This window comes from Terriglobales bacterium (assembly GCA_035624455.1).
GTDB lineage: Bacteria > Acidobacteriota > Terriglobia > Terriglobales > Acidobacteriaceae > DASPRM01.
This window is the reverse complement of record DASPRM010000115.1, coordinates 1-56603: the sequence shown is the minus strand read 5'-3', so window position 1 is coordinate 56603 and position 56603 is coordinate 1. Positions and strand designations below refer to the sequence as shown.

Annotated in this window: 49 protein-coding genes, 1 tRNA gene and 1 pseudogene; 35 read left to right on the top strand and 16 right to left on the bottom strand. The window is 56.8% G+C overall.

What is annotated here, in order from left to right:
- Positions 1-115 precede the first annotated feature (115 nt).
- The 3 genes from VEG30_12780 to VEG30_12770 all read right to left on the bottom strand — a co-directional run bounded on the left by VEG30_12780 (position 116) and on the right by VEG30_12770 (position 1993).
- Positions 116-192, bottom strand: a tRNA-Arg gene (locus VEG30_12780).
- 348 nt (positions 193-540) lie between these two features.
- The gene (gene add, locus VEG30_12775) at positions 541-1578 is read right to left on the bottom strand and encodes an adenosine deaminase (protein ID HXZ80800.1); all 1038 of its coding nucleotides are present in this window, start codon (positions 1576-1578) and stop codon (positions 541-543) included.
- A gap of 61 nt (positions 1579-1639) precedes the next feature.
- Positions 1640-1993, bottom strand: a complete 354-nt coding sequence (locus VEG30_12770; protein HXZ80799.1) for an STAS domain-containing protein — start codon at positions 1991-1993, stop codon at positions 1640-1642.
- A 364-nt stretch (positions 1994-2357) separates the two neighbouring features.
- Here VEG30_12770 and VEG30_12765 point away from each other — a divergent pair, with 364 nt between their 5' ends.
- From VEG30_12765 to VEG30_12755, 3 genes are read left to right on the top strand one after another with little or no spacing between them, the layout of a single operon-like run.
- Complete coding sequence (locus VEG30_12765) at positions 2358-4778, top strand: AAA-like domain-containing protein (GenBank protein ID HXZ80798.1); 2421 nt, start codon at positions 2358-2360, stop codon at positions 4776-4778.
- Positions 4736-7243, top strand: coding sequence for an AAA-like domain-containing protein (locus tag VEG30_12760; protein HXZ80797.1), 2508 nt, complete (start codon positions 4736-4738; stop codon positions 7241-7243). Before VEG30_12765 ends, VEG30_12760 begins: the two co-directional genes overlap by 43 nt.
- A 53-nt stretch (positions 7244-7296) precedes the next feature.
- On the top strand, positions 7297-8631 hold the full coding sequence (locus VEG30_12755; GenBank protein ID HXZ80796.1) for a transporter: 1335 nt from the start codon (positions 7297-7299) through the stop codon (positions 8629-8631).
- 151 nt (positions 8632-8782) lie between these two features.
- On the opposite strand, the gene VEG30_12750 is transcribed toward VEG30_12755, so the two are convergent.
- The 3 genes from VEG30_12750 to ligD all read right to left on the bottom strand — a co-directional run bounded on the left by VEG30_12750 (position 8783) and on the right by ligD (position 11651).
- Positions 8783-10060, bottom strand: coding sequence for a hypothetical protein (locus tag VEG30_12750; protein HXZ80795.1), 1278 nt, complete (start codon positions 10058-10060; stop codon positions 8783-8785).
- 444 nt (positions 10061-10504) lie between these two features.
- Positions 10505-10690: a hypothetical protein gene (locus VEG30_12745; protein ID HXZ80794.1), complete on the bottom strand. Its 186-nt coding sequence runs from the start codon at positions 10688-10690 to the stop codon at positions 10505-10507.
- Positions 10691-10760: 70 nt separating this feature from the next.
- Positions 10761-11651: a non-homologous end-joining DNA ligase gene (ligD, locus tag VEG30_12740; GenBank protein HXZ80793.1), complete on the bottom strand. Its 891-nt coding sequence runs from the start codon at positions 11649-11651 to the stop codon at positions 10761-10763.
- A 675-nt stretch (positions 11652-12326) separates the two neighbouring features.
- Here ligD and VEG30_12735 point away from each other — a divergent pair.
- Together VEG30_12735 and VEG30_12730 are read left to right on the top strand one after the other, a co-directional pair.
- The gene (locus VEG30_12735) at positions 12327-13307 is read left to right on the top strand and encodes a phosphoesterase (GenBank protein HXZ80792.1); all 981 of its coding nucleotides are present in this window, start codon (positions 12327-12329) and stop codon (positions 13305-13307) included.
- A 138-nt stretch (positions 13308-13445) separates the two neighbouring features.
- On the top strand, positions 13446-15365 hold the full coding sequence (locus tag VEG30_12730) for a PAS domain S-box protein (protein ID HXZ80791.1): 1920 nt from the start codon (positions 13446-13448) through the stop codon (positions 15363-15365).
- A 29-nt stretch (positions 15366-15394) separates the two neighbouring features.
- Here the strand turns inward: VEG30_12730 and VEG30_12725 are convergent, their stop codons facing one another.
- Positions 15395-16156, bottom strand: coding sequence for a hypothetical protein (locus VEG30_12725; protein HXZ80790.1), 762 nt, complete (start codon positions 16154-16156; stop codon positions 15395-15397).
- A gap of 250 nt (positions 16157-16406) precedes the next feature.
- Here VEG30_12725 and VEG30_12720 point away from each other — a divergent pair, with 250 nt between their 5' ends.
- Together VEG30_12720 and VEG30_12715 are read left to right on the top strand one after the other, a co-directional pair.
- The gene (locus VEG30_12720) at positions 16407-17075 is read left to right on the top strand and encodes a response regulator transcription factor (GenBank protein ID HXZ80789.1); all 669 of its coding nucleotides are present in this window, start codon (positions 16407-16409) and stop codon (positions 17073-17075) included.
- A gap of 16 nt (positions 17076-17091) precedes the next feature.
- Complete coding sequence (locus tag VEG30_12715; protein ID HXZ80788.1) at positions 17092-17796, top strand: hypothetical protein; 705 nt, start codon at positions 17092-17094, stop codon at positions 17794-17796.
- Here the strand turns inward: VEG30_12715 and VEG30_12710 are convergent.
- The gene (locus tag VEG30_12710) at positions 17756-18724 is read right to left on the bottom strand and encodes a hypothetical protein (protein HXZ80787.1); all 969 of its coding nucleotides are present in this window, start codon (positions 18722-18724) and stop codon (positions 17756-17758) included. The two genes, VEG30_12715 and VEG30_12710, sit on opposite strands and share 41 nt — an antisense overlap.
- A 185-nt stretch (positions 18725-18909) precedes the next feature.
- Between VEG30_12710 and VEG30_12705 the strand changes: the two genes are divergently transcribed.
- The 3 genes and pseudogenes from VEG30_12705 (at position 18910) to VEG30_12695 (ending at position 20668) form a co-directional block, all read left to right on the top strand.
- Positions 18910-19239, top strand: coding sequence for a hypothetical protein (locus VEG30_12705; protein ID HXZ80786.1), 330 nt, complete (start codon positions 18910-18912; stop codon positions 19237-19239).
- Positions 19240-19251: 12 nt separating this feature from the next.
- Positions 19252-19629, top strand: a pseudogene (locus VEG30_12700) (deiodinase-like protein).
- Positions 19630-19651: 22 nt separating this feature from the next.
- Positions 19652-20668 carry a hypothetical protein gene (locus VEG30_12695; protein HXZ80785.1) on the top strand — a complete coding sequence of 339 codons (1017 nt, stop codon included), beginning with the start codon at positions 19652-19654 and terminating at the stop codon, positions 20666-20668.
- A gap of 62 nt (positions 20669-20730) precedes the next feature.
- Here the strand turns inward: VEG30_12695 and VEG30_12690 are convergent, their stop codons facing one another.
- Both VEG30_12690 and VEG30_12685 read right to left on the bottom strand, forming a co-directional pair.
- Entirely contained in the window at positions 20731-21231 is a 501-nt protein-coding gene (locus VEG30_12690) for a Fur family transcriptional regulator (protein ID HXZ80784.1), read from the bottom strand.
- A gap of 123 nt (positions 21232-21354) precedes the next feature.
- Complete coding sequence (locus VEG30_12685; protein HXZ80783.1) at positions 21355-22065, bottom strand: helix-turn-helix domain-containing protein; 711 nt, start codon at positions 22063-22065, stop codon at positions 21355-21357.
- 197 nt (positions 22066-22262) lie between these two features.
- Here VEG30_12685 and VEG30_12680 point away from each other — a divergent pair, with 197 nt between their 5' ends.
- Positions 22263-24701 carry a penicillin acylase family protein gene (locus VEG30_12680; GenBank protein HXZ80782.1) on the top strand — a complete coding sequence of 813 codons (2439 nt, stop codon included), beginning with the start codon at positions 22263-22265 and terminating at the stop codon, positions 24699-24701.
- 35 nt (positions 24702-24736) lie between these two features.
- On the opposite strand, the gene VEG30_12675 is transcribed toward VEG30_12680, so the two are convergent.
- Positions 24737-25954 carry a YncE family protein gene (locus VEG30_12675; GenBank protein HXZ80781.1) on the bottom strand — a complete coding sequence of 406 codons (1218 nt, stop codon included), beginning with the start codon at positions 25952-25954 and terminating at the stop codon, positions 24737-24739.
- Positions 25955-26097: 143 nt separating this feature from the next.
- On the opposite strand from VEG30_12675, the gene VEG30_12670 reads away from it, so the two are divergent.
- The 7 genes from VEG30_12670 to VEG30_12640 all read left to right on the top strand — a co-directional run bounded on the left by VEG30_12670 (position 26098) and on the right by VEG30_12640 (position 34593).
- Positions 26098-27954: a bifunctional homocysteine S-methyltransferase/methylenetetrahydrofolate reductase gene (locus tag VEG30_12670; GenBank protein HXZ80780.1), complete on the top strand. Its 1857-nt coding sequence runs from the start codon at positions 26098-26100 to the stop codon at positions 27952-27954.
- A 171-nt stretch (positions 27955-28125) separates the two neighbouring features.
- Positions 28126-31101 carry an excinuclease ABC subunit UvrA gene (uvrA, locus tag VEG30_12665; GenBank protein ID HXZ80779.1) on the top strand — a complete coding sequence of 992 codons (2976 nt, stop codon included), beginning with the start codon at positions 28126-28128 and terminating at the stop codon, positions 31099-31101.
- 155 nt (positions 31102-31256) lie between these two features.
- Positions 31257-32651 (top strand): tetratricopeptide repeat protein, encoded by a 1395-nt coding sequence (locus VEG30_12660; GenBank protein ID HXZ80778.1) that lies wholly within the window; start codon positions 31257-31259, stop codon positions 32649-32651.
- Positions 32648-33085, top strand: coding sequence for a hypothetical protein (locus VEG30_12655; GenBank protein ID HXZ80777.1), 438 nt, complete (start codon positions 32648-32650; stop codon positions 33083-33085). The genes VEG30_12660 and VEG30_12655 overlap by 4 nt, the downstream gene beginning before the upstream one ends.
- Positions 33082-33636 carry a hypothetical protein gene (locus VEG30_12650; protein ID HXZ80776.1) on the top strand — a complete coding sequence of 185 codons (555 nt, stop codon included), beginning with the start codon at positions 33082-33084 and terminating at the stop codon, positions 33634-33636. The genes VEG30_12655 and VEG30_12650 overlap by 4 nt, the downstream gene beginning before the upstream one ends.
- A complete protein-coding gene (locus VEG30_12645) occupies positions 33633-34319 on the top strand; it encodes a M48 family peptidase (GenBank protein ID HXZ80775.1) in 687 nt (228 codons plus the stop codon). The genes VEG30_12650 and VEG30_12645 overlap by 4 nt, the downstream gene beginning before the upstream one ends.
- 52 nt (positions 34320-34371) lie before the next feature.
- The gene (locus VEG30_12640) at positions 34372-34593 is read left to right on the top strand and encodes a hypothetical protein (protein HXZ80774.1); all 222 of its coding nucleotides are present in this window, start codon (positions 34372-34374) and stop codon (positions 34591-34593) included.
- 106 nt (positions 34594-34699) lie between these two features.
- Here VEG30_12640 and VEG30_12635 read toward each other — a convergent pair whose 3' ends face one another.
- Positions 34700-34975 carry a hypothetical protein gene (locus tag VEG30_12635; protein HXZ80773.1) on the bottom strand — a complete coding sequence of 92 codons (276 nt, stop codon included), beginning with the start codon at positions 34973-34975 and terminating at the stop codon, positions 34700-34702.
- On the bottom strand, positions 34972-35121 hold the full coding sequence (locus tag VEG30_12630) for a nuclear transport factor 2 family protein (GenBank protein HXZ80772.1): 150 nt from the start codon (positions 35119-35121) through the stop codon (positions 34972-34974). Before VEG30_12630 ends, VEG30_12635 begins: the two co-directional genes overlap by 4 nt.
- Positions 35122-35408: 287 nt before the next feature.
- Between VEG30_12630 and VEG30_12625 the strand changes: the two genes are divergently transcribed.
- The 5 genes from VEG30_12625 (at position 35409) to VEG30_12605 (ending at position 41342) form a co-directional block, all read left to right on the top strand.
- Entirely contained in the window at positions 35409-36659 is a 1251-nt protein-coding gene (locus tag VEG30_12625) for a Fe-S-containing protein (protein HXZ80771.1), read from the top strand.
- A gap of 149 nt (positions 36660-36808) precedes the next feature.
- Positions 36809-38122 (top strand): ABC transporter permease, encoded by a 1314-nt coding sequence (locus tag VEG30_12620; GenBank protein ID HXZ80770.1) that lies wholly within the window; start codon positions 36809-36811, stop codon positions 38120-38122.
- Positions 38119-39240, top strand: coding sequence for an ABC transporter permease (locus tag VEG30_12615; protein HXZ80769.1), 1122 nt, complete (start codon positions 38119-38121; stop codon positions 39238-39240). The genes VEG30_12620 and VEG30_12615 overlap by 4 nt, the downstream gene beginning before the upstream one ends.
- Positions 39241-39252: 12 nt before the next feature.
- Positions 39253-40503 (top strand): ATP-binding cassette domain-containing protein, encoded by a 1251-nt coding sequence (locus tag VEG30_12610; GenBank protein ID HXZ80768.1) that lies wholly within the window; start codon positions 39253-39255, stop codon positions 40501-40503.
- A gap of 218 nt (positions 40504-40721) precedes the next feature.
- Entirely contained in the window at positions 40722-41342 is a 621-nt protein-coding gene (locus tag VEG30_12605; GenBank protein ID HXZ80767.1) for a hypothetical protein, read from the top strand.
- 278 nt (positions 41343-41620) lie between these two features.
- Here VEG30_12605 and VEG30_12600 read toward each other — a convergent pair whose 3' ends face one another.
- A complete protein-coding gene (locus tag VEG30_12600; GenBank protein ID HXZ80766.1) occupies positions 41621-42061 on the bottom strand; it encodes a carboxypeptidase-like regulatory domain-containing protein in 441 nt (146 codons plus the stop codon).
- A gap of 308 nt (positions 42062-42369) precedes the next feature.
- On the opposite strand from VEG30_12600, the gene groES reads away from it, so the two are divergent.
- The 3 genes from groES (at position 42370) to VEG30_12585 (ending at position 44984) form a co-directional block, all read left to right on the top strand.
- Positions 42370-42705, top strand: a complete 336-nt coding sequence (gene groES, locus VEG30_12595; GenBank protein ID HXZ80765.1) for a co-chaperone GroES — start codon at positions 42370-42372, stop codon at positions 42703-42705.
- Between the two features lie 124 nt (positions 42706-42829).
- Positions 42830-44497 (top strand): chaperonin GroEL, encoded by a 1668-nt coding sequence (groL, locus tag VEG30_12590; GenBank protein HXZ80764.1) that lies wholly within the window; start codon positions 42830-42832, stop codon positions 44495-44497.
- 286 nt (positions 44498-44783) lie between these two features.
- The gene (locus tag VEG30_12585; GenBank protein HXZ80763.1) at positions 44784-44984 is read left to right on the top strand and encodes a cold-shock protein; all 201 of its coding nucleotides are present in this window, start codon (positions 44784-44786) and stop codon (positions 44982-44984) included.
- Positions 44985-45160: 176 nt separating this feature from the next.
- Here the strand turns inward: VEG30_12585 and VEG30_12580 are convergent, their stop codons facing one another.
- Positions 45161-45439 carry a hypothetical protein gene (locus tag VEG30_12580; protein ID HXZ80762.1) on the bottom strand — a complete coding sequence of 93 codons (279 nt, stop codon included), beginning with the start codon at positions 45437-45439 and terminating at the stop codon, positions 45161-45163.
- A 174-nt stretch (positions 45440-45613) separates the two neighbouring features.
- On the bottom strand, positions 45614-46021 hold the full coding sequence (locus VEG30_12575; protein ID HXZ80761.1) for a hypothetical protein: 408 nt from the start codon (positions 46019-46021) through the stop codon (positions 45614-45616).
- 386 nt (positions 46022-46407) lie between these two features.
- Here VEG30_12575 and VEG30_12570 point away from each other — a divergent pair, with 386 nt between their 5' ends.
- The 9 genes from VEG30_12570 to VEG30_12530 all read left to right on the top strand — a co-directional run.
- Positions 46408-46926 (top strand): hypothetical protein, encoded by a 519-nt coding sequence (locus tag VEG30_12570; GenBank protein HXZ80760.1) that lies wholly within the window; start codon positions 46408-46410, stop codon positions 46924-46926.
- Between the two features lie 316 nt (positions 46927-47242).
- Entirely contained in the window at positions 47243-48124 is an 882-nt protein-coding gene (locus VEG30_12565; GenBank protein ID HXZ80759.1) for a hypothetical protein, read from the top strand.
- A 428-nt stretch (positions 48125-48552) separates the two neighbouring features.
- The gene (locus VEG30_12560; GenBank protein ID HXZ80758.1) at positions 48553-49230 is read left to right on the top strand and encodes a DUF3108 domain-containing protein; all 678 of its coding nucleotides are present in this window, start codon (positions 48553-48555) and stop codon (positions 49228-49230) included.
- A 115-nt stretch (positions 49231-49345) separates the two neighbouring features.
- Positions 49346-50413 carry a VWA domain-containing protein gene (locus VEG30_12555; protein HXZ80757.1) on the top strand — a complete coding sequence of 356 codons (1068 nt, stop codon included), beginning with the start codon at positions 49346-49348 and terminating at the stop codon, positions 50411-50413.
- Between the two features lie 129 nt (positions 50414-50542).
- A complete protein-coding gene (locus VEG30_12550; protein ID HXZ80756.1) occupies positions 50543-52348 on the top strand; it encodes a PAS domain S-box protein in 1806 nt (601 codons plus the stop codon).
- A gap of 326 nt (positions 52349-52674) precedes the next feature.
- The gene (locus VEG30_12545; protein HXZ80755.1) at positions 52675-54084 is read left to right on the top strand and encodes a class I SAM-dependent methyltransferase; all 1410 of its coding nucleotides are present in this window, start codon (positions 52675-52677) and stop codon (positions 54082-54084) included.
- 91 nt (positions 54085-54175) lie between these two features.
- Complete coding sequence (locus VEG30_12540; GenBank protein HXZ80754.1) at positions 54176-54805, top strand: trimeric intracellular cation channel family protein; 630 nt, start codon at positions 54176-54178, stop codon at positions 54803-54805.
- A gap of 234 nt (positions 54806-55039) precedes the next feature.
- Positions 55040-55240, top strand: a complete 201-nt coding sequence (locus VEG30_12535) for a cold-shock protein (GenBank protein HXZ80753.1) — start codon at positions 55040-55042, stop codon at positions 55238-55240.
- 198 nt (positions 55241-55438) lie between these two features.
- On the top strand, positions 55439-56603 hold a 1165-nt coding region (locus tag VEG30_12530), incomplete at its 3' end, for a hypothetical protein (GenBank protein ID HXZ80752.1).

The window sequence follows — 56603 nt, the reverse complement described above, 5'->3', positions numbered from 1 at the left end:
CCAGAGCAAACTCCTCAGGACAGTGCTTTCGAACTGCGCCACCGATGGTGTAAGTCTTTACCCCAGCTACAAAAGGCCGTTCGACTTGATCTTTGAGAGGGCCAAAACAGAGGAATGGCGCGCCCTGAGAGATTCGAACTCCCGACCTTCTGGTTCGTAGCCAGACGCTCTATCCAGCTGAGCTAAGGGCGCGTCGCGAAAAAATTATATCAGAGCGTTTACCTCAAACTCGTAGCTGAGGAAGACTGTCTCACCCGCTTGGCCGGGGCGGGCTTGCAAGCCATTTCACTTCCCTCCCCCAGCTCACGCTGGGGGCTACGTTCTTGAGCGTGCTTGGCGCGCTGTCAGTTCGTGCCAATGACCCACCCTTCGCTTCGCTCAGCTCAGGATAGGGCACCCACTGCTTTGTTTGTGAAAAAGCGTGTAGCGCCCTTCCCGAAATGCATGGGTGCTTTGCCGGCTGCGCGGGCTCAGCCTGAGCCACTTCAGCCGGCATGACCTAATCTTAAGTAATAAACCAGTTTCAACTGTGCGTTCGTCTTAAATGCTGGTTTGGGTCTCCACACCGGCACTGGCCTCATCCACAGCCGTTTTGCCATAGGCATCCTGCAGTCGTCGCCTCAGTTGTTGTTTCAGGTTGTCTTCGACAAACGCGGCGTCCACTGCCATCAAGTTCGTGTTCAGCAATTCCTGCGCTTCCCAGCCAAATGTCTGCAGCAGCCCCTCGTATTCTCTGGTCAGCGTGGTGGGAGTGAGCATGCGAGTATCGGTGTTCACGTTGAGCGCGACACCAGCCCTATACAGGCGATCGATGGGGTGCCGCTCCCAGCTTCCAATCGAGGCAATGATTTGCACATTCGCTGCAGGGCACATCTCCAGGTGAATTCGTTCGCGGCGCAAATGCTCGACCAATTGGGGATCTTCGCTGCTCCGCGTACCATGGCCGATCCGCCGGCTGTCGAGCAGCCTCACGACTTCCCAAACGCTCTCTGGCCCGGCTCCCTCGCCAGCGTGAGCGGTGTAATTCAAGCTGTGTTCTCTGGCGTAGCGAAAGGCAGCAACATGGTTGTGAAGTGAAAAACCAGCTTCGTCGCCCGCCAAATCAAGACCTACCACCCTGCTGCCGCAGAATCTCTTCACCAGCTTCACCGTCTGCATGCTTTGTTGCTCTGTGAAGTGACGCAGCGTGCACAGGATCAACCGCACTTCCACCCCAGTCTCATGGATCATCCGTTCTGCAGTCCTGTCGATCGCCTCAACCACCTGCTCGGGAGTCAGCCCACGCTCCAGGTGTAGCAGCGGAGCAAAACGGAGTTCGGCATAGACGACACCGTCAGCGGCCAGTTGGTGCACGACGTCTTCGGTTACAAGCCGAAGTGCATCGCGCGTTTGCAGCAGCGCGACGCCCCTGCGGGAGCGCTCAAGAAATTCCGGCAGCGTGCAGAGCTTGGGAGCCACGTAATCGCGTTGGTACTTCTCAGGAGTGACGTCGGGATCCAGCGCGGAAACGGACTGGTAACTCAGCGAGCAATCCAGATGAAGATGGAGTTCGATCTTCGGCAGTGAATGTAGCTGCATCAGGACCCCGCCACCCTTGGGTTGGAGGATTTGTCTGTCGTCTGTCGTCTATGCTGGACGCTCAAAACGACTGCAGTGCCGTGGCCTCGTCCAGACTCATGTCGAGAATGGTGTCGAGCTTGGTTACCTGGAAGATCTCCCGCACGGCAACACTGGAGTTGGCGATCCTCAACTGCCCGCCCTTGTTGCGCACCGTAGCAGAAGCGCGTACCAACTCATTTACTCCTGAGCTGTCAATGTGCGTCACTTTTGCCAGGTTCAGCACCACCTTTCGATGACCCTCGGCGAGTAGCTCACGAATGATTTTGCGCAGGATGGTCCCGTCAGGTTCGAGAGCCGAGAGTTCGTGAAAGGTGATGCGACCGCTCAAGTCAATTATCGCAACGTCGCCCACTCGCCTGATCTCGTATTCCATCGGAGTTCCCCGGCCGCGAAGAGCTTTCCTGTTTCCGTAATTATACAAATGGGTATGCTCCAAGGCACGGAGCAAACTGCGCTTGGTTCCACCGAGGCAGGCCTCCTCAAAAGTAAGTGGCTGCGTCTCTGGCCAGAATAAGCTCCTGCGTTGACATTCCGGGAGTGGGGGGATAGCATCCGAATAAGTGAGGGGTGATACGTCCGCTGCAAGGCTGAGGAACTGCCAACTGTTTCCGCCAGCTAACTTCATGCGCGCCAAGGACGACCGGGCCATGCAGGACGAAGTAAGCCGGATCTCGAGTGCGTCGCAAACAACCTAATCCCCCCCGGCGAAGAATTTCGTCTGTTGGATTGAGCCGATTATGTTGGATTCGGAGCAGGCGCGTGATGCGCTGTTAGGGAAGACAATTGCGCACTACCAGATCCTAGAGCTGCTCGGCGGAGGCGGCATGGGAGTGGTGTTCAAGGCTAAGGATGTTCGCCTGGACCGCGCGGTGGCTATCAAGTTTCTTCCCGAGGTCATGTCCAACAATCCCGCGGCGGTTGAACGTTTTCAACTGGAAGCACGTGCCGCCTCATCCCTGAATCATCCCAATATCTGCACCATTCATGACGTCGGTCAACACGAGGGAGCCCATTTTCTGGTGATGGAAGTGCTGGAGGGTATGACTCTCAAGCAACTCATCGAAGGGCAGCCGCTCTACACACCGCAGATCATCAGTATTGCTACCCAAATCAGCGACGGTCTGGAGGCGGCGCACAGCCAGGGAATCATCCATCGGGATATCAAGCCGGCCAACATCGTCATCACCAGCCGCGGACAAGCCAAGATTCTCGACTTCGGGCTGGCCAAGCTGGCTCCCAGCCGCCTGAGTATGGCTGCCGTGACCATGTCCTCCAGCACCACGACTTCCAACCGGGTGACCACCACCACGGAGCGCAGGCGCATTACCGGGCATGGGGAATTTGTAGGTACGGTAGCCTACATGTCGCCCGAGCAGGCTCGTGGCATGGAACTGGATGCCCGCAGCGATTTGTTTTCATTTGGCGTAGTGCTCTATGAAATGGCGACAGGGGCGCTGCCGTTCACGGGCGACACTTCGGCAGTTGTCTTTGAAGCCATCCTGAACCGCACGCCGGTTCCCGCAGTATCTCTCAACCCCGCCGTTCCGGAGGCACTGGAAAGAATCATCAATCGGGCGCTGGTGAAGGACCGCGAGTTTCGCTATCAATCAGCGTCAGAGTTGCGCGCTGATTTGCAGCGAGCGGCACAGGCGGCGGACATCGCTCCTCCCGTTCCTGCGGTGGTTGCGGCTACCGCGGGTCAGGTCGTTCTCCTCTACAAACGCAAGGCGCAACCTGATGAGCAGGTTCTTCAACTGCTGGAGAGCCAGCTTTTGAGAAATGGGTACAAGGTCTTCGTGGATCGGCATCTGCTGGTGGGAATGGAGTGGGCGCGTGAGATTGAACATCGCATCTGCTCGGCGGACGCGGTAATAGCATTGCTGTCGGCGGCTTCTCTGGGCAGCGACATGCTTACCTATGAGATCCAGATTGCTCACGATGCCGGGGAGCGACAGAACGGGAAGCCCCAACTGCTGCCGATACGCGTAAACTTCGACGGTCCGGTGCCGACTTCGCTGTCGGGCATCCTCGATCCCATCCAATATGGCGCTTGGAGATCGGCCGAGGACAACGACACGTTGGTCTCGGACCTGCTGAAGTCGTTGAAGGATCCGCCTGCGCCGGTGGTGCGGCAAGTCAAGCTGGAAGCCACTGGAGGAGCGGTTCCGCTGGACTCGCAGTTTTACATCGTCAGGCCCACGGACAATGATTTTCTGTCTGCGATTTCACTGAACGACAGCATTGTTCTGGTCAAGGGCGCTCGACAAATGGGAAAGACATCGCTGATGGCGCGGGGGCTATGGCTGGCCCGCAAGACCGGAGCCAAGGTGGTGCTCACCGACTACCAGAAGCTGAACTCCTCCCATCTGCAATCGATCGAAGCATTCTTTCAAGCTTTGGGGGAAGCGCTGGCCGAACAACTCGAGATTGATGTCGTTCCCCAGGACATCTGGAATCCACAACGCGGACCCAGTCTTAATTTTGAGCGCTTCGTTCGCCGCGAGATCTTGAGCCGGACCGAGGGACGCCTGGTTTGGGGAATGGACGAGGTCGATCGCCTGTTCAGCTGCAAGTTCGCCAGCGAGGTATTCGGTTTGTTTCGCTCCTGGCACAACGAGCGCTCTCTGGATCCGCTGGGGCCTTGGCAGAAGCTGACCTTGGTCATTGCCTACGCCACGGAAGCTCACCTGTTCATTACCGACATCAACCAGTCGCCATTCAACGTGGGTACGCGGCTGGCGTTGCAGGATTTCACTGCGGAGCAGGTAGCGGAACTCAACCACCGGTACGGATCGCCTCTAAAGGATGAAGCGCAAGCCGCGCAGTTTTATAACCTGCTGGGTGGGCATCCTTACCTTACACGCCGCTGCCTGCATGAGCTCGCAGCGCACCAGTTGGAATTTCCGGTTTTTTGCGAGACGGTGACGCGCGACGAAGGACCGGTGGGCGATCACCTGCGCCGCATTCTGGTTACCCTGGCGCAGGATTCCAAACTGTGTGATTCTCTACGTAACCTGCTCAGCGGCAATGGCGCTCCTTGTTCCATGGAGGATTTTTATCGTTTGCGCACATCCGGAATTGTGGTCGGGGAATCGGCGCGCGACATGAAGTGCCGATGCCGTCTCTACGAGACTTACCTGACGCGCCACTTGCTATGACCGGGCAGTCTCCGATTTCCGCAGAACGTTTTTTTATTGCCGGTGGAACACTCCGCCGCGATGCCCGTTGCTACATTCCGCGGGCTGCCGACCGTCAACTCTATGACGCCCTCAAGAAAAACGAAATCTGCTATGTGCTGACGTCCCGGCAGATGGGTAAGTCCTCGCTCATGGTTCGGACCGCCGCACGACTGCGTGAGGAGGGCGTCTCGGTCGCCATCCTTGATCTAACCGGCCTCGGGCAGAACCTGACTCCCCACCAGTGGTACAACGGTCTGCTCGAGCGCATTGGCCAACAGTTAGACCTCGAAGATGAAGTCGAACAATATTGGCTGGGCTGTGGCCACCTGGGGCCAATGCTCACCTGGATGGACGCCATTTCCCAGGTAGTACTTCCCCGCTGTCCGAAACAGCTCGTCATTTTTGTGGACGAAATCGACGCAGTCCGCAGCCTGCCCTTTTGCGCGGACGAATTTTTCGCCGGCATTCGCGAACTCTACAACCGGCGCACGCAGCAGCCTGAGCTGTATCGGCTTACATTCTGTCTGTTGGGCGTTGCTTCTCCCTCCGATCTGATCAGCGATGTTCGTACGACGCCCTTCAATATCGGACGGCGCATTGAATTGGGTGATTTCACCCCGGCCGAAGCGTCGCCTCTGGCAGAGGGCCTAGCGCCTGAACTGTCGGCTGGTCAGCGGGCATTGCAGCGGGTCCTGCATTGGACGAATGGTCACCCCTATCTCACCCAGCGCCTTTGCCTGGCAGTCGCTGACCAGGATTCAGCTAGCCAATCCACAGTGGACAAGTGCTGCGAGGACCTGTTTCTGTCTCAGAAAGCGCGGCAGCAGGACGACAACCTGCTATTCGTTCGCGAGCGTCTGCTGCGCAGTGAAGTCGATACTCCCAGCCTTCTCACCCTGTATTCGAAAATCTGCAACCGCGACCGGGTTCGGGACGACGAGACCAACCCTTTGATGACGGTACTGCGGCTCTCTGGAATCGTTAGGAACGAGTCCGGCCAGCTCAAAGTCCGCAATCGCGTCTACGCGCACGTTTTCGATGAAGAGTGGGTGACCAGTAACCTGCCCGGGGCTGAGATTCGCCGGCAGCGAATCGCCTTTCTGCGCGGCTTAAAACTCGCCGGAGCAATCGCGATCCCCGTATTGTTGGCAGTCGCCACATATGCCTTCTTGAACATCTATCGTGTACGAACCTCTGTTCCTCTTCTGAGCTTCAAGCCTCCCGATCCCCCGGCCTTCTGGGCCTCTTTCACTCGCCCTAGCCCGCAGATGGCAGTCGGTTCACTCGCCGTTAGCACTAGTGAGGATGGCGCTACAGTCCTGATCAACAACCGTGAGTATGGCCGCACCGGCACCAATGGGCAGCTCCGAGTTCCAGTAATGCAGCCAGGATCGTATCTGGTGCAAGTGGAAAAGCCCGGCTATCAGGGTGTTTCGCAGCAAGCCTCGATTCTCGAGAACAAGGAAACCCAGCTTTTTTTCAAACTGCAAAAGCAAGTATTTCTGGGAGCGACTCTCGCCATCCAGCAGGGTCTGGCAGGAACCAGGATCACGGTTGATGGAACCGAGCTCGGCACAATCCGCCCTGACGGCACCTTCAGCGCGGAGATTCGTCCCGGTGAACATTCGGTCGCATTCTCCAAGGATGGTTTTCTCTCCAAGCAGCTGAAACAGGATTTTGCAGCCGGCAAGAAGATCATGCTCGACGGGCAACTTCGGCCCGACGTTGAGTTGCAGGACTGGAATTCCATTGCTCAGAGCAATGATAGCGCAGCACTTGAGAATTATGTTCGCAGGTATCCTAACGGACGCTTCTCCGACCAGGCACGAAGCCGGGCGGATGAGCTGGAATGGCGCGCCGCAAAAAACAGCAATGATCTGGTCGCCCTCGACAACTATCTGAAGAAGTTTCCTAACGGTCAGAATGCTGCTGCCGCCAAGGCTTCCATTGCTCAGCTTCAGAAAGAGGCCAGCGATTGGAGTACGGCCCGCAATGCTCATGATCCGAATGCCCTTCAAGCTTTTCTCAGGAACTATCCCAATGGCCAGTACTCGCAACAGGCTCGCGACCAGTTGCGCCGGCTGCTGGACGGCGCCAGCCAGTCAGAATCGCATGGCAGTGATCGTCAGCAGATCCTGACCGTGCTGCAGCGCTTCGGCCAGGCTTTTGAGCACAAGGATGTGGACGAGCTCTCGGCGGTTTGGCCGTCCCTGAGCAAGCAGGAGCTGAAGAAGATCAAAGATTCCTTTCGCGACGCCAGCAGCATTCGTATGCAGTTGCAACCATCGCGGGAAGTTCAAATTGACGGCAACCGGGCCACGGTGACATGCTTGCGCTCTTTGCAATTCACGTTTCCTGGTGGGGTGGAAAAGGGCGGCAACTCCAATGTAACGATCCAACTGGAAAAACGGACGGCGAACTGGGTCATTCAGTCCGTCGAGTGACGGCCTCAGAGGTGGTGTACGTGAAACCTGTCATTCTCGCTGTGAGCTGTCTCTTGACAGTCGCCCTTTGGGCACAAGGGGTTTGCCCCACTACTCAGAAATCCAGCAAGCTCATCTGCCAGATTCCCCAGATCTACGGACCCGGAGGCCTCACGCTTCCCAATCCCTTCCATGCCGCACACTTCCTGAGCGAGTTCGAGTCTAGTTTCACGCCACTCAACTCCGCCATTGGCACTCAACTAACCGTCTTGCAGATCGCGTCCCCGGCCTCAGGCTTCACGTTTGTCTTTGATCCCGCCTTAGGTATCTACACGCGATCCACAGAGAGCTATGGACCGCTGCTGACGGAGCGCGCGGAAACTATTGGACGGCACAGGATCTTCGTAGCTTTCACATTTCAACATTTCGGATTCAGTACCATCGACGGCATCGATCTAAAGCATGTGCCGGCCACGTTTACCCACATCGATCTGAATCCCGATGGTTCGGACCGTAAGCCCGGCGACCCGCCATCCCCCGGGAATCCGACATTTGAGAAAGACTTTATCACCACCAGCAACCGGCTCGATCTGAAGGTCAATCAATATACGTTGTTCGCGACCTTTGGCATTACCAACCGCATTGACGCATCGGTTTCGATTCCGATTCTGGATGTGAGCTTCAAAGTCACCTCGGATGGCACGATCGTGCGCAACTCGCAGCCAGGGCCTTTTGGATTTGCGCACTACTGGGATCCGGCGTGCGTCAACAGTATTCCCTGCCAGGCGGCCAGCACCCAGGCCACATTTTTCAGTCCCAGTAGTGCCACCGGAATAGGCGATGTGGTCTTTCGGATAAAAGGGACGGTTTGGCAGAGAGAGCGCTTTCACCTGGCGGTGGGCACTGACATTCGCACTCCTACTGGTGACGCGGAGAATTTTCTGGGCTCGGGCACATGGGGAGTGAAACCGTTTGTCGCGGCTTCCTATCCCGGAAGAATCTCGCCGCACGTCAATCTTGGGGTGCTGGTAAATGGCGACTCCGTTCTTGCCGGGGATGTTGCCACGGGAACCGAGAAACGGCTTCCTACGCAGTTCTTCTTTTCAGGAGGCGCCGACGTTGGCGTAACCAGAAAACTCACGATCGCTGCTGACCTATTAGGTCAGCGGGTCTTCGATGCTGATCGAGCGAAGGTTGGCCCTTACACCGACATCACCGGCCAGGTGCACAACGACGTCAGTCAGATAACGATCTTCCAGGATTCTTTCAACATTCTGGACTTCGCGATCGGGGCAAAGGTGAGTCCCTATCGCAGTCTGCTGATCAGCGGCAATGCCCTGATCAAGCTCAACGACGGTGGTTTGCGCTCAACTGTAGTTCCGCTGGTTGGAATTTCGTATACGTTCTAGCCGTCAGTACTCAGCAATCAGCAGTCAGTCATCAGCCCGCTTGGAAGCGCATCCGTAGAGCCATTCGGATCAGGGTCCTATCGCCGCGAAATTGAACTGTCCCACCCTCCGACGTTTCGTTGAAGAAAGGGTGGGCTTATGAAGCTCCACCCTACCAATACGTGAGCGTCATCTTGTCCACCCAGATTTTGTAAGGTACCTGGTTTTCATTTCCGTCCAGCTGCACGGCGGCATTCATCTCGAAGGCATCCACCGCGATCGGCGGATATTCCTGGTCGATCGTCTGCTTTTCACCATTCATGCTCTCGGAAACGAAATGGGTCATGCCTTCGGGCGTGCGATACAGCTCGATGGTGACGTGATTCCAGGCGTTGGGCTGAACCCGACAGGGATATCCCGTGTGCACCCAGGCATCTGTACCGTTCCAGACCTGCCAGGTTCCGGCATACCAGCCGCGTGTATCGCATTCCGAGCCAAAGTAGTTCTTCTTGCCATCGCGGGAGTAAAAGATATCGAACTCTAATGCCTGTGCGGCATTGATGTCGCCGATGTAGAAGTAGAGGTCATACACGAAGTGCGAAGCGGTCGAGCTCGGAGCCAGTCGCTTCCACCACAGGACGTCGGAATATGGAGCGCCCGGTCCGATCCAGAATATGGTGGACGCGCCACTCAGAGACGGATTGGCGATGTTCTGCGTCATCGAGTGTTGCACGCTCGGTCCGTTGCCTCCTGCGCCCGCACACACATCGCACGACTCCCACCCCGGCATACTCTGAATGTTGGGAATGGTAGTCGCGTTGCTGTTCGCGGAATTGGCGCTGCTGGCCGCGGAGTTAACATAAATCGTGAGCACCTGGTCGAAGTAATGCCCGAGATTGTCCCAGGCCTTCACATAGACCTGATGTGTGCCTGGGCCGACATTGATCCAGGTGTCCACCTGGCCGGCATAGACCTTGTACACGTCCAGCGTGTCGATGTTGATGGTCATCGATGAAATGGGGGCGGAACTGGATGAAGCCGAGGCGATAAAGTGCACGCCTGTCCCCACCGTCTGATTATTTACGGGCTGGCTTACGTTGACGCTCCCTCCAGCACCACTGGAGTTGCTGGCGGTAACATTAACCGTGAGTGGACTATCGAAGTAGTTACCCTGATTGTCCCAGGCTTTTACCAGTATGTGGTGGCTGCCGGGCGCCAGGGGCAGATAGGTATCGAGGCTTGCCGCATAAATCGTGTACATGTTCTGACTATCAACGTTGATAGTCATGGAAGCTACCGAGGCGTACTGCGAGCTTGCCACGGCCGCAAAATGAACAGGGGATCCTGAGGTCGAGCCATCGGCGGGCGAACTGACCGTGACTCCAGCGAAACTAAACGACGAAACCAGCAGGGGCAGCAGGTGGTGAAAGAGTAATTTGTGCCGGCGCAACAGTCCTCTCCTGGGCGGTTTTCACCGCGCAATTTGCAGGCGAAGGGGCGTTGTTTCTTATTCGCGTTCAGGGGCCGCGTTATGAACGATTAAGCAGAGCTGCGCCGTTTAGGGCCGCGGCCGCTTCACGATTGGTTCTTGTGGGAGCGACACTGGTACTCGACAGCAGGGACCGGCGCAACCAAATTCTCCTCACAGCAGTTGTGACCCGCCAAGGCCGATCAGGGCTGCAGCCTTGGTTTTTCGGGTCCTAAGGGAATTCACGTATTGTACATATATTGCAGTTACTGGCAAGGAGGTTACTAACTTTTTCTAAAATAATTTTTGGAGAAAATATCAGAAAGGGAAACACAATATCGGACTGCGAAGCGGTTCCGCTTGCGCCTGGCGAGAATGCGCAACTGAGTGCGATTTCCTCTTTCTCCGGACGGCGGCGGCCCCGGCTCAGTTTTCCAGCGAAGCGATCAGATCGGAGTATCGGAAGCGAGGCTGACGCAGCAGTTCGCGTATCTGCTGCTCGGCTTCTTCCACGCTTAAGAACGGACCGTACTCATGAAGCCTTGCTAGCCTGACCACCCCGCTGTACGCCCGCTGAACTTCATCGATGCACCAGCGTTGCGCGATCTCCATTCCCCACCTCCCTTGGTGAGACTGTAGCTCTCCGCACGCGAACCCGGAAGGCCTGTATCCATCTCGCTAATCACGGCGCAGATTCCGGCACGGAGACCTCGCGCGCAGCCTTGTCATCGCGCAGACCAAGAAACCGCGCTTGCCGGAGTTTTTTGTCGTCGGTCCATTCCTGGAACCCGATCTGAGCCACTAGATCGGGCTTCAGGTAGATAACTCCCGGTTCTCGCGGAGGATTTGCTATCGGAGGAGACTTGCGGATTAACGGCTTGAAGCGCGAATGCAGGGATCTGAGCCTCTCTTGCGAAAATCCCGTCCCCACTTTTCCTACGTAGTAGAGCTTTCCGTCCTGGTGTGCGCCCAGCAGCAATGCGCCGATATATTTGCGCGATCCTTCCGGCGGCGTGTAGCCCACAATGACAAATTCATCTTCCTGGTGGACCTTGAACTTCAACCAGCTGGAGGAACGTCCTTCGATGTAAGAAGAAGACTCGTCCTTGGCCAGGACTCCCTCGTAACCCTTCTTCTTTGCGATCTCATACGCAACCAGTCCATTGCTGGCCAGCCTGCGCGAAACAAATAATCCGGTCTTTGTGGGAACGGTTTTTTCCAGCGCTTTTCGCCGCTCCCGGAGCGGCTGGCGGCGAAGGTCCTGGCCGTTAAGGTACAGGCAGTCGAAAACTGCATAACGGGGCTTGGCGGCGCCTTGTTGCAGCAGTTCGAATCGTGAGATCCCATTTTTGTCCAGCGCCACTACCTCTCCATCTAGGAGCAAGGTCCGAGGCGAGAGCTCGGCAACGAGATTCGCGACACCGGCGTAGGTAGCAGTTCGGTCCTTGTCGTTGCGGGAGAGCAGCGTAACCTTCGCGCCTTCCTTGTAAGCCAGGATGCGATAGCCATCATATTTTTCTTCGTAAACCCAACCTGGCTGGTTGGAAGGCTTACTGGCCAGAACGGCGAGCATAGGGTGAACGCGACACGGAATCCTGTCCTGGGTTTCAGATTTATTCGAGCCGGTGCGTTTCGAGTGAGTCATCGAGAAATTGGCGGTAAATGCGGCATGCGGTATCGATCCCCAGCAGTCTACGCCCGGAAGTCCAAAGCGGCACTTTGTCTTTGGTTTTGTGCCTCAATCGATTCTGTCTTCAAGATCGCCGCTTGCGGTGAATAATTGTCCGCAGCTCAGCAAGCGAGGCCTCAGTGGGCATTTTGAATTGTTCTTGGTGCAAGAGCTCGGACATTCACACTTCCCGTTGTCGCAGTACGCTGGAGAGGCGGCTCATGCCTCTGCTGCTTTTGCGGCCGGCCAGGTGCGGCAGATGCGGAAGACGCTTCTACCGTCTACGGCTCCTTCCCATCAAGCCTCGCATTTCTGAACCGCCAAAGAATTCTTCAACCAGCCCTGTATCCCCGCAGGCAGGGCTTTAGTGTGTGGGTGAGAAACAGTGTGTGCGTGAGAAACGGGTTTTATTTCAACCCCAGGTAGTCCCTACACTTAGTTTTTCCGGTTAAGACGGCATTTCCAGCAACGTAAAAAACGGTCGCTGCGGGCGCTCGCTTCTTGACAAGCGCCGGGCGCGTAGCCATTCTGGTTTGTTTTGTTCAGCCACAAATCCCGCGAGCATGGGAAAGGTGGAGAGTGAAAATTCGCGTTTTTTATCATGACAAGTGTTTTGATGGGGCCTGCTCGGCAGCTGTCTTTTCCCGCTTCTATCGCGAACGCATTCGGCCAGAGGCGGAATTCGTGTACACCGGCCTAGTGCACCGTGCAGGCGCCCTGTTCGACGAGCGCCAGTTCGATGCTGACGAGAATGCAATCCTGGATTTCAAGTACTCCAGTTCTCCGAAGATCACCTGGTGGTTCGACCATCACCAGAGCGCATTTCTAACCCCGCAAGACGCTGAACATTTCCGCCATGACCACAGTGGCAAGAAATTCTATGATCCCGAGTTCAAGTCCTGTACCAGTTACATAGCGCAGACAACCCAGCGGGTATTTGGCTTTGATCCAAAGCCGGTGGCCGAAGTAGTGCGCTGGGCGGATATTGTGGACGGCGCTCTATATCCTGACGCCAAAACCGCCGTAGAAATGAAAGAACCGGCAATGAAGTTGACGATGGTAATCGAATCCACACAGGATTCGAATTTCATTCCCCGGCTGATTCCTCTTCTGGCCAACCAACCATTGAGCGACATCATTCTGCAGCCCTTCGTCAGTGAACGGATTCCACCCCTGATGCAGCGTCACCAGCAATCCATCGAGATCCTGCGCGAGCGCAGCCAATATGAGCGCGGGACCGTGTATTTTGACGTGACCGACCACGAGCTCGAGGGGTATAACAAGTTCATCCCGTACTACCTTTGCCCTGAAACGGTCTATAGCGTAGGCTTGAGTCGAAGCAGCTTTCGTACCAAGGTTTCGGTAGGTTCCAATCCCTGGGCCAATACGGATAGAATGGTGAACCTCGCGAAAATCTGCGAACGTTACGGCGGAGGAGGTCATGCCCGGGTGGGTGCTATTTCATTCGAGCCGAATAAGTTTGCAGAAGCGCGAGAGGCGGCCAAAGAGATCGTGGCGGAGTTGCGCGCCAGCGTAGTTCCCGCGGCTGCCAAGGGCTAACCGCTACAGCCCTGCCATCGCTGACGTGACCTGCATCACTGCAAATGCTGCACCAGAGTACAAAATCGGTTAGCGGAGCGTCTGACGTAGGGCACATCGCAGTCACAATAATGCGTTGCGGGGTGGGTTCTAAGGCATATGGCTGAGCACGTTAAGCCGGATGCAGGACTCGGCGCGATCTCTTCTCCAATTGATCCCGGACTCGCACAGCGATTTCTCGACCTCATCAATACGATTGTCATCATCGGCGACGAAGCCGGGCGCATTGTTTATGTGAGCCCGGGAGTCGAGCGCATCCTGGGATACTCTCCTCCGGAATTATTAGGGGAAGGAGCCTGGCTGATCCCTCGTTTGGATCCCGAGCAGCTCCGAGTCCAGCGCGAATACGTGGCCCGGGCAGCGCGGGGAGAGATTCCTCCCCGCCACGAAGCTTACGAATCTTGCATGACCAGTAAGGAAGGAAGCCCACGCTGGATCGTATGGCGGGATTCCAAGGGCCCAGGCAACCTGCTCATCGGCGTGGGCCAGGACATAACTCCCCTGCGGATGGCAGACGAGGAAGTACGCAAGAAGCAGGAAGAGTTCGAGGCCATCTTCCACCATGCTTCCGATTCCATCATGATCTTTGATGAGCAGGAGAATCACATCGACGTGAATCCCGCCGCATGCCGGCTTCTGGGCATGCCGCGTGAGCAGATCATCAACCAGAAACTCGGCAGTCTGAGCACCGTTACTCTGGACATGCACGCGTTGTATCAACGCCTCCTGGAGGGCGGCCCTGCAGAAGGAGAAGCGGTTTTTCGTACGCAGAGCGGACAAACCAGGCATGTCGAATACAGCATCACCATGAATTTCCGTCCCGGCTTCCATCTCACCATTCTGCGCGATGTCACGGAACGCAAGAAGTTGGAGAAACAACTTATCTCATCGCAACGCCTGGAGGCAGTAGGACGGCTGGCAGGTGGCGTAGCTCATGACTTCAATAACATGCTCACCGCCATCCGCGGTTATGCCGAATTGATACTGCGCCGCTTGCCCGATGACGATCAGCTGAGAGGCTATACCGAAGGTATTCTGGGAGCTTCTGACAAAGCCGCACTCACCATTCACCAATTGCTGGCTTTCAGTCGCCGTCAGGTGATGCAACTCAAGATTCTGGACATCAACCAGGCGGTGACTGACACGCTGCAATTGCTCCGCCCCCTGATCGGCGAAGACATCGAAGTGAACGTCCGCTTGCAAGCAGAAAACGCTTTTGTGCGCGTCGATCCGGGGCAGTTCAGCCAGATGCTGGTCAATCTGGCTGTGAATAGCCGTGAAGCCATGCCTACGGGCGGAACGCTGACCTTTGAAAGCAGCAATGCAGAGCTGGATGAGGAATATTGCCGTCAACACGAGCAAGTGACACCCGGGGCCTACGTCCTATTAACAATCGCCGACAGCGGAGTCGGCATGGATGCGCATACCCAGACACATATCTTCGAGCCTTTCTTCACCACCAGGGAAAACGCTGGGGGGACTGGGCTGGGGATGGCGACAGTATATGGGATCGTCAAACAGAGTCGAGGCTTCATTTGGGTTTACAGCGAGCCGGGACAGGGAAGCACATTCAAGATCTATCTGCCGCGAGTCGACTCCAACACGACGCAGGTTGCGGCTGCAGCCCAACAAAATGTCCGGCGTTCGATCCTGGTAATCGAAGACGATCCTGAAACCCGCACCATGATCGTTGGCGTGCTGCGCGGGCAAGGGTACCAGGTATGGGAAGCGTCGGATGGCAGTGCCGCCCTAACCTTGCTCGAGCATAGATCCGCACCTCTGGACCTGTTGCTGACCGACGTCAATGCACCGGGGATGAGTGGAGAGGACCTTAAGGGATATATCGCCGCCCGTTGGCCGAATACCTTGACCCTGACCATCTCCGGCTTCAGTCGGGAAAGACTCATTGCCAGCAAAACCCTGGCTCCAGACAGCGAGTTTCTTAGTAAGCCATTTTCCGCCCATGAATTAATAACTAGAGTTCAACAAATGCTGCAGCCTGAATCTAGTTCAGATTAGCTGCCGCCTGGTGCAGGAGTTGTGCTTTCCTATTGCGCATGCAGGGATTCTGAGAGGCTTACCAGGTTTTGCGGCATTACGTGAATGACCCCACCGCGCGGGCTATCAATGTCGGCAATCAGAAAAAATGAAATTGACAGTGCCAATGGCAGGACCGACAAAACGAGCCTGTCAGATCTCTTACTCCCGTACCCGACCAACAGGTTGCATAACATGGCTATGGCTAACATTAAGCCCCACGCCGCCATGGGAATGCGATTCCACCAGGCAGCCTGAGTGTATCCCTGCGAATTCAGCACATCGTTCATGCCGGCGACCGTGAGAGCGATAATGGGCGATGGCTTGGCGTTAGCAGCGGCTTGAACCGTGGACCACATCTGGTCCTGGAGCCGAGCCGTATCTGCGTTGATGTGCGCAAGCTGGCCCCGATCGCGGCTTTCGTAAAAGAGCACACGCTGATTCAGATAACTCTTCAGTAATTCGCGCACTTTCCCAGCCTCCGATGAAGGCAGCAGATCGGCGCGGACATACTCTGTGCCAATCGCGTTAGCCTCAGCCTCTTCATAATTCTTACGTTGATCGTAGCGGCTGATGGCCATGGAAAAGCTAAAGCCGATTATCAGTCCCAGAAGAGTCAGGGTTGCAGCCGATACCACTTCAAAATCCTTCCGCTCGTCCTCCCGCAGGGGCCGCAGCCTGGCGGATATTAGATTGCCGAGCCGTGAACATATCCACAGCGCGACCAGCGAGCAAAGGAACAGCAGCAGTGGAGCATTCAGTACGCGGTCCATTAGCGTGGATTCATCCTTTCGGTAGACACGTGAGTCTATTGCCCGACGCCCAGGCTGTAAACGTTCCTCAACCCTTTTCCCCGGCTAGTTTTGTAGGAACGACGTGCAACGGACGGCCTGCGTATGTTTCGATTTAGGAACCGCATCCATTTGCGGAAGGCAAAATTCAAGTTATTGCCAAAAAACTTGGAAGTGCATTAGAAGTGCTTAACAATCTTGAATGAAGTAATCGTCGAGCGGAAAAACGAGCATGCGGGTTCTAATCGCAGAAGACGACACAGCCCTGGCCAATTTCTTACGCAAAGGCCTGGAAGAAGAAGACTATGCGGTGGACGTGGTTGCTGATGGCGAATTGGCGGAGGCGGCGGCAGCGCAGTATGACTACGATCTTCTTGTCCTGGACCTGAATCTTCCTAAGCAGGACGGGATGACAGTCCTCCGCGCAGTTCGCGCCGAGAGAGCGCAGTTGCCCGTAATGGTGCTGACTGCCCGCAGCCGCGTGGAGGACCGAGTGAAGGCTTTGGATGCGGGGGCGGATGACTACCTGATGAAGCCTTTCTCCTTCGCAGAGCTCTCAGCGCGCGTGCGAGCCCTGTTGCGCAGAGGCCGCTTGCCGCTGCAATCGGTGCTGCGAGTTGACGATCTCAAACTAGACCGGCTGGAACACCGGGTGGAACGCGGGGGTCGAGAAATTTCGCTGACCTCGAAAGAATTTGCTCTCCTGGAATACTTGATGCGCAATGCAGGACGGCGCATCACGCGCGCCATGATCATCGAGCACGTTTGGAACGTCAATTTCGACACCACCACCAACGTTGTAGATGTGTACATCAATTACTTGCGGAAAAAGGTGGATGCCGGTGCATCGCAACGGCTGATCCACACCGTGCGCGGGGTTGGATATGAGCTACGTATCTAGGGATCGGGAATCGGTGATGAAAAAATGGCAGCAGCGGCGGGAACACGTTTCCGAAGCTTTTCATTCCCTGAACCAGCCGCTGACCGCGCTCCATTGCGTTATTGAGCTGGCCCTGCTGCAGCCGCGCTCGGGCGAAGAATATCGCATGCGGCTGCGCGAATCCCTGCAACTCGTGGATCGTATTTTTGAGTTCACGGCCGGAGTTCGAGAATTCGTGGAAGCGGAGGATCCCGGCCTGCAACGCGAATTTGCCATTGGCGAAGTGTTACGAGAAGTGACCAAGAAACATAGCGCAATCGCAGGGGCCAGAATTGAGTTGAAACAATCATATGACGCCGTGGTCACCGCCGATTTCGAGCGGCTTTGCAAAGGGCTGATCTGTTTGTTGGAACAATTTCACGCAGATGGCATCTCGGTCATTAAAATTTCCACCGGCGCTTCCGGCGATGCAGGAGAAATAGAGATCACGATAGGTGGTGAACAGCTGAGCCCTGCCAACGCAAACTCCAGATCCGGAGCGGACGATAAACTTGGACGGCTGCGGCTCACCGCGGCGATGCTGGCATTAGAAGCTGGGGGAGGCCGAGCCGACTATTGCGCGCCCAATTACGCGCAGCTTATCCTGCCTGTCATCCGCCTCATTCCGCAAGCCGACTGCGAAGCAGGCGCGGCAGCAGTGACTAAGGATCTTCATCCGTCTCCAGTGCAAACAGGTCCATGACTTTGGATGACGGATCAAGCAGCAGAATTCTTGATCCATACCTGGCCCGCAGCCAGGCTTCGGGCAATTGCGGGAGTTGCGCTTCGCAAGCGCGTGGCAACAATTGCAATTGCCCCTGCATATCGGGGGAGAGTGTGTCGTTCACTGCCACATGAGCCGCAGCGCTGGAAATAGCACCCGGCAGTGGCTGGCTGTGCCCATTCAAACAGGAACGAATGATGAGCCGGTCGCGCCGGCTGAGAAGGTAGCGTTCGTCGTAGTTCTGTTGATCCGCTTCTTCCAGAGCCTCGCCACCTCCTGGCCGTGCGCGCGAGATCTGCATCAGGGCGCGGGTTTCCGGCGAGTCTGCGACCGAAGAGGCTAGCAGCACGTTAGATGGCGAGTCGTGCACAGTCACAAACGTCAGTGTCGATTCCGCCGGAATGACAAGATTCCCCGGTCCGGCCGAGGCGCTGACGAATGTGCCAGCGGAAGCTTCCCTGCCCTCCAGCACTGCGGTGCCAAGCAATTTGCCGTTGGACGCGCTTGAACTTGCCTGCACGCGGATAGCTGGATTCTGATCGGCATTGGCCGATAGTGCCAGTGGGCTCACCCTGAGGGTGGCCGAGTTTCCTTGATAGCTGACCGAAGTCAATGCCAGCTCAAGCCCGCTTTGAGTCTGCGCGCCGCTGTGGGTGCTGACCACCCGTCCGGTGACCACAGCACCGCTGGGAAAGAGCGTTTGACCGTTAAGCACGATGGGCCCGGACAAGCTGGCGGAGAAAATGTCGCCGGCCTTAACTGTATTGCTGGCCAAGGTGCGGTTCATGCGGACTGAAATGCGGGTGCCGGCGGGGATGACCACACCCGAGGAAGTCGCCGCGCCGCTGGCCGTAGCCAACAGTACAAGCGACAGGACTAAGGACTGCCGGATCGGAAGTCGCATCATTTCCCCAGGTCGAGTCAATTCTCGGAACATCAGGAGAAATGCTAGGGGCGCCGGACCCGGGCAGCAAGATAACCGCCCGCTCCTGTCCCATTCCCCGGTGCAGGTCGGAAAGTAATGACAAAATTTGCCAGGTAACCGGTTACCAGCCCTCAATCAGGATCAAGACATGCTGTATCATCTGCAGAATGCGTCAGAAATGGCAGCAATCCCTACCGGTCCTGAAACGGGTCGTACTCGTACTGTTCGTTTTATGGCTGGCGATGTCCGCAGTTCTGGCATATGCCATGCGGCAGTCTCCGGAGAAGTTTGGGCACTTCATGTCGCATATGCCGGTAATTTCTTTCCTGGTGCTGCCGTTTGAGACCCTGTGGACCGACGCCCGGGCTGGGCGCCTGGAAGTAGGAAGCCCTGCTCCGGATTTTCAGCTGCATACGCTGGACAAATCCGATTCGGTGCAGCTGTCTTCCTTCCGCGAGAAGAAACCGGTCGTACTGGTCTTCGGAAGCTACACCTGACCACCATTCCGGCGGGAGGTTCCCGCCCTCAACAAGCTTTACGACCAGTACAAAGACAAAGTTGCTTTCTACGCGGTGTACATCCAGGAAGCCCACCCCAGCGACGTGTGGCAGATGCAGAGCAATATTAAGGACAAGGTGGTGTTTGCCAGCCCCAGGAATCTTGATGAACGCGCAAACATCGCCGGCAGTTGCGTACGCAACCTGGGGATTAAATTTCCTGCATTGATCGACGATTTCCAGAACACAACCGAGGTCGCCTATACCGGCTGGCCCGACCGCTTATACCTGATCGATGTGAAGGGTAACCTCGCCTACAAGAGCAAACCCGGGCCTTTTGGCTTCAAACCAGATGTGCTGGGCAAGATGCTGGAGCAGGTGGCGCGCTAGATCTCATCGCAATCTGCATGCCGTGAAATCGACGAGAATTCTTGCTTTCCTGCTGGCTACGCTTCTCCCGCTTCATGGGATTGAGCATCCGCTAAAGATTTTCTTCGGAGATGAGAAGCATCCTGTGATGAGTGGCGAGGCCTGGTTGATCACCAACCGCTGGGGCGCCTATCAGGCAGTTCTGGTTGGCACGATCCGTAAGGGAAGATTCGAAGAACGCAAGAACATCGAATTCCCGCAATATTGGGAGCAGGCCTTCGATTACAAGCTTCTGCTGGCCATTTCAGAGAATGCGGTTGAAGCGCCGGTCTCATTTGAGACGGATGCTGCCTATGGCTGGGCTGCTCAATGGCCCGAGTATTTAAAGCATTTCCGCACAGTCTACCTGTCCACCCCGTTAGCCAAGGAGAACCGTGGTGAAGACTGGCATACCGCTCTGAGGAGTCTCGGACATTTCGTCGACGGCAAACTGGTGCTGCCACGCCCCTCAACGCGGACGATTCGATTTATCTATCCAGACGGGAAGCCGTTGGCAGGGGAGAGGCTTGTGGTCTCCCTCTTCGGGATACCGCTGGGAGAATTCGTCACCAACGCTAGCGGAGAGATCAACGTAATCGCGCCCGATTCTCAGCTAGGGGTTAGCGTGGGCTACTTCGAGGAAGTAGCGGGCGGTCCCACCGGAACGGCGTTTGCGTCATTTAATGACCTGGTGGTCAACAAAGGGCATGAGGTCACTGTCAGACGCTTATGGACGCTGCCAGAGCACGACTATATGCTTCAACTTCATACGCCGGAAAATCAACCCATCGCTGCCGCTTATCTTGACGGGTGCGAGTTTCAGCCACCTTGCATGGGTTCTTGCGGACCGCTCCGAGCACCGGAGGCCGATCGATCAGGGACCATTCGATTCCGAGAGAGGGATCTGCGCGAGCTTAGAAGTATTACGATTGTCGATGCACAGGGCAGGAAGAGGGATCTGACAGATTCGGAGATGCGGGAATTGCTAACCACTTACCAGCTCGGTGTTGCGTGGAAGTGAGCAGCTAACGTCCAAGGATTCTGGATTTTCAGTTCTTACGCAAGCATTTCTGATGCAGATGCCTAGACCACCCGCTTGGCTTCGCGCTTCTTGCGGCAATCTTCGCAGACTCCGTAGATCTGGAAGGTATGACGAGTGGGTGTGTAGCCGTGCTGGCGGCCGATTTCCTCTTCCAGGCGGCTTAACTCCGGCGAGAAGAATTCCACTGAACTGCCACACTCTGTACAGACCATGTGATGATGGCTGCGCCGGTTGTACTGGTGCTCGTAGCGGGAGATGCCGTCGTGAAACGCCACTTCACTGGCTAGTCCGCACTCGGTAAACAGTTTGAGCGTGCGATAGACCGTGGTGAATCCGATCTTGGGATCCTTCTTCTTGACCAGCCGGTGCAGTTCCTCGGTGGACAGGTGATCTCGGGTCTCCAGAAACGTCTTGAGGATCGCGTCCCGCTGCTCGGTGTGCTTCAGGCCGACTCGCTTGAGGTGCCGGTGAAGGATGTCCGAGGCCTCGCGCAGCATCTCGCGTGAAATCGAGGGCTGATCGTCGATTCGTTTGGGCAGCATGACAGGATGCCTGGGAAAAGTATCGAGAGCGCAAGCTGAGCCGCTCCGCCCCTGTTCTCAGCATACCACCCACCCGCCCCTCAACTTTCAGCAAAATCAACTCCGGCATCATGCCTGATCGCCTTATCGCCCCGAACTCCCTTGGACTTGCACGCGAAGCGTCTTGCCGAAGAGGTGGATCAATTCCTGCTCTCCCGCCGGCGTCAGGTGAACGATACGGCTCTGCTTCTCACGCCTGATCCAATGAGCATCCAGAAATCGCTGGCATATAGCGGCTCCCAACGCCCCGGCCAGGTGATACTGCCTCTCCGTCCAGTCGAGGCAGCGCCGGGCGAATGGGCGCCGAGCCTTTCGCAAAGACTCCAGATCAATCTGCCATCGCGCCAGCAAATCCTCGCCGCGGCGCGTGACCTCGTACTCCTCTTCGCCACGCGGAAGCAGCAGGCGATGGTGTTCCAATGCGGCGCTCAACTTCACTCCCAACTCTCCTGCAAGATGGTCATAGCAAGTTCGGGCATAGCACAGGTCACGGTTGGTGATTGAGAGCGGGTATCGCTGTGCCGTCGAAATCGTGCCCAGGGCTTCAATGGCATGCGCGATATCGGGGCTGGCAATGCGGTAAAAGCGATGGCGCCCTTCGCGCAACACTCTGAGAAAGCCACCCGCGAGCAACTGCGCCAGGTGCATGCTGGCTGACTGTGCCGAAACGTTGGCTGCACGCGCGAGTTCGCCCGCGGATAAGGGACGCGCATCCAGCAGGGCTGTCAGCATTGCGGCTCTTGCGGGATCGGCGATCAGCGCTGCCGTCGAGGCGAGCGGGAATTTCGTGTTCATATGCCTAAGATAACTCGCCCTGGCTATCCATGTTTCAGCTCAGGCTGAAATGTGGACGTCGGCGAATCTGAGCAAATCCGTCAGATTGTCGCCGCGTAGAAGGATCCTATGGGTCCACTTCACAGCCTGCCCGGGCGGCACCTGATCGTCATTTGCTGGAGGCCGCGGCCCCACTACAATGTCAGTTCGACCTGTCTATGGAAACCCAAAGCGTCGCTACCCCGCCTCGCAAGTCTGCGCATCCCGCACTTCGAGCTTTGTGGATGGTGCTCGTCCTGGCTGTGTTGGCGGCCGTTGGCCTGGGAGTATGGGCCTATTCCACCGCACGCGCTTCCCTTCCCCAGCTTGATGGTACGATCACCATTAATGGTCTGTCCGCCCCGGTGAAGGTCATCCGCGACCGCCAAGGCGTTCCGCACATAACCGCCGCCACGGTGGAAGATCTGATCTTTGCTCAAGGCTATGTGACCGCGCAGGACCGGCTGTGGCAGATGGATATGACCCGCCGCTATGCCGCGGGTGAAATGAGCGAGATCCTCGGCCGGCATCTTCTTGAGCACGACCGTCGGCAGCGAGTCCTGGGACTAAAGCACAACGCCGCTGTAGCTCTCGCCGCTGCGTCGGCTCGCGACCGTGGCTACATCGAAGCCTATGCCCGTGGGGTGAATGCTTTCATCGACAGCCACCTTGACCGGCTTTCGCCGGAATTCCGCCTGCTGCATTACTCTCCCGCACATTGGAAGCCGGAAGATTCGTTGCTGGTGGGGGAAAACATGCATCAGCTGCTCAATTTCTATTGGGTCAATGAGATGCTGGCGCGTGAGCGGGTGGCTAACAAACTGGGGCCGGAGCTTGCCGCTGAGCTTTATCCCAACTCTTCCTGGCGTGATCACCCTCCCGGCGCGGAGTCCGCGAGTTTGGAAGAACAGCCGGAAAAGAAGCCGTCTCCGAAAGAGAAAGCTGCTCCGGCGCCACGTGCGGCTTACCACTTCCCTGTCGCGGTTGATCCCGGACTTGTTCCCGGTTCCAACAACTGGGTCGTCTCCGGCGCACACACTGCTTCTGGGAAGCCACTGCTTTCGAACGATATGCACCTGCCGCACCAGATTCCCAATGTCTGGTACGAGGCCCATCTGGAGGCGCCAGGAATCAACGTTGCCGGCGTGACCTTGCCGGGCCTGCCGTTTGTCATTGTCGGCCACAATCAGCGGATCGCGTGGGGCTTTACTAATGTAGGTCCTGCAGTCACAGATCTCTTTGTGGAAAGTTTCCGAGACGACGGCCAGTACCTAACGCCTGACGGGTGGAAGCAGCCCGAGCATCGCCGTGAAGTGATTCACATCAAGGGCGAGGCAGACGAGGCCCTCGATGTTGTAATCACCCGCCATGGGCCGATTATCACTCCGGTACTGCCGGGCGAGTCGCGCGAGCTGGCGCTCAAATGGGTGCTTTATGATCCAGCGGCGGTCCAGGCGCCGTTCTTCGATATCAACACCGCACAAAACTGGCAGGAGTTCCTGCAAGCCTTTGCGCGCTTCGGAGGGCCTTCCCAGAACGTAGTGTATGGCGACGTCGACGGTCACATTGGGTATCACGCGACAGGGCTGATTCCGATCCGCGCCTCCGGCACCAACATCACGCCCGTCTCCGGGATCGACAACACTCACGAGTGGACTGGCTACATTCCATTCGACAAGCTGCCGTGGGTCTTCGATCCGCCCTCGGGGATTCTCGCCACCGCCAACGGGCGCATCACGCCGGATGGCTACCAGTACTATCTCAGCGGCGAATGGGGTGGACCGCAGCGAACAGAGCGCATCTATCACGTCCTGCAATCGGGCAAGAAGTTCACCCCAGCCGACATGCTCGCTCTGCAGCTGGATATCTATTCGGATTTTGATCGTTTCCTCGCGCAGCGCTTCGTGTACGCCATCGATCACAACGCCAGTGCCTCGGCGCGGGCTCGCCAGGCTGCGGACATTCTTCGTAACTGGGATGGCCGCGTCACCATTGATTCAGTAGCGCCGAATCTCACCCGGAGTGGCCGTCGCCAGTTGACGCGAATGATCCTGGAATCACGCCTGGGAGCAGCCCCGGAGGAAGGCGATTCCACGATTGGCTGGCGTGATTATCACTGGTTCATGTCGCTGGTGTGGCTGGAGACGTTGCTCATGCATCAGCCGCAGAAATGGCTCCCGCCAGATTTTTCAAGCTACGACGACCTGCTCGCGGCTGCCATGGAAGCCACAGTTCAGGGCGCGCGCGCTCCCAAGAACCTGAACTCCTGGCATTGGGCCGACCGCATGGCATTGGCTCCGACGCATCCTGTATTTGGCAGTATGCCCATCATTAACCGATGGGCCGGGCCGGGCCGCCATCCGCAATCGGGCAATGGCTTCACGGTCAAGCAAGTGGGAGCGAACTTCGGTCCGTCGGAGCGCCTGACCGTTGATTTTTCCAACCTCGACGCATCCACCCTGAACATCGTGAACGGACAATCGGGACACATACTAAGTTCCCACTTCGACGATCAGTGGGATGCCTGGTACAACGGAACCACGTTCAACCTACCGTTCTCAGATGGGGCAGTAGCACAAGCGAAAGAGCACGAGCTGACGCTGGCGCCAGGCAACTAGTAGTCAGCAATCAGCAGTCAGCCAAAAGCAAGTTTTCAGTCGGGATTCTTGACGTCAACGGCGTTGCCCACAATATCCAGCTGGTGTCTCTCATCCAGCGGCGTGCTCGAGTTCAGGTCGTAGACCAGCAACTTTCCCCCCTCGATGACATACACCACGTTTCGTTTGTCGATGGCGGTGAAGCCGGTCACGTCTCCCGGAGTGCAGAAGAAAGATTGCGCTACTACACAGGGGGCGATGATTGCGGTCTGCGCTCCCGTATCAAAGACTGTGAGGCACTGGGGCGTCGTGCAAGTACGCGCCCCGATGTACAGCTTGGTATTGACCAGCAACATGCGTGTGTGAAAGCCATCAGTGATGGCCACTCCAGAGTTCGAAACGCTTAGGCTGCCCGTATTCACCACGTCCAACTTGCCCGCTGCACCCGCTGTGCCCGCCACATAGAGATTGCCCGATGTGTCCATGGCGCCGACGGTCGCCGCCGACACATTCACCGATGCTCCAGGCGTGTTGCTCGACATATCCAGGACAGTGACTTTAGCGGTAGTTCCTCCACATTCTGGACCACAGCTCAAGATGTATGCCTTCGTGTCGTCACTGCTGAAGACTCCGTAGACAGGCCGATCGAACCCGGGAACGGTCGTAGCGGTGTGGGCGCTGGTGTCGATGACCGCCATCGAATCCGTGCCATCGCTGAATGCCAATGCGCGGTTCCCGTTGTGGCTCACGATTACGGTTTGCACGCTGGGCACGGGAATGGTGGCCGTAAGCGCAGGCGTGCTCGTATCCAATACCAGCACCGCGCCATTAGGCGCGCCCGAGACCGGCTCGTTTCGAACAGCTGCTAAAGCAGTCTTGTTGTCGGACAGAAAGGCCATGCTTTCGGTGAAGCTGCCTAATGTAACGCTTGCGACTACCGTCTCGGTAGTATTGTCGATCACGCTGATGGTGTTGGTAATGGAGCCAAAGGTGAGAGTCTTAGTCTTGTCAGGGCTGAGCGCCATCAGCCCTACGCCGGTGCTGACGGAAATACCGGCGCTCTTGGTCGAAAATTGATCGTTGTTGGCGTCAATGATCTGCATGTTGAAAGTCTGCGAGTTACTGACAAAGGCGCGATTCGACAGTCCACTCACGGTCGCACTATTGGAATCCCCACCTCCGCAGGAAACCAGCCAAATCAGGCTGCAGATCATGAAAAAGGAAGAGACTGCCTTTACCTTCAACCCGGACTCCGGCGCCAGTTTTGGACTCAATTGCGGTGATCGCGAACTACAAATATAACAGAACGAATAGGAACCTCTTCCCCGGCGCCCACCGTGGAACTGGCAAGATTCCTCTCTGTCATTTAGATTCTTAGAAGCAGCTTGATTCTCTACGTTTCGGCCAACATCGACTTATGCCTACCGATTTCATCTCCCTCTTGAATCAGCGGCCAATCCTTTGCGATGGGGCGATGGGCACACAACTTTATGCCCAGGGGATTTTCATCACCCGATGCTATGACGAGCTGAATCTGTCGCAGCCCGAGATAGTGCACGAGGTTCACCAGAGCTATCTCCAGGCCGGAGCAGAGATCATTGAAACCAACACCTTCGGCGGCAACTCGTTCCGCCTCTCACGTTATAGCCTGGGAGACAAGGTTCGAGAAATCAATCTGACGGGCGTGAAGCTTGCGCGTGAGGCAGCAAAGAGTTTCGACGCGTTCGTCGCCGGTTCCGTGGGTCCTCTCGGGGTACGCATCGAACCCTTAGGAAAAGTGGCGCTGCAGGAAGCGCGAGACGCATTTGCCCAACAAATTTCCGCTCTTGTCGAAGGGGGAGTTGATCTGTTGATTCTCGAGACCTTCGGCTATCTCGAGGAATTACACCAGGCCATATTGGCCGCGCGCGACGTTAACCCAAAAATCCCAGTGGTGGCACAGGTCACCATCGATGACGAAGGAGTCTGCCTGGATGGCGCCGCGGTGGAGATTTTCGGTCCCAAGCTTACTGAGTGGGGGGCGGACGTCGTAGGCTGTAATTGCAGCGTAGGCCCCGTCGTTATGCTCGAAGCTGTGGAGCGCCTGCGCTCGGTGACCAATGCACCCCTCTCCGCTCAACCTAACAACGGCATGCCGCGGTCGGTAGACGGCCGAAATATCTATTTGTGCTCGCCGGAATATATGGCCAGCTACGCCCGAAAATTTGTGGCGGCAGGTGTGCGCTTGGTGGGCGGTTGTTGTGGCACAACTCCCGAGCATATTCGCGCCATGAAGGCAGCCTTGCGCGTTGGCGAGGCGCGGGCCAGTACCTTTCCCATCGTAACCAAACCGAAGGTTGAGGCGCCGTTAGAAGTCGTGCCTCTGGCTCGACGTTCGAACGTAGGCCGCAAGCTGGCCAGGGGCGAATTCGTCACCATGGTTGAGGTTGTCCCCCCCAAAGGCACGGATGTAATCAAGGAAATTGATGGTGCCCGCTACTTGAAATCCGTGGGCGTTGACGCCATCAACATTCCTGATAGTCCGCGCGCCTCGGCACGCATGAGCAACCAGGCGCTTGCCATTCTTATTCAGCAAAGCGTAGGCATTGAGACGGTGTTGCATTATACCTGCCGAGACCGTAACGTACTCGGCATTCAGTCCGACCTTTTGGGAGCTTCGGCCATCGGCCTTCGCAACCTGATCTGCATTACCGGCGATCCGCCCAAGCTGGGCAATTATCCCGACGCAACCGCAGTCTTTGACGTGGATGCCATCGGGCTGGTCAACATTGTTCACAATCTGAATCTGGGGCTGGATCTGGGCGGCCACTCCATGGGCAGGGGTACCAGTTTTGTGATCGGAGTCGGCGGCAATCCCGGCGTTCCCAATCTGGATGAGGAGATTCGACGCTTCGAGTACAAAGTCGAGGCGGGGGCGGAGTATGCGGTGACGCAGCCGGTCTTCGACATTGAGCTGTTGCTGAAGTTCCTGAAGCGCATTGAACACTGCCGGGTTCCAGTGCTGGCGGGCATCTGGCCGCTGACCAGCGTGCGCAATGCAGAATTCATGAAAAACGAGCTGCGTGTCTCGATCCCTGACGAGGTGGTGGCGCGCATGGCTCGTGCCAGTAATCCCGAAGAAGCGCGCTCCGAGGGAGTAGCCATCGCGCGTCAGATGTTGCTGGATCTCCGTGGTCTGGTTCAAGGCGCGCAGATCAGCGCTCCGTTTGGCAAATACTCGGCCGCTGTGGATGTCCTCGAAGTTCTTGGCACCGCCGAGCGCGCCAGTGTCTGAGAGAAGATACTTCAATCTCTTGCACTCCAAGCTCTCTGACCCGAGGTGTTAAGGCACCCCTGCTCAGTGACCATTTATAATAAGTAATTCCGCATGCCGTTTTGCTTCCTCCTGTGGGCTGCTTCGGCGCCTGGATGCTGGAGGTCAACGGCTGCCGGCGGTTCCCTTTCAATGTCAATGGAGAGCATTGTTGTCCGTGGGGCTCGGGTTCATAACCTGAAGAACATCGACTTTGAAATCCCCCACAATACCCTGACTGTGGTGACCGGCGTCTCCGGCTCGGGGAAATCTTCGCTGGCCTTTGACACGATTTATGCCGAGGGTCAGCGGCGCTACGTGGAATCGCTTTCCGCCTATGCGCGGCAGTTCCTGGAGCGCATTGAAAAACCGGATGCCGACCTGATTGACGGCATTGCCCCCGCAGTCGCGATTCGCCAGAAGAACTCCACTCGCAATCCGAGATCGACGGTCGCGACCGCAACAGAGATTTACGACTATCTGCGCCTGCTGTTCGCGCGCGTCGGCCGCACCTTTTGCTCGCAGTGCGGTCAGCAAGTGAAGAAAGACACGGTCGACGAAGTAGCGGATGCGGTGCTTGCTCTGCCCGAGGGGACGCGTATCCAGATCCTGTTCCCCCTCCAGTTAACTGCCCCGCCGCCTCAACTCGAAAAGAAGGGACGCGGGCGAAAGAAAAATTCCGCGCCGCAGCCATCGCAGGCTGACTTGCTGAAGATCAAGCTATTCGAGTTGCGCAAGCGCGGCTTCAATCGGCTATATCAGAAGGGGGAGATCTTCGAATTCTCAACCCCTGAGTCTTTACTAAACGTAGACTTCAACCAGCCGGTATTTCTGCTGGTCGATCGTCTGTCGGTCTCGCCGGAAATTCGTTCGCGGCTGGTCGACGCTATTGAAACTGCCTACCGCGAAGCCAGCGAAGTCACTATTGAGGCTTTCACCGCTGACGGCGAGCCGAAAGCCTTCCGCTATTCGCAGCGCTTCGAATGCAAGAAGTGCGGGCTCAGATACGAAGAACCGGAACCGCGTCTGTTTTCTTTTAACAATCCGTATGGTGCCTGTCCCCGCTGCCAGGGGTTTGGGAATACCATCGATTTCGATCTCGATCTCGTAATCCCTGACAAGACGCTAACGCTCTCGCAGGGCGCAATCGAGCCGTGGACCAAGCCCAAATACAAGCCGTTCTACAAGGAATTGAAGAAATATGCCAAGCAGGTAAGCATTCCCGTCGACGTGCCGTGGTCTGAGCTTTCTGCTGAGCATCGCCAGATCATAGTGGATGGGGACGAAGAGTTTTGGGGAGTTCGCGGTTTCTTCGAACATCTTGAGCGCAAGAAATACAAGCTGCACGTCCGGGTATTTCTCAGCCGCTATCGAGGCTACTCGATCTGTACTACCTGTGGTGGCGCGCGGCTGCGTCCGGAGGCGCGGCTGGTGAAGGTCGCGGGCAAGGATATTTGTGACATCTGCCAGATGACAGTGGAAGAAGCCGCACAATTTTTCTCTACGCTCGAACTCTCGCCTAAGGAAAACGACATCGCCGGGAAGCTGCTGGAGGAGATTCGTGATCGTCTGCGTTTTCTCAACGAAGTAGGCCTGGAATACCTGACGCTGGATCGGCTGTCATCCACGCTTTCCGGCGGCGAAGCTCAGCGAATTCAATTAGCAACCTCGCTGGGATCGCGTCTGGTTGGCACTCTATACGTTCTCGACGAACCCTCCATCGGCCTTCACAGCCGCGACACCGAGCGCCTCATCAAAATTCTGGGCGACCTGCGAAATCTGGGAAACACTATCCTGGTAGTCGAGCATGATCCGGAAATCATGAGATCCTCGGACCGGATTCTGGATCTCGGCCCCGGGGCGGGTGAGCACGGCGGCCAGGTAGTAGCGGTCGGTACGTACGACCAGATCAAGAAAGCGCCGGGCTCGCTCACTGGCCGCTACCTGGCCGAGGAATTGCGGATCCAGCTCCCGGCGGCGCGTCGCGAGCCTGGTAAGGAAAAGCTTCAACTGATCGGAGCCAAAACTCACAATCTGAAGAATATCAATGTGACCATTCCGCTGAGAATGCTGGTCGCAGTGACGGGAGTTTCCGGATCCGGCAAATCAACCCTGGTCCATGATGTTCTCTACACCACCCTCGCTGCCGTCAAGCGGCAATCCAACGGCAGCGGACCTTCGCCCGGGGGGCTGGAAAAGCTCGAGGGTGCCCAACACATCGATGAAGTTGTTTTGGTCGACCAATCTCCGATCGGGCGCACGCCGCGGTCTAATCCGGTGACGTACATCAAGGCCTTCGATGCCATCCGCGATCTGTTTGCCTCGTTACCGGAGTCAAAGAAACGCGGATTTACTGCCGGGCACTTTTCTTTCAATATTCCCGGCGGCCGCTGCGAAACCTGCCAGGGAGACGGAACCGTTACCGTCGAGATGCAGTTCCTGGCAGACGTGGAGCTGATTTGCGAAGAATGCAAGGGCACGCGGTATAAGACTCAGGTCCTGCAGGTGCGCTACAAAGGCAAAAACATCCATGAAGTGCTGAATCTGACGGTGCGCGAGGCTCTGCACTTCTTCTCCGGTATCCCCAAAATCACCGACAAGTTGCGTGTGCTCGAGGAAGTGGGCCTCGGCTACCTGCGTCTGGGACAATCTGCCACTACTCTGTCTGGCGGCGAAGCCCAGCGCATGAAGCTGGCGGCGCATCTGCAACCGAAGCTGCGAGAACCAGTGCGCCACGAGCCGGAAGACGGCAGTGAGCGACCTCGGACCGGCCGAATCCTTTACATCTTTGATGAGCCGACTACCGGGCTGCACTTCGACGATGTCAGCAAGCTGCTGTCAGCTTTCCGCCGCCTGATCGAGACAGGCGGGTCGATCATCGTGATCGAACACAATCTCGACGTCATTAAGACTGCGGATTGGGTCATTGATTTGGGGCCCGAGGGTGGAGAGCGTGGCGGCTACGTGGTGGCGACTGGTACGCCCGAAGCCATTGCCAAATCTGCCAAATCCTACACGGGAAAATGGCTCGCCCGCATCTTATCTAATGGCTCCAGTAACGGGCGGCGCAACGGACTCAGAAACGGCGCCGCCGTGCAGAACTCTTACGTGGAGCAAGAGGCGGGTTAAAAGCGGAGAGGCTATCTCATAATTTGCCGAGGGATAAACGTCCGTTCCTCCCAGGGGCTAGAGCTCAGGATTTATGCAGCTCTGGAAGGCGCGGCTGAAGCCGCGCCTATCAAAACCGATTCATGAGATAGCTTCTGACTGTTAATTTCCGGGTCATGCTGAGCGAAGCGAAGCATCTCTGCATTTCGCGGCACAAGAATCTGGCAGGCTCATCTCCGTGCAGCGAGGTCAGGATTGCGTTAAAGCATATATCGCTGATCGTCGTTCTTCTCGTGTTTACCGCTTGCTCACTCGCTCAGTCAAGTCAGACGCACACCACGGTCCGCAAACACCGCGAGGCCGTTGACGATCCCATTGTCACTCCTGAGCTTCGCCAGGCGGAAGAGGCGCTCGACCATAAGGACTTCCCGGCTGCCGAGAAACTCCTCAATCAGGCGGTAGCTACCAATCCTTCCAACTATCGCGCCTGGTTTGACCTGGGCTTTCTCCTGAATGCCACTGGGCGGGAAAAGGAATCGATTGAGTCGTACCGCAAAGCTGTCACCACGAAGCCTGACTTGTTTGAGGCCAGCCTTAATCTGGGATTAATGCTGGCCAAAGCCGGAGATCCGGAAGCGGAAAAATACTTGCGAGCCGCCACTGCCCTGCAGCCCAGCTCGCAGCCGGAAAAGGGACTCGCTCGCGCTTGGCTCTCGCTGGGTCAGGTGCTCAAAGCCAGCAAGCCCAAGGAAGCACTGGCCGCTTTTCGACGTGCCGCCGAACTCGAGCCCAAGGATCCAGAGCCACACCTTTCCGCTGGAGTGCTGCTCGAACAGCAGAATGACTACGCCGGAGCAATGAAAGAATTCCAGCAGGCGGCGGATCTTGATCCAAACTCTGCCGAGGCGGTAGCCGGAGTGGCCAACGCCGCCATCAAGGCTCAGCAGCTCGACGTCGCCGAAGCCAGCCTGCGCAAATACCTGGCGCTTAATCCACAGAGCGCCACCGCTCACGTCCAGCTCGGCAGAGTGTTGGTTCTGCTGAATCGCGCTGGCGAAGGTCTGCCGGAGTTGGAGAAGGGTCTACAGCTTTCGCCTGGCGATCCCCCGGCGGAAAAGGAAATCGCCGCTATCTATACGCGTTTGCAGAACTACGATGAAGCTGCGCGTCACTTACAATCCGCCGTGCAAAGATCCCCCCAGGATCCCGAGTTGCGCGCCTTGCTGGGTGAATCACTGGTCAAGCTCAAGCGTTATCCTGAAGCGCAGGATCAATTCGTTCGCAGTCTCAAACTCAAACCCGACCAGGGCGATATTTACGGAGCGCTTGCCTTTGTAGCTTCACAGAACCAGAATTACCCCTTAACCCTTCAAGCCCTTGATGCCCGTGCCAAACTCTTGCCGGAGATCGCGAGTACCTATTTCTTGCGGGCAACCGCCTACGATCACCTGCGGAATTACAAGCTCGCCGCCGAGAATTATCATCACTTCCTCGAGGTGGCCGGCGACAAGTTTCCCGATCAGGAGTGGCAGGCCAAGCACCGGCTGATTGCTATCGAGCACAAGCGATGAGCGCGAGAACACATTTCATCATTCTGCTGCTGCTCCTGTCGGTTGCGGGGCTATCAAGTGCGCAGTCGCTGGAGGAGATGAAGGCTCGGGCAGAGGCTGCCGGCGGCACTAAACAGATCGAGCTTTATGCTGATCTGGCCAGGAAAGCTCTTGAGGTCGCAGATCAGGAATACACTTCCGGCAACGTGGCCCAAGGCCAGGCCCATTTTTTCGATTCGGCAACTTATGCGGAGAAGGCCAGCGAGGAAGCTCGACAGTCCGGAAAACGGCTGAAGCAAACTGAGATTTCTCTGCGCAAGCTAGCCGAGAAAATGCAAGAAATCAAGCGTTCTCTCAGTGTGGAAGACCGCAGTCCCATCGAGCCCGCTATCCAGCGGGTGGAGCAGGCTCGTAACAAACTACTGGAAAGAATGTTTGGCAAGGAGGCGAGGTGAAAATCGCGAAGCCCATTCTGGCGGCGAGTCTGCTTCTCAGCTCGGCCCTACCACCGATGGCACAGCGCCGCGATGCACTGACTGACGCAGAGAGCGATCAACTGCGCGAGGTGGCGCAGGAACCCCTGCAACGATTGCCCATGATCGTCAAGTTTGCCCGCGTCCGCTTGGACAAGCTCGATTATGTTCGTGCCGATCCCGCTGAGGAAGAGAAGAACAAGAAGATTCACGACCTGCTGGACGATTTCCGCAGCCTCATTGATGAGCTCGACGACAACATCGACGATTACAACTCCCGGCGTCTCGATCTACGAAAACCTCTGAAGCTGGTTGTTGAGGGCGAAACGGAATTTCAAAACCGCCTGCGTGCCTTCAAAGAAGCCACTGCCAAGGACGAGACTTCCGCGGCTCGCGAGTACGGCTTCGCGCTGCAGGACGCAATCGAAGCCGTCAATCTCAGCGTCGAGGATGCCCGCAAACTACTCGCGGAACAGACTGAGCTGATGAAAGCCAAAGAGAAGCGCGAAAAAGAAAAGGAAAAAGCGCGGTGAAGCCGGCCCTGCTGGAAACCTTTGAGACTGCCTACCGGGAGTTGCGTCCTCGAGCTGCCATACCCCAGATCCGGGTCGAGTTCTTTCCCTTTGCCAATATCAACAACACTATCCGGCTACGAGACGGCGTCCTGCTGGTCAGAATTTCGGATTTGCTGGAAGGTGCGCCGCAAAGTGTTCTCCACGCCATCGCCCATATTCTTCTGGCCAAGATCTACCGCAAGCCCATAGCGGATGCGCACGCGGTTCGCTATCGGCGACACATCGGCAGTCACGAGATTTCCGAAAAGGCTCATCTGCTGAGGGGCATGCGCGGCCGCAAGAAGATCGAGGGCGCTTTAGGGAACGTATACGACTTGGAGGCGATTTTTGAGGACTTGAATTCACGTTTCTTTTATGGGTTGCTGGCCCGTCCGCAAATGACCTGGAGCCAGAATCACTCCCGCAACGCACTTGGCCATTACGATCCTGCGCACAATACCATCGTGGTCAGCCGCGTTTTTGACCATGTCGATATTCCCAGATATGTCGTGGAATACATCGTGTATCACGAAATGCTGCACTTGAAGCATCCTGTAAAACTGCGCGGCAGCCGGCGCTGCGTCCATTCGCAGCAGTTTCAGGAAGAGGAGAAGCTCTATCCGCAGCTGGCAGAAGCGAAGAAATTTCTGAAGCTCATCTGACCAGTAGTATGCCTGCGCACTACCTGGAAATCGTAGCAGTTTGGAGAAGCGGATGAGCCCCGCACACGCTCTTGTATTGACATTGATGCTGATTGCATCGTGCGCTTCTGTGCAAGCCCACATGGAGTACCGAGATATGCGTATCCTGAGCAGTGGCGACATCGGGTTCATCCATGCGCTCCAGGTTCACCGGCAAGCTGAAGAATGGTCAGCCATGGGATTTCTGGTTACGCGCAACCAGCGGGGTGCAGAAAATCAATGGCACATTGGCTGATCGTTCACGATCACATCTCGGTTCCCATCGACTTCGAAACCGGCAAAGCGGTGCTGAACCTCAAGCCCTGAAGGCGTGCCTTTTACCTTATCGGACCTTCGATCTTTCAACGTGCCGCCGAGCTCCTGGATTTGGCGACGATTTCGTGTACGGGCTTATTATCTGCATAGACGCGCCATTCCTTTACTAAGTCCTGTTCCACCACGGCAAACCAGGCGGCTGGAATACGCCATTGGTTTTCCGGTGGAAGCTTTCCGTTCGCGGCAATCGTTCCTCCCGCTGCTCCGAAAATACCTACTAAATTTTCCTGTTGAAACACCTTTTCGTGAGAAACCCAGTAGTCAGGGCAAAGCGCGTAATAAGCGCGTAATAAGCGCGTCATGCCGTCCGCATCTTCTCGCGGCCTCGAACAGCCTGTCCCAGCGAATCGATGAAGATGTGGTCTTCCGTCATCATCGCCGAGAGCTGGTCAACATTGTGCTCGTTAATTAACTCCAGAAACCGCAACACCGTCTCAATAGCACTCATTCTCAGCCTCGCTGCCACGTCGCCCGATCACCATTCGCATTTGCTTCTTGCTCGATTTCCCCTTCATTTCTACCGACACTTCCCCCGATCGTCATTCTTGCCAAACCCGACCGACTCTAGTTCATGCGATCCGACTTCCTACTTCGCCAGCTCTCTCTTCTTACTCGCCGTTGACCCGCTTCGCCCGCAGAGCGTATCATCTTAAGTTGAAATTGAAATTCATTTTCAAAAAAGTCCAGCTCGCTCTTGAACCGTTAATCCCCGTTATTACTTGAGGATCACAGTTCATGCTCCAGGCCCTAGTCGTTACCCTGCGTGAGGGTGTTGAGGCGGCCCTGATTGTAGGGATCGTTCTCGCCTATCTCAGCAAGATCGGTCGCCCCGACCTCAAGCGCTTCGTCTACTCGGCGCTCGCTGCGGCCTTTGTGGGCAGCCTCACGGTAGCAGTCGTGCTCTCCCGCCTCCGACTCAACCAGGACATCTTTGAAGGCTGGATCATGCTGGTGGCCGCGGTCTTTGTTGTCACCATGATCATCTTTATGATGCGCACAGCCTCGCGCCTAAAGGGTGAAATCGAGGCTCGCGTCGGGTCGCTCGCCTCGACCGGCTCTAAAGTCGGCCTCTTTGCCTTTGTTTTCCTGATGGTATTGCGCGAGGGAGTAGAGACCGTGCTCATTCTCTCGGCCGTCTCCCTGAATTCTTCGGACCTGCAGAGCTTGCTGGGTACCCTCATCGGGGTGTCGCTGGCTGTGCTCTTTGGTGTCACATTCGTCAAGGGCAGCGTACGCATCGATCTGCGCAAATTCTTCCGTGTGACCACGGTCATTCTATTTTTTGTCGCATTTCAGCTTTTGATTTCCGGCCTGCATGAACTTTCTGAAAACGGCGTGCTTCCCTCTTCCCGCCAGGAGATGGCCCTGGTTGGTCCCATTGTGCGCAACGATGTCTTTTTCTTTGTCACAATTCTCGTGTTGGCGGCAATGATGGTGCTGTTTGAATATCGCCGGCGCCAGACGACATCTCCGATCACCGCCTCGAATGCGGAGCGTCGCAAGGCGGAGCTAGGCTTTCGGCGCGAGCGCTTATGGATGGGTGCGGTCTACGTCACCTCGTTCCTGTTCATCCTGCTGGTAACCGCCGAGTTCATCTATGCCAAGAGCACTACTTCCCTTTCGCCCGCAACGCCGGTTGTATTCACGAACGGCGAAGTGCGAATTCCAGTGAAGGATGTCGGCGACGGCGATCTGCACCGCTACTCAGCACAAATCAACGGCACCGAAGTGCGTTTTTGGATCATGCAGAAGCCCGACGGCAAATTTGCTGCCGTGTTTGATGCTTGCACAATTTGTGGTCCCGCTGGTTTCTACCGCGGCGACAATGGCGTGATCTGTAAGAACTGCGCGGCGCCTGTCAATCTGCAATCCGTGGGGAAGCCAGGCGGCTGCAACCCCATCCCGCTCGATGCCGCCCAACAAAACGGAGACCTGGTTATTCAGGAAGCCGCGTTCAGCGCGGGAGCACACTGGTTCAAGCGCTGAGATTTAAGTACGAAGTACGATCGGGTGAAGCACGAATTGGGCATCCGTCGTTATGGGTTTTATTTCTAACTTCAGCCGATCTGATTTCTAACTTGCTTCGCCCGATCTGACTTTCACACTTGAGATTGGGTGCTGACTAGTGATTGCTTATGTTTGTTCGCCTCGTTTACGAATCCTTTCGCCGCCAGCGGCGCAGGAAGCTGCTGGCTGGAGCGGCAGTGAGCCTCGGGATCGCCGTCGCCACGGCGATGATCGCCATCGCTACTGACGTTGGCGACAAAATCAGCCGCGAGCTTCGGGCCTACGGCGCTAATCTGGTCGTCTATCCTGATACCAAGACGCTCGCTGTAAACGTGAACGGAGTCGATCTCAAGCCGGTTGGGGAAACTGAATTTCTCCGCGAGTCGGATCTGCCGGCGATCAAGGGCATCTTTTGGCGCAACAATATTGTCGGTTTTTCGCCGATGCTTCCGGTCGACGTTAAGGTGGGCCCGCAGCAGCGCTCAGTTCGCCTGATCGGCACTTACTTCCGCAAGCAGCTCTCTTTTGGCAAGGATAACTTCGTCGCCGGGGTAGAGATGACGCACCCCTGGTGGAAGGTTGCCGGATCATGGCCTGGGGATTCGCCCTCGAATCCGTCTGACCGTGAAGCTGGGGACAGGCGGAATCGCCTGTCTCACGCGGCTGAGGTTCTTCTCGGCGAAACCCTCGCACATCAACTCAGCCTGAAAGCCGGCGGCAACATTCAAATTGCTGATCGCCAGCTTAACGTCAGCGGGATCCTCTCTAGCGGCGGCGACGAAGATGGCGCCATCGTCGCCCCACTCGCGCTGGCGCAAGACATCCTTCATCAGCCTGGTGCGGTCGGCCAGGTGTACGTCAGCGCGATCACTAAACCGGAGGACGATTTCGCGCGCCGGGATCCCAAGACCATGTCGCCGGAGCTGCGCGACCGTTGGTATTGCTCTCCTTATGCCACTTCCATTGCATTCCAGCTGCAGGAAGCAATTCCTCACTCCCGTGCAGAGCAGATTCGCCAGGTCGCGCAGAACGAAGGGCGAGTGCTGTCGCGAATTCAAGGCCTCATGCTGCTGATGGCCCTGGCCGCGCTGCTGGCATCTGGCCTGGCTGTCTCTGCGGCGATGGCAACGGCCATCCTCGAGCGCCGCACCGAAGTTGGGCTCATGAAGGCACTGGGAGCCAGCAACCGCGCCATCATTTCTCTCTTTTTTACTGAGGCTGGTCTGCTTGCGCTCTCAGGGGGAGCTATTGGCTACGGATTCGGTTCGTTGCTGGCGCATCAGATCGGACGGTGGGTATTCGATTCGCGAATCAACGTGCAGCCTGTGCTGCTTCCGCTGGTGATTGCGATTGCGGTGCTGGTGACTTGTGCCGGAAGCGCCCTCGCCATCCGTCGCGCGGTGCATTACGATCCCGCTCTCGTGCTGCGAGGTGATCTGTGAAAGCGGGCGGCCAGCGGCGGTCAATGTTCCTGCGCATGTTGCTGCGCGCGTGGCTGGTGCAGCCCGGTCGTATGGCCTTGGCGTTCCTGGCGGTAGTCATTGCGGCCAGCATCGTCAGCACTAGCTTCAATCTCTACCTCGGCTCTCAGACTAACCTGCTGAGTGAATTTCGTAACTACGGGGCCAATGTGATCGTCACCGGCAGGGATGGTGGGCAGCTACCGGTAGCTGCCCTGGATCGCATGCAACCATTGCTGCCGCCCGGCAGTCTTGCGGTCGAATTCAGCTATGCCGTCGCCCGAACCCACAGGGGCCAGGCGGTTGTGGTGGCCGGCGTGGATTTCGACAAGGTGCGCCAGCTGAACTCGTGGTGGTCTGTAAATCACTGGCCCCGGGCGGACCTCCCGGGCGCTTCCCTTCTGGGATCGCGCCTGGCACCGATGCTGTCGCCGAAGGGCGAGAGCTTCGAGCTGAGCTTTGACCACAGGTCCATCCAACTCGCGGGCGGCAGCGTCCTGCGTACCGGCGGTGACGAGGATCAGCGCGTCTATCTACCTATGCAAGAATTTATCGGGCGGACCGGCGTTCGGACTTCGGTGATCGAGATCGCGGTGAATGGGTCTCCGGAAGAGATCACAGCCACGCTCAGGGAACTGAGTGCCGCACTGCCTGAGGCTGACGTTCGGCCCATCCAGCAGATGGTCGATGCCGAAGCCAGGGTGCTGGACAAAACCCACGGGCTGGTGGCAGCATGCTCCACCTTGATCATCATCACCACAGTTCTTTGTATGCTGTCGACGCTCACCAGTTGGGTTCTCGATCGGCGCAAGGATTTCGCGGTCATGAAGGCTCTTGGCGCCTCCGACCGGTTGGTGAATCTATTTTTTGCAGCGCAAGCCGGCATCATGGGAGTTTTAGGCGGTTGCACCGGGTTCTTAATAGGAGTTGGCCTTGCTCAATGGATTGCCCGGGTCAACTTCCATGCCGGCATCGCTACGCGTCCCGCGGTCTTTCCGGCAATCGTGCTGGGCAGCATAGCTTTGGCGCTGGCAGCTACCGTGGTTCCGCTGTCATTATTGCACCGCGTTGAACCCGCGGCCATGCTCAGGGGAGAATAGGATCGAGAGAAAATGATCGAGCTTCGTCAGGTAAGCCAGCTTTACCCCGCGCGCGCCGCCGCAAACAAACACGGCGGCGAAAAGCCTGTTCCAATGCTGCGCGCTCTGGATCAGGTATCGCTGCGTGTGGAAGCAGGCGAGTGGCTGGCGGTGATCGGGCCCTCGGGCTCCGGCAAATCCACGCTCGTCAACCTGATCGGCTGCCTTCATCGTCCAACCTCCGGAGAGATCTGGCTCGATGGGCAAAACCTCTCCACCGTTTCTTCCGCAGAACGTAACCGTATTCGCGCGGAAAAGATCGGATTCATCTTCCAATCCTTCCATCTGATTCCCTATCTGACAGCCCTTGAGAACGTCATGCTGGCGCAATACTTCCATAGCCTGACCGACGAAGCTGAAGCTTTGGAAGCTCTAGAGCGCGTCGGTTTGAAAGACCGCGCACAGCACTTGCCGGCGCATCTTTCTGGCGGAGAGCAGCAGCGAGTCTGCATTGCTCGCGCACTGATCAACGATCCCAAGATCGTGCTCGCTGACGAGCCTACCGGCAACCTCGACGCCCGCAATGAAGAACTGGTCTTGCGCCTGCTGCGCGAACTGCACCGGCAAGGACGCACCATCATCATGGTTACGCATGATCCGCTGGTGTCGCGACTGGCGGATCGGCGGGTGGAACTGCATCACGGCCGCATCGTTACTCAGGAAGCCTTTGAGATGGGTGACGAGGAGCAGTTCGACGAAATTCTGGAAGAGATGTGGGTGTGGGAAGAAGCCGGCGCGGTCGCCGAAGTCGGCCTGATGGAGGTGCACGGCACACTGTCGCTGTCGATGGCGGTCGAGAAGATGACCGAGTTGGGTTTGGTCACCACCCGGCAGCACCCCGGGCACAAGCACGATTACCCTCCTGTCGTGAATCCCTGCCACGACACCCTGCGGCCAGCGGACAATCTGCCTGTTGATGGGGATCTGGTGATCGAGTTCACTGACAGAGGCCGTAAGCGCGCTGAGGACGTAATTCGCCGTCATCGCCTGGCCGAGCGCCTGTTCATCGAGAGCCTGGGCATGCAGAACCAGGAAGAGATTGCGGAGCAGGCTTGCAAATTCGAGCACATCCTTTCGCCGGAAGCGACGGAAAAAATTTGCTCTTTTCTGGGACATCCGGAGACTTGCCCACACGGTGCGACAATTCCGCCGGGGCCCTGCTGTAGTGGCCGTAGGATGGCCGGGGCCAAGGGCACGGTCACACAAAGCCACAAGCAACGTTAGGGCGCGGGACGGTGGCCCCCTCTAATTGCGTTTTTCGACTGTGCAAGTTCTTGCAGTCGTCGTTGCGATTTGTTTCATACATGCTTTTTTAACATTGGCGAGTCTTGACAGGGCTTCCTTCCGAGCGCATTCTTCCTTCCAATTCCCTATCTCGTGAAACATACCTCGTAAGGCCCCAAACCGAGTTGTCCGGCCACAGCACTAAAAGGAGGCAGTTGATGAACACAGGCGCCCAATCGTTGATACGTGTGTTTCTCCTGACCGCCGCGGTAGTGCTTCTAATATGCGCGGCTTGCTTGCCGGGGTGGGCACAGTGCACTACCCCGTGCACCGACGTTTACCAGGATACTTACTTTCTGAATAACAACACCGCCGTGGATGTGCAAATCGAGATCGTGAACCCCGGGTTGCAGGGAGGCCCCAGACTGCGCAGTACTCAGGGCTATCTCTGTGCCGACATCTACGTATTCGACGCACAGCAGGAAATGGAAGAGTGCTGCCACTGCCCGATTTCCCCCAATGGCCTGCTAGTGCTTTCGCTGAAGAACAACCTGGTGCAACATGTGCTCAGGCCGCCGACACCATATAACGGCGTGATCAAGATCGTTTCCGATGCGTACAGCAACTGCTCCGAGCTTGCTCCGGTGCCAACCCCGGACTTGAACGCCTGGGCAACCCACCTTCATGGGGCGGCTGGCGGAGTGCTGATTCCCACGGAAGCTTCGTTTACTTCCACGCCTCTGTCGCAGAGTGAGCTGAGCACGCTCGGCACTACTTGCCTGTTCGTGCAGCAATTGGGCAGCGGCGCTGGCGTTTGCACCTGCGGAACTGGCGGTTAAGCAGTCTAAGATTCCTCGGCAACGAGACCGCTCCTTTGGAGCGGTCTTTTTTTGCCCGTGTGGCGCGGACACTCCTGTCCGCGGGAGTTTGGGAATAGCGTTCTTGATCCGAAAGTCTGCCCAGCCACTCAACGTGCAGCTCGCTCGAGGATGCGAAACTGCTGGCCCGTTACCAGGAAGCGATGCGATAGCAGAAGAACGCCGCGCGCCTGGCTAAGGCCTGGGTCCCCGAGATAAGACCCCGATCACGTCCAATCCGAATATTGGACTTTCGGCCCTTATTGTTTGGGAGACTCTTTCGGCAGAGTTTTGGGATCATCGTTCTTTGGCTTGTTTTCGTAGATGGAGTATTCCTTCTGCGGCGGGTTCAGTTTCACTTCGATAATTTTGCTCGGCTCATTGATGTCATAGTCCTGCCCGAACGTCTGAAAGCCGGGCGCCAGTACCTGGATTCTCAACTTACCGTAAGGCACACTGTTGAACGCGGCATTGCCGTCGGAATCAGTCTTCAGTTCGATCCCGCCAGATTCCTGCTTCCCCTTCTTGTCTACCGGATGCAGAACGACAGCTGCGTTGCGTACAGGCTTACCGTTGCTCGCCCTGAGAACTTTGAAACTAAGATCGCAGGCTTTCGATTTTTCACCCGCAACCAGAGCAATCCCTCCCCAACTCAGGACAAGAATCAGCAGCAAGGCGAGAACCAGGGCACGAATCTTCATAGCTCAGAATTCTAAGCAGAGGTTTCCGGTGTTGCAATTCTCAGCCTGTGCCAAGCTTCCTCCGCGCGGACGTGAAACTGTAATTATCGCTATCGAAAATTGCGATGCATGTAATATACAGTAAATAAAGCTACTTACGTTGACTTCTGCCGCTTATGAGCTAGTTGTACTCAACCTCTTGACAAGTCCTGTGGCCTTTCTTTTAGAATTAGCACTCGATGGCGTGGAGTGCTAGTAGCTCCTCGACGCCGTCTGGCCAACTTCCCAAATTCCTAAACCAGATAGTTACCGCGAAAGGAGTCGCAAGCATGGCAACTAAGCTCACCCCCTTGCATGACCGGATTGTGGTCCGGCGTGTGGAGGAATCGGAAACCACCCGTGGGGGCATCATCATCCCCGACACCGCTAAGGACAAGCCCCAGGAGGGTGAAGTCATCTCCGTCGGCAAGGGAAAGATCAATGAAGACGGCAAGGTATTCCCCCTGGATGTAAAAGCAGGCGATCGCATCCTGTTTGGCAAGTACGCCGGCACCGAAATCAAGATCGACGGCGAAGACTTCCTGATCATGCGGGAAGAAGAAGTGCTCGGCATTCTCGAGGGCTCGCACAAAGGCAGCAAAGAGCATGCCGGAGCGCGCAAGTAGGCAGGAGCGGCCGGTGCTGGCGTGACCGCACCCGGACCTAAGAAGGCGGAATCAACCCGCCACGTATCTGCAGTTCAGACCGCGGCTTTGAGCCGCAAACACATTTGAAGGAGATTGGAAAACTATGGCGAAGCAAGTAGTGCAAGGCGAGGAGTCGCGTCAGGCGATTCTCCGCGGCGTCAATGTGCTGGCCGACGCCGTGAAAGTCACGCTTGGTCCGAAGGGCCGCAACGTGGTTATTGAAAAGAAGTTCGGCTCTCCCACCATCACCAAGGACGGCGTCACGGTTGCTAAGGAAATCGAGCTGAAGGACACGCTCGAGAACATGGGTGCGCAGATGGTCCGCGAGGTTGCCTCGAAGACCTCCGATGTTGCTGGCGACGGCACCACCACCGCAACCGTTCTGGCGCAGGCAATCTTCCGCGAGGGCGTCAAGACCGTTGCTGCCGGCGCCAATCCCATGGCTTTGAAGCGCGGCGTCGAGAAGGCGGTTCAGGCGGTTTGCGGAACCTATGACGAAGAGCACAGCAAATGGAATGGTGGAAAGCTCAATGACCTCTCCAAGCCGGTCGCTGGCGACATGAAGGCGATCGCGCAGGTGGGCACCATCTCCGCCAACAACGACGAGACCATCGGCAGAATTATCGCCGAGGCGATGAAGAAGGTCGGCAAGGATGGTGTGATCACGGTGGAAGAGTCCAAGACCATGGAGACCCAGCTCGATGTGGTTGAGGGCATGCAGTTCGACCGCGGCTATCTGTCGCCTTACTTCGTGACCGATCCGGAGCGGATGGAAGCCGTTCTGGAGAACGCCTACATTCTGATCCACGAGAAGAAAATTTCGTCGATGAAGGACCTGCTCCCGCTGCTCGAGCAGATCGCTAAGGGCGGCAAGCCGCTGGTCATCGTCGCAGAAGACGTGGAAGGCGAAGCGCTGGCAACTCTGGTCGTCAACAAGCTGCGCGGAACGCTGCAAGTCTGCGCTGTGAAAGCTCCTGGCTTCGGCGATCGGCGCAAGGCCATGCTGCAGGATATTGCGATCCTAACCGGTGGCAAAGCTATTACCGAAGACCTCGGCATCAAGCTGGAAAACGTGCAGATCAGCGACCTCGGCCAGGCCAAGAAGGTTACCGTCGACAAGGACAACACCACCATCGTTGAGGGTAAGGGCAAGCAGGCCGAGATCGAAGGCCGGGTGAAGGAGATCCGCAGCCAGATCGAGAAGACCACCAGCGACTACGACCGCGAGAAGCTGCAGGAGCGGTTGGCGAAGCTAGTCGGCGGAGTTGCGGTGATCAAGGTGGGCGCGGCAACCGAGACCGAGATGAAGGAGAAGAAGGCTCGAGTCGAGGATGCCATGCACGCCACCCGTGCTGCGGTTGAGGAAGGCATCGTTCCCGGAGGCGGCGTGGCCCTGCTGCGCTCAGCCGAGGCGCTGCACTCGATCAAGGTTGAGGGGGACGAGCAGATCGGCATCAACATCGTGAAGCGGGCGCTGGAAGAGCCCCTGCGCCAGATCGTCGGCAACGCCGGCGAGGAAGGTGCAGTCGTGGTGGGCAAGGTGCTGGAGTCCAAGGACGTCAATTTCGGTTTTAACGCCCAGACCGATAAGTTCGAAGACCTGGTCAAGGCTGGCGTCATTGATCCAACTAAGGTGGCCCGCACGGCGTTGCAGAACGCGGCTTCGATCGCCGCTCTGATGTTGACCACCGAAGCCCTGGTCTCGGAGATTCCGGAAGAGAAGAAAGCTCCGGCAGCTCCCGGCGGCCACGGCATGGGCGACATGTACTAAGAAGAGCTGACCGGCTTGAACCGGTGTGAAGGCCTGCTCCTCGGAGCAGGCCTTATTGTTTTGAAGTTGTCAAAACCGCCTTCCCACACCCAAATCAAGCAGGCCCTTGTGCATTTCTTGCCAGATGGGCTTTTCGATTTCGCTAGGTGAAATCGGGCTTGTACTGTATCCTGAGATTGCGTTTGACCTGAAGCGGTTGTGAGCAACTCCAAAAGAGTTCCTGCCCTGCAGTACCCTCCGGTTCTTCTCAACGTATTTCAAGCTAACAAAGGATGTGTGTAACAACATGGAACAAGGAACAGTAAAGTGGTTTAACGATGCCAAGGGTTTTGGCTTCATCACCCGTCAAAGCGGCGAAGATGTATTCGTGCATTTTTCCGCGATTCAGTCCAGCGGCTTTCGCAGTCTGCAGGAAGGTCAGGCGGTACAGTTCAGCGTCACCAAAGGCCCGAAGGGTTTGCAAGCGGAAAACGTTCAGGTTCTCTAGCCCGTTTCCCAAATGGCAAAGGGCGGCCAAGGCCGCCCTTTCGCATTGCTCATCGTTTTTGCTTTACGGTCAGGACAGCTGGTGTTTGATCCGGCTAGGGACGGGTTATCCCCGTCAGTGTAGACAGTTCAAACTTCACCCCATCTCACTTCGCCCGATCCCCGATCTTACTTGACCTACTTCACCGTGTCGGCGGTTTTTTCGGCGCCCTTCTCCACTCCGTGCCCTACATCCTGGGCGCCCTTCTTCACGCCGTGGCCCGTCTTCTTCGCGGCTTTCTTGGTGTCGGTGGCTGCGTCTTTGCTCGCGTCAGCAGTTTTGTCTGCCGCCTTTTCGGTGGCGTTTGCCGTCTTATCGGCGGCTTTCTTGGTATCGCTGCTCACATCCTGCGCGGAGACCAAAGAAACCACGCCAAGCACGAATATTGCCAACACTGTTGCCAATGTGCGTTTCATTTCGGTTTTCCTTTCCGGATTTCGGATATGAAGTGGGTGAGAAGATTAGAGCACGACAGCAGGATGTGCGGCAATCCCACCAACAAGTACCAAGAGCTCTTGCGTGATCTCGAAACACGGAACGATTACTTCTGATCACCCGATCGTACTTCTCACTTCCGCGATCACCCGATCTTACTTAACCAGATATTCCATGGCCTGCTCACGAGTCTTGAACAGTGGAATCTCGCGGGCTGAGAACGTGCGCAGAGAATCGTGCAAGGCCTTGGGCAGGTTATCCGTCACCACCCAGGCAGATCGTTTCAAATGTGGGCGATTGCGCGCCGCATCCACCTTAATGTGCTCTACTACTTTGCGATTCAAAGTGGCCTGGCTGAAATCAGAGAGCAGGAGCACCGATCCCAAAGGTTCTTTCTGAATGAGATTGGAGGCGTAATCGGAGTCCGACATTACTTCCTTCGCGCTGGTGCCGGTGTGATCGATCAGCAGGATCCGGTGACCGAGATGATCGATAAAACGAACCCGTTCCATCGCCGGTCCTTTACGGGCTGCGGGAAAGGACCCCGTGTCGCCGAGAGCCAAAGCAGCCTCCTGGAGGTGCAAAGTTTACTGCATCGCGGCAGCTGCGCAACAAGCTTTCTTGGCGAGCCAGAAGCCAGGGTTTCTTCGGATCTATATCATTGCTTTTGCCTCACAGAAAAACCCATAAACCGAATTTCACCGGTAGGAAAAGAATCCTCCCTGCCTGCCAGCGATAGCTGATTTTCGCTGGCAATGATGACGAAGTCTGGTAGTGTTTTTGGGGAAAACTGACCTTGGCAAGGCTCGGTTAGGCCGCTCTGAGCTTGGGCCAGGCCACTCAGCGAGGCTTGCTCCGCTGATTACAAATGGCTTTGCGGCCATCGATATTAACCTTCCGGCCGGAACCGGCACTCGACATCGAGTGTCGCCCTCTCAGGAGAATTCTTATGGGATTGATGGACCAACTCACGGACGTCCTCAAGCAATATACGGGCGGTAGCGCGACCCAGTCCGGTGATGTGACACAGCACTTCGAGCAGGCAGCGCAAGCCATGCCCTCCAGTGCTATCGCGGACGGCCTGGCCGCTGCCTTCCGTTCCAATCAGACACCGGCGTTTGGGAACATGCTGAGTTCCCTGTTCGCACAGTCCAATGGGGATCAGCGGGCCGGCATGCTCAATCAACTGATTGCCTCGGTCGGGCCCGGTGCGATCACATCTCTTCTTGGTGGCGGAGCGTTGGCAGGACTCCTTGCGGGCGGCAATCAGATCACCGCAGCACAGGCCCAGCAGATTTCGCCGGAAGCGGTGCAACAGTTGGCGGAGCACGCCGAGAAGGCGGACCCATCCATTATCGACAAGGCCAGCGCGTTCTACGCCCAGCACCCGGCACTGGTGAAGACGCTCGGCGGCGCCGCGCTTACCATCGCCATGGCGAAGCTGGCGCAACGGCAATCGCAAGGGTGAGCAAAACGCCTTAGCGCAACGGGCACGAAGGAATACTAAGGAAAGAGATCTAGTGAAGGGCCAACTATGGCCAAGAGCGTAGCCGTGCATCTTTAAGAGCTCTTGGCCTGAGTTTCAGACTCCTTCGTGGTCTTTTGGGTCCTTCCGGGTAGTCTCGGTTCTGCCGAAAAAGCTTCCATTCCCACGGAAATTCCTGCATGCCCGACTTCCGCATTCATCGCACAACTTACTGAGGCTAGATGGGTTTAAAGGGTAGGCACCTTGGCAGCAAAGTTGCTTTCCTTAGTGTCAGGTTCTCGAATCTTAGGAGTGCCCGATGTCTGAAGAACGCCCTCAGATCCAGGTTTCTCAGCGCACCATCTCGCCTGCGATTGCCTTAGTTGTCCTTCTCGCACTGATATGCTCGATTGCTTATGGGTTTTATCAGCATGGCATGGCTAAGCAGCTGGCGGCGCAGAACGATCAAATCAATACGGCGCTGAAAGACACGCACAGCCAGATCGAAGCGCTCAACGCCCGCCTGAATTCGCTCACCGTACCTGTTCAAGCGAAGCCTCTGCCGCGTGCGGCTTCTTCCTCACAAGCTCGGAGCCTTAAGCCTACGGCGTCGCGTCACCGGCAAGCTGACGATCCGCGCTGGAAGCAGTTCCAGTCGCGTCTGGATCAGCAGGGACAGGATATCCAGTCCACTCGGCTTGATCTGGCAAGCGCCCGCACCGAATTATCGGGATCGATCGCGAGGACCCACGGTGAGCTAGTGGCTTTGCGGAACAAGGGAGAGCGCAACTATTACGAGTTCGACATTAACAAATCGAAAGAGTTTCACCGCGAAGGGCCGGTCGGGGTTCGGTTGCGGAAGGCCAACACCAAGCATAAGTATGCCGATCTCGACCTACAGGTTGAAGATGCCGATCTTTCCCAGAAGCACGTGAACCTGTACCAGCCCGTGATCTTCTATCCGGCTGACAGCCGCCAGCCGCTGGAGCTGGTCATCAACGCCATCAGCAAGGATCACATCCACGGGTACCTGAGCACTCCCAAGTACACCGCTGCCGAACTGGCTGCAATGGCTCCGGCTGACAATGCTTCCAACAGCGCTTCCGGGAATGATTCCTCCGGCAGCGCTGCAACACAGTCCGCGTCCAGTACGCCCGATACGACCACAGTGCATCGGCAGCGCCTGGAGCCGCCGAGATAGGCCGTTTGCATTTTGGGAGCGGTCGCCTTAGACCGGGACCGGTCTTAATTCGCGCGCCAAGGTCGATTGGGAGCGCTGTCGAGAGCCGTCAGACAACGCTCCTTCTTGCAAGACCGTTCCAGATTGCATGATATGGATCAGCCCACTGGTCCCGCAAAGCTCTGTATTGGACACGCTATAAGCGTCCATCAGCGGAACTGGTCTTGTATTTCCATTTTCGCTCATGCAGGATTCAAGCCTGATGTCATGAGGAACCGAAGATCGACAACACTGTCTTATTGGCTTCCTTGGCAAGATACTCAGGAGGAGCATTGGACTCTTTTGCAGGTCCTAGAATTGAGCGGCTGACGTTTGCATTTCTCCTGCTTGTTGCAGATTCAGTTGCTCAAGCTCCAAGTCCCGCCGTTCTTCATGTAGGCGACCTCCAAGTGCAAGGCAGGACGCTTAAGCCATACAACAACCAGTGGCACGTTTCCCTTCATAAAGTGGACGGAACTCCGCTCGCAGAAAAAGCCGTGTGGAAGGACGAATTAAGACTGCTTCAGAAAGCGGGATCGGAACAACTGGAGCGCACTCAGACTGCGGTGTTTACCAAAGATGGATTGAAGGTTGGCGAGACGAAAACGGTGAACGTATGCGACCGCAACACGCTCGCACCCATCAGCCGCTACTACTCAAGGCACGCCAGCGTGCCTGGGCAAGAGGAAGAAACCCAAGTTGAGTTCCACGGGCGTCAAGTGCGATTCAGCCAAAACAAGAATGGGTCCAATTCGACGAGCACCCAGGAGCTATTGGAACCAGTTTTCGATTTCTTTGGGGGTATGTATGGGATTCTATTGGCTGCACTTCCTCTGAAGCGGGGATTTGCGGGACAACTGCCATCCCTCGACGAAGATGGACCACGTCTGGAATGGATAACGTTTCAGGTAGGCGATCAGGAAGAAGTTGAAGCCGGTCAGCAATCCAAATTGCGGGCTTGGGTTGTGAATGCAGCAACCAAACAGGGTCCAATGAAGTTTTGGATTAGCCCGGCTCCTCCTTACATCATAAAGCTGGAATACACACAGAACGATGCCGGCCTGGTTTGGACGTTTAGCATGTCTTAGGACCCCTTCGAGACGCTCTCGACAAAAAATCCTCGCCTACCTCCATTTTTCCCCGCCAGCGCGCATCTAACCGGGTTAAATAAGAAAACTGGATCTTGAGGATTCTCCGACTCTTATGCCAAGGCCCTGGCATCGGCTTGTGATTCTGTGTCTGTTTGTGCCCGCCGCGCTTATGCGCAGCCAGCAAGTCCCCACGTTTTCCGCCAGCGTTAAAGTCGTGAATGTGCTGGCCACGGTGCGCGAGAAAAAGGGGCCGATCGTCAAGAATCTAACGAAGGACGATTTTCTTTTGGAAGAAGACGGACGCCCACAGATGGTTCGCTACTTCGCCCAGGAGACCAATCTCCCGCTCACCCTGGGCCTGCTTGTGGATACCAGCCTCAGTCAGCGGCGGGTGCTGGAGCAGGAGCGTACCGCTAGCTACAGTTTTCTTGATCACATGCTGCGCGAGAAGGACCTGGCCTTTGTCATTCACTTTGACCGGGAAGTGGAATTGCTTCAGGACCTCACGCCTTCGCGGCAAAAGCTGGAAGCGGCGCTCAGCCTGCTGCAGACGCCCGAACCCATGCGCCGCAGCGTCAGCACAGGCGGGCCGTGGCCCGGGCCGGGTCCCACGGGCGGGCCGGTCCCGAGTGGCGGCCATCGCGCGGCCGGTACCTTGCTCTACGATTCCGTCTATCTTGCCTCCGACGAACTCATGCAGAAACAGGAGGGTCGCAAGGCCTACATCATCCTCACCGACGGGGTGGATATCGGCAGCAAGCTCACCCTCGAACGTGCAATCGAGTCCTCGCAACGGGCCAACACCATTGTGTACAGCATCCTGTTCTCCGACGAATCAGCTTACGGCAACCCTGGCGGCTTCGGCGGGCACATGGGCGGTATGGGCCGTCACGGCGGATACGGGTATCCTCGATTCCCACAGCCTCAGCACGCAGACGGTAAGAAGGTACTGGAGCGAATGTCAAAGGAAACCGGCGGCCGCATGTTTGAGGTTTCCAAGAAGCTGCCGATTGACCAGATTTACGCCCAGATCGAAGAAGAGCTGCGCAATCAGTACAACCTCGGTTACACACCGGAGCGCGCGGCGGGGACCGCTTCGGGCTACCACAAGATCCACGTGGCTACTAAACAGAAAGACCTGATCGTGCAGGCGCGAGACGGATACTACGCCGAACAGTAGTGCGGATTACACTCGTGGACACGATCCTCCCAATGTAGATTGGACTCTACGGTAAAGACCGTATAGCCTCGTCGTGTCGGCGGCCTCTAGCATCAAATTTCGACGGAAGAATTCAGGCTTCATTCTGATATGAGCACCACGGAAATCCCTGCCTCCTCCAGTTCGGCGTCTGCGTATCCGCCGTCAACCGCATCCGCGCATGTTGTCCAGTTTTACGGGGCTGATGAAGCTCTGATGGAGAACTTATTGCGACTGGTGGGCACCGCGCTGGTCGAGGGCGATGCAGCGGTGGTGATTGCTACGCAGGCGCATCTCAAGGAACTCGCTGCCAATTTGAGCTCTCGCTGTCTCGATCTCACTCAGGCCTTGCAACAGGGCAGCTATGTACCGCTGGACGCATCGCAAACGCTTGCGGAATTCGTGGTGGATGGCAGGCCTGATCGGGCCCGGTTCCTTGACTATATGGGAGGAATCATCGCGCAGGCAGCCAGGAGTTCGGGTAAGGAGCACCCGCGAGTGGTTGTCTTTGGAGAGATGGTTGCATTGCTGTGGGCGGACGGCGACTCGGAAGCGGCGATCCAGCTCGAGCAGTTATGGAACGATCTGGCGAAAGGCCAGCCATTCGTTCTGCATTGTGCCTACCCCCTCGCGGACTTTTACCGTAGCGAGCATTCTGAAGCTCTACAGAAAATCTCCGCCGAGCACACCGCGGTGCTACCTCATGAGAGCTACACTGCGCTGACCGACGAAGGCGCACGGCTTCGCACGGTGGCCCTTTTACAGCAGAAAGCACAAGCCCTTGAACATGAACTTGTCTTGCGGCAATTCGAAGCGCGCTTCCGGCTCTTTGTGGAAGCCGTTCAGGATTATGCCATCTTCATGCTCGATGCCGACGGACGGGTAGCCAGCTGGAATGCGGGAGCGCAACGGCTAAAGGGTTACCAGGCCGAGGAAATTATCGGAAAGCATTTCTCCGTTTTCTACCCGGAGGAAGATCTCAAGTGGGGCAAGCCCGATTGGGAGCTCAAAGTCGCCGCCAAAGAAGGAAGGTTCGAGGACGAAGGTTGGCGCGTGCGCAAGGACGGTTCTCGCTTCTGGGCGAACGTGATTATCACCGCTCTCAAAGATTCGGCAGGCAACTTGATCGGCTTCGGCAAAGTCACCCGCGATTTTACCGAGCGCATGCAGACGCAAGTGGCACTGCAGCGCGCGAAAGAAGAACTGGAGAGGCAGGTTGCTGAAAGACAATCGGCGGAACAAAAGCTCCGGGATTCCGAAGCTTCCCTTCGCCGTCTTTCCTTGCATCTGCTGCGCACCCAGGATGAAGAGCGCCGCCGCATCGGAAGAGAGCTGCACGACACCCTCGGCCAATACTTGGCGGCTTTGAAAATCACGTTGGATTCGTTCTCTGCTTCAGCCTCGGACCAGCAGCTCACTGACACGATCGCGGAATGCCTGCATTTGACCGGCGAAGCCATTCGCGAGATGCGCACCCTTTCCTACCTTATGTATCCTCCGATGTTGGAGGAAATGGGATTGAATTCAGCCATTGGCTGGTATCTGGAAGGGTTCACAGAGCGCAGCCAGATTCAAACCACCTTGGAGGCCCCTGCTGACTTCCGCCGCCTTGCTCCGGATGTGGAATTGACCCTGTTCCGAGTGCTGCAGGAAGCATTGACCAATGTCCACCGTCACTCCGGCAGCTCCACCGCGCACGTCAGGTTGTTCGTGGAGAATGGAACTGTGGGGCTGGAAATTAAAGATCACGGGAAAGGGATTCCGCGGGACATGCTCCAGGCCGCGAGCCCCGATTGCCCTACCAGCCGAGGTGTTGGGTTACGAGGAATGAAGGAGCGCCTTCAAGACCTGGGTGGCAGCCTGCAAGTCTTAACCAATGGCGGAACCACGATACGCGCCCTGGTTCCTGTGAAATAGTCCTGCGCACTTCGCAGTTCACATCGCCCGTTCCAGCTTTGCCGCCGAGTCCATCCTGAGCGAGGACCGGGTACACCGACTCCGGTCCGAGTCGAAGGGCCTGCGTCTACCCTCTTGTCATCACGAGCGGCCAAAGGCCGAGGGATCTGCAGTTCTCTTCCCAATAGCTTGACTCGTGACAATCAATTTACATATCAGAGACAACTGACGCACATCGCCAGCCTTAGCCTGCTGTAAATACATTTCGACATGGCGGGTCTTCCCTCCCCCTTCTTTCGGAACCCGGCACATGTCCAAAGCGCATGCCGAGAGTCTTCTGCCGCTCAATGCCTTTCATTTTTCTGGTGTTTGTGGTCCTGTCGAATGCTCTAAGCGATTCCACTCAGAGAAGCTCGCCACTCCACATCAGGGAAATTTCCTTCGCAGAAGCGGCGCCGGTCCTGAAAGATGAAGATGTAGAGAAAGCCATCCCTCCCGAGCTCAGAGATCAGGATCCAAAACGATTGCAAGCCCTGTGGCCGCAGTGGGTAAAAGCACGTGACGCAGAGACCCGCCGCCGGCTAGCCACAGGATGCCAGGACTCACTTGTCAACCTGCTGCTGTTTGGAACGTCATACACTCGCCAGCCGCGCCTCACTCCCGACCGTTTGTGGGCACTCCGAGAGAATCCCGAGACCCGAAATGCATTGTTACAAGGACGGATCCATGATCTGGTGGTAGCGTTGAACCGGCCGCAAAACAACGAGCGTCTTCAATTCATGCGCCGCTTTCTGGAAGCGAAAGGTTATGGGTTTCAGAACCCAGCCAATCAGATCCGCGTCGCAGAATATCTGGTCAGCAGCTTCAAGCGCATGCTCAGCGATGCGGGGGCGTATAAGGAAATGCTCGAGGTAGCCGAGCACCTTCAGGATCCAAATGAAGAATTCGCCCGACGCTCCACTCTTTTTGAGAATCGCGGACTTTCCATCGATACGTCCCTCATGCCCAATTTTGCGGTGGAAGAAGCCCTCAAGCAGGTCAAGCGCGTAAAGCTGGCAGCGCCTGGCGGAGTTCGCCGCATCGGCATTATCGGTCCAGGGCTGGACTTTGTTGACAAGACCTCCGGCTACGACTTCTATCCCGAGCAGACGATTCAGCCTTTCGCATTGATGGATAGTTTGCTCAGGCTGGAGCTGGCTAGTTCTGAAACCCTGCAGGTAACGACGTTCGACATCAGTCCCCAGGTCAACCAACATCTCGCATCGATGGCAGCACACTCCCAGCGAGGACAATCCTATGTAGTCCAGCTTCCACTGGATAACCAGAAGAAGTGGAGGCCGGAAGCCATTCAATATTGGCAGCGCTTCGGAAATATGATCGGCACTTCGGTCGCGCCCCTGCCTCCCCCCAGTGCGGTCGGCAATGTGCGGACGCGGGCAGTCCGCATTCCCCCTGCCATTGCGCAGAAGATCAGAGCGATCGATGCTAATGTGATCTATCAGCGGCCAGAGTTATCCGCCGACGAACGTTTCGATCTGCTACTGGTCACCAACGTCTTGATCTACTACAACGTGTTCGAGCAAAGCCTGGCCATGGTGAACATTGCGCAGATGCTGCGGCCCGGCGGAATTCTGCTGTCAAACGATAATCTCCTGGAAGTCGGAGATACGCCCCTGCACCTGGTCGGCTACGTCGCCATTCCCTACTCCGACCGAAGCGGCGACGGCGATCGCATCCTGTGTTACCAACGCGATTGAGCCAGCTCGTTCGCACTTCACCCGATCGCGCTCCTAACTCGCACTGAGGCCGTGCTACAGTTCTGAAACTTCCCATTGGCAAGGGGATTTCGTGCAGAGCAGCTCTGACCGACTTCTGCTGGTCATCGATCTGGCGGGTACGGCCTTGTTCGCGCTCGAAGGTGCAATGGCGGCCATCCGCGGCGGCCTCGACTTCTTCGGCGTCATGGTGTTGTCGTTCGCCGTGGCCCTCGGCGGAGGAGTGATTCGCGACCTGCTTATTGGAGCGGTTCCACCAGCGGCCATCCGCGATTGGCGCTATCCGGTCGTTGCCTTTACCTCCGGAACGGCCATCTTTTTTCTCTTTCACTACTTTGTCCGAGCCGTTCCGGCTTCCTGGATCATGATGCTGGACGCGGCTGCACTGGGGCTCTTTGCCATCGCCGGTACTCAGAAGGCATTGGCTTACAGGCTCAATCGCCTGGTTGCACCGCTGCTGGGCACGATTACCGGGGTCGGTGGAGGCACCATTCGGGATGTCTTTTTGGCGCAAGTACCGCTAGTCCTTCGCGCGGACGTGTACGCCACGGCGGCGCTGGCAGGATCGGTGGTCTATATCGCTGTCCGCCGATTGAGGATCCCTCGCAGTCTGGCAGCCTTGATCGGTTGGGCAGTCTGCTTTCTGTTACGGGTGGTTAGTGTCTGGCGGCATTGGTCTCTGCCCCGGGTGTTGGAGCCCTGACCGGGCTGAGGTTCCAAAAACGAACCCATCCCAATCTGCACCAATGATGCTGCATAATTCCTTGGAGATTGACTCTCGATCTGCTAAGCTTAACGCTGCGTTACATCTGAAGCGGTCTCAGCATGTTTCTGGCCCCCTCACCGGGCCCCCTGGCGATCAGGGCGTAAGTTACCTGCCTGCAGCACCCTCCGGTTCGTCACGCTATTTCAAGATACAAGGAATGTGTGCAACACCATGGAACAAGGAACAGTTAAGTGGTTCAACGACGCTAAAGGCTATGGCTTCATTACCCGGCAGAACGGGGAGGACGTTTTCGTTCACTTCTCGGCTATCGAGGCGCAGGGCTTTCGCAGTCTGCAGGAAGGCCAGGCCGTGCAGTTCAATGTCGTGAAGGGACCGAAAGGCTGGCAGGCCGAGAACGTGCAGCTCCTCTAAGAGAAGCTACAATTCGAAGGCATGGGGCGGCGCAAGCCGCCCCTTAGTTTTGTTCGATTTCCATGGAAGTAACCTGCCAGCTGGCCATTCTGCCCTTGCCACTGGTCCCTGAACCAAAGGCCAATAAGCCTCTGTAACCTTTTGCCGGTTACCGCCCCGGTCTAACCTACTTCTTGCCCGCCCCCATGGAGTAGTATCATGGCCACTCCCCAAACTCTGGCTCCGTCAGATAAACAGTCGGCAGCATGCGCCTTCGCCCGCAGCCTCAATATCCTGCTTAAACACGTCAAGCTGTACGGTAGCAACCACAAACGCTCCACAGCGCAGTTTGACCAGACCTGGGCAGAATTGGTCACCGCCTTACGCACCAGCGAAGCAGGTTTTCTGCTGGGAGTGGCTGGCGGCAAACTCCTATTGGATGGAGTACCCCTGGAGTCGGGACCCGCTGAGCGCAGCTTTGCTCATCTGATGTCGACTGCGGGAATCTCCAGCATGCACTTCTCACGCAAGACCACGCCGGAGGAGTTTGATCACCTGGTAAAAGCCTTTGCCGCTTCTAAACCGGCAGCTTTGCTGGAGAATCTCAAATCCGCTCTGGAGAATCTTCCTACCCACGGCATTCGGGTGAACGAAATTCGATTTGTAGCTCGCGATGCAGCGGAGGCCGATGTCGCGAGCAAACTCACAGCTAGCGCGCTGGGAGGCGTTGCCGGCCAACTCGGATCCTGGCTCAAGGATCCACGTAAGCTCCTGCAACTGATTTCCGCTGCTTCCGGCACCAAGGGGGGAGGAGAAATCGGCTTCGGTAGTCTCATGGTGGGACCCGGAGGCGGGAGCGGCTCCGGCGATTCCGCGGGAACAGCTGCGGTAGTTTCAGGCAACGACGCCACGACTCCGGCACCGCTGAAAGAGGAAGACGTGTTGGGAGTGATTCGCTTCCTCAACCAGATCGGCAACAAGAATGAGAAGCAGGAGACGGCCGATCCGGTATTCGTGCAGCACGCGCTCCAGGAAATGCCGGCCAATGCTCACGATCTCCTCTACCAGGCATTATTCAAGGCGGCTGCCAACAGCTTTGAGGGCGAGCACGAAGCCCCCGATCTGGTGAAACTGGCCGAGCACCTCGCCATTCGCTTTGCAGTCGAGAGCTTCGAGCGAGGAGATGTCAAGATCGACGCCATTCAGCAGATGATCGAGCGCCTCAGCAAGGAACTCGATTCCCTGCGCAACATCCTCAACGAGCACGAGGACCGGATGGGCAAGCTCGGCATCCTGGTCGAAACCCACGCCGATATTTTGGACCGGCAGTTCTGGGCTGCGGTGCCGGAGTGGGGAAAAAAGAAGGTCTTGCTCTCGCCCGATT

Excerpts from the sequence above, each read along its gene's own strand:
- add (HXZ80800.1), bottom strand. The coding sequence starts at position 1,578 with ATGCAGCTACATTCACTGCCGAAGATCGAACTCCATCTTCATCTGGAT.
- VEG30_12770 (HXZ80799.1), bottom strand. The coding sequence starts at position 1,993 with ATGGAATACGAGATCAGGCGAGTGGGCGACGTTGCGATAATTGACTTG.
- VEG30_12765 (HXZ80798.1), top strand. The coding sequence starts at position 2,358 with ATGTTGGATTCGGAGCAGGCGCGTGATGCGCTGTTAGGGAAGACAATT.
- VEG30_12760 (HXZ80797.1), top strand. The coding sequence starts at position 4,736 with ATGCCGTCTCTACGAGACTTACCTGACGCGCCACTTGCTATGACCGGG.
- VEG30_12745 (HXZ80794.1), bottom strand. The coding sequence starts at position 10,690 with ATGGAGATCGCGCAACGCTGGTGCATCGATGAAGTTCAGCGGGCGTAC.
- ligD (HXZ80793.1), bottom strand. The coding sequence starts at position 11,651 with ATGCTCGCCGTTCTGGCCAGTAAGCCTTCCAACCAGCCAGGTTGGGTT.
- VEG30_12730 (HXZ80791.1), top strand. The coding sequence starts at position 13,446 with ATGGCTGAGCACGTTAAGCCGGATGCAGGACTCGGCGCGATCTCTTCT.
- VEG30_12725 (HXZ80790.1), bottom strand. The coding sequence starts at position 16,156 with ATGGACCGCGTACTGAATGCTCCACTGCTGCTGTTCCTTTGCTCGCTG.
- VEG30_12720 (HXZ80789.1), top strand. The coding sequence starts at position 16,407 with ATGCGGGTTCTAATCGCAGAAGACGACACAGCCCTGGCCAATTTCTTA.
- VEG30_12715 (HXZ80788.1), top strand. The coding sequence starts at position 17,092 with ATGAAAAAATGGCAGCAGCGGCGGGAACACGTTTCCGAAGCTTTTCAT.
- VEG30_12710 (HXZ80787.1), bottom strand. The coding sequence starts at position 18,724 with ATGATGCGACTTCCGATCCGGCAGTCCTTAGTCCTGTCGCTTGTACTG.
- VEG30_12705 (HXZ80786.1), top strand. The coding sequence starts at position 18,910 with ATGCGTCAGAAATGGCAGCAATCCCTACCGGTCCTGAAACGGGTCGTA.
- VEG30_12690 (HXZ80784.1), bottom strand. The coding sequence starts at position 21,231 with ATGCTGCCCAAACGAATCGACGATCAGCCCTCGATTTCACGCGAGATG.
- VEG30_12685 (HXZ80783.1), bottom strand. The coding sequence starts at position 22,065 with ATGAACACGAAATTCCCGCTCGCCTCGACGGCAGCGCTGATCGCCGAT.
- VEG30_12680 (HXZ80782.1), top strand. The coding sequence starts at position 22,263 with ATGGAAACCCAAAGCGTCGCTACCCCGCCTCGCAAGTCTGCGCATCCC.
- VEG30_12670 (HXZ80780.1), top strand. The coding sequence starts at position 26,098 with ATGCCTACCGATTTCATCTCCCTCTTGAATCAGCGGCCAATCCTTTGC.
- uvrA (HXZ80779.1), top strand. The coding sequence starts at position 28,126 with ATGTCAATGGAGAGCATTGTTGTCCGTGGGGCTCGGGTTCATAACCTG.
- VEG30_12660 (HXZ80778.1), top strand. The coding sequence starts at position 31,257 with ATGCTGAGCGAAGCGAAGCATCTCTGCATTTCGCGGCACAAGAATCTG.
- VEG30_12655 (HXZ80777.1), top strand. The coding sequence starts at position 32,648 with ATGAGCGCGAGAACACATTTCATCATTCTGCTGCTGCTCCTGTCGGTT.
- VEG30_12640 (HXZ80774.1), top strand. The coding sequence starts at position 34,372 with ATGAGCCCCGCACACGCTCTTGTATTGACATTGATGCTGATTGCATCG.
- VEG30_12635 (HXZ80773.1), bottom strand. The coding sequence starts at position 34,975 with ATGACGCGCTTATTACGCGCTTATTACGCGCTTTGCCCTGACTACTGG.
- VEG30_12630 (HXZ80772.1), bottom strand. The coding sequence starts at position 35,121 with ATGAGTGCTATTGAGACGGTGTTGCGGTTTCTGGAGTTAATTAACGAG.
- VEG30_12625 (HXZ80771.1), top strand. The coding sequence starts at position 35,409 with ATGCTCCAGGCCCTAGTCGTTACCCTGCGTGAGGGTGTTGAGGCGGCC.
- VEG30_12620 (HXZ80770.1), top strand. The coding sequence starts at position 36,809 with ATGTTTGTTCGCCTCGTTTACGAATCCTTTCGCCGCCAGCGGCGCAGG.
- VEG30_12610 (HXZ80768.1), top strand. The coding sequence starts at position 39,253 with ATGATCGAGCTTCGTCAGGTAAGCCAGCTTTACCCCGCGCGCGCCGCC.
- VEG30_12605 (HXZ80767.1), top strand. The coding sequence starts at position 40,722 with ATGAACACAGGCGCCCAATCGTTGATACGTGTGTTTCTCCTGACCGCC.
- VEG30_12600 (HXZ80766.1), bottom strand. The coding sequence starts at position 42,061 with ATGAAGATTCGTGCCCTGGTTCTCGCCTTGCTGCTGATTCTTGTCCTG.
- groES (HXZ80765.1), top strand. The coding sequence starts at position 42,370 with ATGGCAACTAAGCTCACCCCCTTGCATGACCGGATTGTGGTCCGGCGT.
- groL (HXZ80764.1), top strand. The coding sequence starts at position 42,830 with ATGGCGAAGCAAGTAGTGCAAGGCGAGGAGTCGCGTCAGGCGATTCTC.
- VEG30_12585 (HXZ80763.1), top strand. The coding sequence starts at position 44,784 with ATGGAACAAGGAACAGTAAAGTGGTTTAACGATGCCAAGGGTTTTGGC.
- VEG30_12580 (HXZ80762.1), bottom strand. The coding sequence starts at position 45,439 with ATGAAACGCACATTGGCAACAGTGTTGGCAATATTCGTGCTTGGCGTG.
- VEG30_12570 (HXZ80760.1), top strand. The coding sequence starts at position 46,408 with ATGGGATTGATGGACCAACTCACGGACGTCCTCAAGCAATATACGGGC.
- VEG30_12565 (HXZ80759.1), top strand. The coding sequence starts at position 47,243 with ATGTCTGAAGAACGCCCTCAGATCCAGGTTTCTCAGCGCACCATCTCG.
- VEG30_12555 (HXZ80757.1), top strand. The coding sequence starts at position 49,346 with ATGCCAAGGCCCTGGCATCGGCTTGTGATTCTGTGTCTGTTTGTGCCC.
- VEG30_12550 (HXZ80756.1), top strand. The coding sequence starts at position 50,543 with ATGAGCACCACGGAAATCCCTGCCTCCTCCAGTTCGGCGTCTGCGTAT.
- VEG30_12545 (HXZ80755.1), top strand. The coding sequence starts at position 52,675 with ATGCCTTTCATTTTTCTGGTGTTTGTGGTCCTGTCGAATGCTCTAAGC.
- VEG30_12535 (HXZ80753.1), top strand. The coding sequence starts at position 55,040 with ATGGAACAAGGAACAGTTAAGTGGTTCAACGACGCTAAAGGCTATGGC.